Raw genomic sequence first — 57,671 nt, forward strand, 5'->3', positions numbered from 1 at the left:
GGAATGCTTGGACAGCCTTCATATTTCCCAGTACCTGAAGTAATCGGTGTGAAATTAACTGGTACACTTCCAAGTGGTACAACAGCAACTGACGTTGCATTAAAAGTAACACAAGTGTTACGTCAAAAAGGTGTAGTTGGTAAATTTGTTGAGTTCTTCGGTAATGGACTAAAGAGCATGCCTTTAGCTGACCGCGCAACAATTTCAAATATGGCACCAGAATACGGTGCAACTTGTGGATTCTTCCCAATCGACGACATTTCATTAGAATACTTACGTTTAACAGGTAGAGATGAAGAGCAAATTCGCGTTGTTGAAGAATATTGTAAAGCAAACGGTTTATTCTATACAGCAGATAGTAAAGATCCAATCTATACTGATCTTGTTGAAATTGATTTAAATACAATCGAATCTAACCTTTCTGGACCGAAACGTCCGCAAGATTTAATCCCGCTTTCAGATATGAAAGAGGAGTTCCATAAAGCTGTTGTAGCACCAGTTGGAACACAAGGACTTGGATTCAATGAGCAAGAGTTTGATAAAGAAGTGAAAGTTACATTGAAAGATCAAGAAGTAACGATGAAAACAGGTGGAATTGCAATCGCTGCAATTACAAGCTGTACAAATACGTCAAATCCGTACGTGTTAATTGGAGCAGGGTTAGTTGCGAAGAAAGCAATTGAAAAAGGACTTAAAGTACCTGGTTACGTAAAAACATCGTTAGCACCAGGATCTAAAGTTGTTACAGAGTACTTAGATAAGTCTGGTTTAACAACGTATTTAGATCAATTAGGTTTCCAAACAGTTGGTTACGGCTGTACGACTTGTATCGGTAACTCTGGTCCATTAGCAGAGGAATTAGAAGAAGCAATCGCAGCAAATGATTTATTAGTAACATCTGTTCTATCTGGTAACCGTAACTTTGAAGGTCGTATTCATCCACTTGTAAAAGCAAACTACTTAGCATCACCACCACTTGTTGTGGCATATGCACTTGCAGGTACTGTTGATATTGACCTGAAAAATGATGAAATCGGTAAAGATGTAAATGGTAATGCTGTTTACTTTAATGATATTTGGCCATCAGCTAAAGAAATTGAAGATGTAGTTCAAAGTGTTGTTACATCTGAATTGTTCAAAAAAGAATATGCACAAGTATTTAACAGCAATGAGCGCTGGAATGAAATCCAAACTTCAAATGAAGCTTTATATACTTGGGATAATGATTCAACATACATTCAAAACCCACCGTTCTTCGAAGGATTATCTAAAGAGCCAGGTGAAGTTGAAACGTTATCAGGTTTACGCATAGTTGGTAAATTTGGTGATTCTGTAACAACAGACCACATTTCACCAGCAGGTTCAATTGGTAAGCACACGCCAGCTGGACGTTATTTACTAGAAAACGGCGTACAACCAGTCGACTTTAACTCTTACGGTTCTCGTCGTGGTAACCATGAAGTTATGATGCGTGGTACATTTGCAAACATCCGTATTAAAAACCAAATCGCACCAGGAACAGAAGGCGGATATACAACATATTGGCCAACTGGTGAAGTAACATCTATCTATGATGCTGCGATGAAATATAAAGAAGATGGCACAGGCCTTCTAGTTGTTGCTGGTAAAGACTACGGTATGGGAAGTTCTCGTGACTGGGCTGCGAAAGGTACAAACTTATTAGGTATTAAAGCAGTAATCGCAGAAAGCTTCGAGCGTATTCACCGCAGTAACTTAGTGTTAATGGGCGTATTACCATTACAATTTAAAGATGGCGACAGTGCTGAAACATTAGGTCTTGTTGGTGACGAGTCATTTGAAATTCAAATTGACAAAACGGTTAGACCACGTGATCTTGTAAAAGTAGTTGCAATCAATGCAGAAGGAAAAGAGAAGCAATTTGAAGTAGTAGCTCGTTTCGATAGTGAAGTTGAAATTGACTACTACCGTCACGGTGGTATCTTGCAAATGGTTCTTCGTTCGAAAATCGAAGAGTCTAAAGTATCAAACTAAATAATTGAAAATGATAAGGAAGCTAACATTTGTTAGCTTCCTTACTTTATGTACAGAGGGAAAGGGATGAAACCACTTGGTTTCATCCCTTTCCTTTTATTATGCAAAATTGGGGGAATGACAATGAATGAGTATAGAAGAATAATGTTGCCGCTGTTGCAAGAAAAGCTATTGCTAATTAGTGCGATTTGTAGCGGAATAGTAGCTGCCATTTTAAATTTATCCCGTCCGCTATTTATGGGGCTAATTGTAGATAACCTTATTCAGCGGGAGTTAAAAGGTACGTATGTATATATTGCTTTGTTTGCGGGGAGCCGCTTTTTGATGTGGGTGAACAATCTGTTATTTAATTATGTAAGCTCAAAAGTAAGTCAGCGAATATTACGAGAGAAGCGTATAGATGTATTACGTCATTTTTTCTTATTACCGTTTGAAGAAAGTGAGAAGGTAAAACAAGGGGAGTTAGAAACATTAGTCGTTTCTGATATTCCGAATTGGGTAAGGTTATATGGATCTATATTAATAGAATACATCCACGCCATTGCACAATTTATTGGTGCGTTCATAGCTCTACAACATATCGATGTACAGTTCATATGGTGGATAACCCCGTTTTTATTTTTAAGTGCAATTGTTCCAATGCTTATGGGGGGAAAAGTAAGAAATATTGCAAGTATTGCTCAAAAAAATCAATCAAGTGTTGTAGAGATGATGTCACAGTTTGTAAAAGGTATACAAGATTTACGTAGTTTACAAAAAGAAAAATGGGCAATTCATTTGTTTAAAGGAGTGACGGCACAATCTTATAAAACAGAAGTAAAGAAGACGATGATACAACATTGTATTGGGATAGTTGGAACGGTAAAAGAAACAGGAGCATATATAGTTGTTCTTATTATAGGAGCAAAAAAAATAATAAAAGGGGATATGGAAGTCGGTTCGCTTGTGGCGGTATTAGCTACAATTGAGATGTTATTTTTCCCCGTTCGTTATGCGAGTGATTTATTGATGATGACACAAGTTGCTATTGCTTCGGCAAATCGAGTTTTTGGCTTTTTAGATATACCGGCTGAATACAGAAATGTAGAAAGAGCGATGGGAATGAAATTAACAAACGTTTCATTTCAAGAGAACGGTGAAGAGAGATGTAGAATTAAAAATATACATTTGCAAATTAATCCCGGTGAACTCGTTATTATTGTGGGGGAAAGTGGTGCAGGAAAAACGACGCTTTTAAAATTAATCACGGGTTTATATAAACCATCTACTGGTAGTATTGCTTATTACGGTAATAAAGCTCGTATGACTACTATATGGCAGGAACCTCGTTTTTTTCGAACGACAGTAAAAGAGAATATGTATTTTGGGGAAGGGGTCTTAGAAAAACAGTTAGAAAAAAATATTGAACTTGTAAATGCGAAGTCAATTATCAGGAGTTTATCTAAAGGGATTCAGACTGTACTACATAAAAGCGGTGAAGAGTTTTCGGGAGGAGAGAGAAAGCGTCTTGCATTATTGCGAGCGATTGTATCAAATCCGAATCTCATTATTCTAGATGAACCGACTGCGGGATTAGATCTGAGCAATCAAGAAGTGGTTTGGAATATGCTTAAAGGGCTAGAGGAGAATGTAACGAGAATTGTGACGACACATGATGTCGAGAGGGCGATGATAGCGGATCGGATTGTTGTCATGAAGAATGGAATTATTGTGGAATGTGGGGATCCTAGAGAATTATTAAATTGTAAGTCATTGTTTAAAGAGATGCTAATAAAAAGATAAGAGCTATATAGCGCTCTTATCTTTATTCACTCTTATTAAGTTGATACGTATAAGAATCAGTATCGTTAGTGCTAAACTCTTTGACTAGAGTAAGTTGATTTGTATCCGGATTATATTTGAAAATTTTGAGCGTACGTTCGCTACTTAGTGATGGATTATATTCTTGAATAGCAAATGTATTTTCAGCAATCTGTGTCATATTACTGGTTGAAACGTTTTCTACGGCATCATGATTTGTAGAAATTTCAACAACTCTTTCACCGTTGAAAAATAAAAGAACGATTACTAAAACAACTAAACATATTCGTATATAGCGAAGTTCTTTACTTATAGGATGTTCTCCCAAAATAATCATCCTTTCTATAACTATTGTATAGTAGTGGTAGTCATCGTGAAGAAACTAAGAATACCGAGACCGGCTAAAAGGATAAATGAGATTAAAGCGATAAAGAGACAAATACGCCCAACTTGCTTTTTTTCAGGATCTTTACTGAAGAGCGAGATGATCCAAGTGATAATCCCGATTGGGGAAAATATAAAACTAAGAATATATAATAGTATTTTTTCAAATAGATTCATAAAAATCCCCCTTTTTGAAAGTTCTACATGTGCAGTTTTCTTCGTATTAGCGCTGGCGTTATGTAGGAAAGTACAGAATAAACAGCACTATAAACAATCCAAGCGTCTAAGTTTTGTAAAGCGAGGTGTATATCAAATCCCGAGACGATAACGAAAAATATAAGTGGAACAGTAAAAGAAATAATAATTACAGCCCATTTGAATTTGTATAGTAAGGCGCTAAAAAAAATACATAGTAACGGTAAAGTGAAGAAAACAAAAGTAAAAGGGTTGATAAGTAATTGTAAAATACATATCACCTCGCAGGTTTTGTATTTATTTCTAATTATATGATAAAAAGGTAAATATTTCATCTTAACCGAAAATATTCTAACTATTTCGAATGTGAATATTTCCAAGCTTGTCCGTATAAGCTAAAATAAGGTATATAGTATTTTGGTGATTATGTAATAAGAAGATAAACACGTAAGGGTGATATAATATGTGGCGGAAGCTTACCATTATTGTAGTGTTACTTTGTTTAGCGGGATATGCAGCTTATGAACAGTTTGGTAAAGAGGATCAAGTAATGCAAGAAAAGCCTGCCAAAAGTGAAGCTGCTATGAAAGAGATTTTCGCAAGGAACGGTATTGAAATTGGAAAGAGCGCACCAGATTTTGAATTAGCAAAGATAGATGGAACGAATGTAAAGTTATCCAATTTAAAAGGAAAGAAAGTTATTTTAAACTTTTGGGCAACGTGGTGTGGGCCTTGTCAGCAAGAAATGCCTGATATGGAGGCCTTTTATAAAGAACATAAAGAAAACGTAGAAATTTTAGCTATAAACTATACTCCTTCAGAAAAAGGAGGGGGAGAAGAAAAGGTAAGGAACTTCGCTAAAGAAAAAGGAATTACTTTTCCTATTTTATTGGACAAGAACATTGATGTGACAACAGCGTATAAAGTAATTACCATTCCAACTTCTTATTTTATTGATACAGAAGGTGTTATTCAAGATAAGTTTATTGGACCGATGACTCAAAAAGAGATGGAGAAAAGGATTGCTAAATTAAAATAACGGTGAAAAGGTAGAGGTGGAGAGTTGCCATTTCTGCCTTTTCTTTTTCAAGTAGTGATGGCTACATGGTATGATAAAAGAAATATAAACGTTTAGAGATAAAGGAGTGTATTTGGAGTGGGGAATATATCCTTACCGTTAGATTATGTTGTAATTGATTTTGAAACAACAGGATTTAACCCTTATAATGATAAAATTATTCAAGTAGCAGCAGTGAAATATCACAATCATGAACTAGTAGATCAGTTTGTTTCGTATGTGAATCCAGAGCGTTCAATTCCGGACCGAATAACAAGTTTAACAGGTATTACAAATTATCGTGTTTCAGATGCACCGACGATTGAAGAAGTATTACCTTTATTTTTAGCATTTTTACATACAAATGTTATTGTCGCTCATAATGCATCTTTTGATATGCGTTTTTTTAAAAGTAATGTAAATATGCTTGGACTACCTGAGCCTAAAAATAACGTTATTGATACTGTGTTTTTAGCGAAAAAATATATGAAGCATGCGCCTAATCATAAACTTGAAACGTTAAAACGAATGCTTGGAATTCGCTTAAGTTCTCATAATGCATTTGACGACTGTATTACGTGTGCGGCTGTTTATCAAAAATGTGCAGCTGTTGAAGAAGAAGGAAAAAGAAAAGCGAATAAGGAAGTACTTGATGAAACAGCGGTATTTGAAGCGGTAAAAGAAATGCTTGTACGAAATAAACGTGATATTGATTGGATTCGTTGTATGAATGTTGGGAGTTATTTAGATATAAAAGCTTTTTACCCAATTATAAGGTTAAAGGTCAAAGGGCGAAAGAAATATGTGTTAACAGAAAAAATGGAAGACGATGTAAGAGAAATTTGTACGAGCTTAACATACGAGGCAGCATTGAAAAGTGAGATTGGCAACACGAGAATTATGATTGACAGTGTAGAGGACATTTTGAAGCTAGAGAGCTACATTGTAGAAGAATACGATTCTGTATTACGAGCGCTGGATGAATATAGAGCAAATAAAGTAAATGCGGATGAAGAAATTAAAAAATATTTAAATATGATGGTGTAAAAAATCCCATGTGCAATATATGCGCATGGGATTTTTTATCAAAACATAAAATTTTCTTGCAAATCTGATTAAAGAGTTTTTCATTTGCTCATACTATGTAATAAGAAAGCGTTGAAGAAAGGGTGAGCAACATGAGAAGAAGTCGCCGTAGATCGTTTGAAGAACTTGTAAATGAAAATAAACAACAATTATTAAGCGATCGTGATGCAATGGATCGAATTGAAAAACGAATTGAAAAACGTTATGAAATGAAACTTTTTAAGCAGGCTGAATAATTCTTAACACTAGTACGATACTAGTGTTAAGGAGGCGATAGTAATGGGTAATCCGAAAAAAAATTCAAAAGACTTTGCACCAAATCAAATTGGAACACAATCGAAAAAAGCTGGTGGCAATAAAGGGAAGCAAATGCAAGACCAAACTGGCAAACAACCAATTGTTGATAACGGTTAAAAAAAGGAGAATGTCATCATTCTCCTTTTTGTGCGTTTGGATAATATTGTAAAAATATTTAAAAAGCTGACTTTCGTCAGCCTTTTTTCGTAATTGTAAAGTTTTCAACGAGTAAACGCCAATTTTGTGGGAATGGTAGACCAATCTTCCAATAGCTAATACCGCCAATGCCTTGTTCTTTCATTAAATTGAATTTACTTTGAATAGACCTCGAATCTTCAAACCAAACCTCGTGTTGTACGCCGTTTTCATCAAAGTAATTAAAATGTGGAGCTTGGGCTGTGAAATCATAGCGGATAGGAACATTGTATTTACGAGCAAGTGCAACAGCTGCGACAGAGCTAACTGCTTTTGCGGGTGGATTCCCTTGTTTGAACGGAAGTTTCCAATCAAATCCATATAAATTTTGCCCCATCATAATTTTTTGTGGAGGCATTTGAGATTTTGCATATTGAAGTACTTCTTTCACAGGACCAATAGGGGAAATCGCCATTGGTGGGCCACCTTGCCAACCCCAGTCGTATGTCATAATGACGACGAAATCAACAATTTGTCCTTGTGCTTTATAATCGTGAGCCTCAAAAAATTTCCCTTTTTGATTGGAACTTGTTTTCGGTACAAGCGTTGTACTTAATGTGTACCCGCTAGGTAAGCGTGTTTTCACATTTCGTAAAAAACGATTATAGGCTTCGCGATCTTCAGGTGCCACACTCTCGAAATCGAAATGAATGTCTCGCATGCCATATTTTTCAGCTGTTTGCAAAATGTTAGTAATAAACTTGTTTTGAATTGTTGCATCGCGTAAAATAACCGAGGTCAGATCGGCACTGAAATTTCCATTTTCGATATTTGTAATAACGAGCATAGGGATGGTTTTACCTTGCGTTGCAATATTAGCGATTTTCGCTGTTTCGGTTGGTTCTTTTAATGTACCGTCTCTTTTTGCTTCAAAACTAAAGTAGGCTAAATATGTTAAAAATGGGTTGATAGCACGTGTAGCAGTTACTAAACTTTCTTTTATCGGTATTGTTGAAGGTTGTAAATAAGCAATGGATTCTACTGCTCGTTTTGTTCCTTTCGGTATATATAATTGCTGTCCGACATGGAGAATAGATTTTAATGAAAGGTTATTAACTTTAGCTAAACTGGCGAGAGGAACGTTATACGTTTGAGAAATTCGATAAAGGCTGTCGCCAGGCTGTACATAATAATTATTGCCTTTCGTATTAACGATAAGTGCCTGACCAACAACGAGTGTTTCGGCTGGATTTAGTCCATTGTCTTTTACAATCTCTTCAGGTGTAGATCCATATTTTGAGGCTAAACTATATACGCTATCACCGCTACGAACAGTTACAATTTGAATCATGTGCTTGCCCCTTTCGGTAAAAGATTCACTGTTTTTATTTTATTTTTGATTCCACTGTATTATGATTAAATGTATGCAAGGGAACAGAAGTGAAAGAAGGCGAATAGAAATGTTTGTAGCAGAACATGAAGTTGAAATCCGTTATGCGGAAACAGATCAAATGGGTGTTGTTTACCATTCAAACTATTTAGTGTGGCTTGAACTAGGGCGCACGAAACTTATACAAGATTTAGGATTTTCATATGTTGAAATGGAGAAAGAGGGAATTATTTCTCCTGTGTTAGACTTACAAATTTCATATCGTAAAGCGATGCGTTATGGAGAAAAAGCTATTGTGAAAACGTGGGTTGATACTGTGAGCCCGCTCCGCGTTGTATATGGATATGAAATTTATAATGGTGATGGCGAACTTTGTATTACTGCAAGCACGACGAATATTTGTGCGAAAAAAGAAGGGTTCCGCCCTGTATCATTTAAAAAATTATATCCTGAGTGGTATGCGAAATATGAGGAAATTAAAAAGAAATAAAGTGAAACTTTAATCAGTGGGGGTCTTACTACCCGCAAATAGCAGGATAAAAAAAGCGTGGCAGAAGCCACGCTTTTTTATTTTTCATAATTAAATTGAGGGAAATCATCACCGTCGTTAAATGTAACAGATAAATTATGTCCATCGAAGAACCACTCATCATCGCCTTCAATAAAGAAGTTAATACCTTCTTCTTGAGTTTGAACAGCAGGGTGCGCAGGGTCATCTTTACGAATACCTAAAGAAAGTCCTTTTTGCACAGTACTGCAACCGCCGTATTGTACGAAAAGGCGTATTGTTTCACCCGATTGTAAGTTTAATTCGTTTTTATACCATTGTGCTGCTTCTTTTGTTACGGAAAGATTCATGTATAGTTCCTCCAAATTATGTTGCTTTTTCTTTTAGTATAAAAAATAACGCAAAAAGACGCTATTAATATGCTTCACGTTTTCTTTTTGCGTTATGTGGGTTACGATCTTATTTTTGCTTTTTTGAAAAGTTTGCTTTTGGTTCAGTTTTATTTATAATTCGTCCGATATTTGCACGGTGTTTATAAATAACCATACCTGCTAATAAACACATCGCAATAATGAAGATTTTATCCCCGCTAACAATGGATGCAATAACAGCAACGACAGCTGTTATCATAGAAGAAAGTGATACGTATCTTGTTGTAAATAAAAGGCTGAAAAAGACAACAGCTAATATTGCAAAAACAACTGGTGAATAGCATAATAGCACCCCAGCAGAAGTTGCAACTGCTTTCCCACCGCGGAATTTTGCGAAGATCGGATAGACATGTCCAAGAACAGCGGCTAATCCAAACCATAGTGGGTGAATATCTGACCCGAAAATAATCGGTAGACCTGTTGCTAATGTACCTTTTAAAATGTCAGCAATTGTTACGATAAAACCTGCTTTTTTCCCTAATGTACGGAATGTATTTGTTCCGCCTAGATTACCGCTTCCATGCTCACGAATGTCGATTCCATAACCAATTTTTCCAACGACTAATGCAAATGGAATCGAACCGAGTAGATAGGCAACGATAAATAAAAGATATGTAATAACCATGAGTTCAGTCTCCTTTATACAAATGTGTTGATAAAGGGTAAAAAGAGTTTTTCCCATTTATTGTACCATACATTTGTAAAGAGCACATTTCTTTTTTATAAATGAAAAAGTCATTAATTTTTAAAAAAACTTTCACAGGAATGTTACATTTTTCACAGGAACAGAAGAACTATATGTTGTATGATTTTAATCAAAAGACAACAACATGTTGGTGGAGGGTTATGAATGTTGAAACAAAATGTACGTGGAGAAGAATTAATGAAAGTATTTGAGACAATTATCCACGGTAATGAACAAGATTTAATGCAGGAAAATGCAAATGTAGATGGTCGATCTCCAATGGGGGTAATGGGAACGTTCGCATCTGAGAGCGCAAAGTATTATGCAGTAGAAAAATTATTATCAGATCAAGTGAAAAAAGCGATAGATCAAAATATATTATATCCACATGATTTAGATTTTTATGCAACAGGAACGACGACTTGTTCGCAAATTCCGTTAGCGCAAATGCTAGCTAACGGTTTTCATACTGGACATGGACATATGAGACAACCACAAGACATTAAAAGTGCGTTGGCGCTTTCTTCAATTATTTTTCAGGCGAACCAAAATATGCAGCACGGTGGTCAATCGTTTGCACTCTTTGATATTGATTTAGCTCCATATGTGAGAAAAACAGTAAAGAGACATAAAAAACGACTACAGTCATATCCGCTTACGAAAGAACAAATAGAGGAATTTGCATGGAAAGAAACAGAAAATGATACGTATCAGGCGTGTGAGGCTTTCGTTCATAATTCAAATAGTATGCATAGTAGGGGCGGGGGACAAGTACCGTTTATTTCTATTAACTACGGAACAGACACATCGAAAGAAGGAAGACTGTTAATTAAGCAGCTGTTAAAAGCAACGCAAGCTGGTCTTGGGAAAGGGGAAACACCGATTTTTCCTATTCAAATTTTCAAAATGAAAAAAGGTGTGAACTTTGAAGAGTGTGATCCGAACTATGATTTATTTGAATTAGCGTTAGAAACGACCGCTGAGCGATTATTCCCTAACTTTTCGTTTTTAGATGCTCCGTTTAATGCAGTGCACTATGATGGACGACCTGAAAGTGAAGTATGTTATATGGGGTGCCGTACTCGTGTTATGTCTAATATACATGGGGAAGAAACAGCAATTGGAAGAGGGAATTTATCGTTTACTTCTATTAATTTAGTGAAATTAGCGCTAATTAGTGGTTCAAAAGAAGCGTTTTTTGAAGCGCTAAGTTATTATTTAGATTTAGGCGTTAAGCAATTATTAGAGAGATTTGCTTATCAATGTACAAAGAGAGCAAGAGATTTTCAGTTCTTATATTCACAAGGTGTATGGCGCGGTGGAGAGACGTTACAACCTGAAGATGCTGTGGCACCGATTTTAAAACAAGGGACGTTAAGTCTTGGTTTTATCGGTCTTGCAGAATGTTTAGTAGCGTTAACTGGAAAGCATCATGGAGAAAATGAAGAATCGTGGAAGCTTGGATATGAAATTATTTCCTTTATGAGAGAGAGAATGGATAAGGCGATGGAAGAACATCAACTCAATTTCTCTGTAATTGCAACGCCAGCAGAAGGGTTATCAGGAAAGTTTGTGAAAAAAGATAGAGAAGAATTTGGTGAGATTAGCGGTATAACGAACCATAATTACTATACGAATTCATTCCATATTCCAGTTTATTATAACATTCAAGCGATAAATAAAATTCGTTTAGAAGGACCTTTCCATGCCCTATGTAACGGGGGACATATTACGTATATTGAACTAGACGGAGCAGCTATGCATAACAAAAAGGCATTAAAGCAAATTGTGCAAGCGATGGCAGAGAATGGCGTTGGGTACGGTTCAATAAATCATCCTGTTGATCGTTGTAAGTGCTGTAGTTATCACGGAGTTATTGGGAATGAATGTCCAAGCTGTGGAAATGAAGATGAGGCTAATATAGAAAGAATTCGCCGTATAACGGGCTATCTTGTAGGAGATATGTCGAAGTGGAATAGTGCGAAACGTAGTGAAGAGATGGATCGGGTGAAGCATAAATGAAAGTTATGAATATCATTCATGATAGTGTAGTAGATGGAGAAGGGTTGCGGACAGTCGTGTTTTTTGCGGGCTGTCCGCATCGTTGTTTCGGATGCCATAACCCGAAATCTTGGAATGTTTGCAATGGAACTGAAATGACGGTAGAAGAAATTGTGAAAGAGATTGAAAGTAATTCATTAACAGATGTAACATTTTCAGGTGGAGATCCATTCTTCCAAGCTGCTGAAGTGAAAAAAGTAGCAAAAGCTGTGCAAGATTTGAAAAAAAATCTATGGATGTATACAGGTTATACGTTAGAAGAGATACAGAGTTCTCGAAATAATGATATGATAGAGTTGTTACAGTATGGGGATGTTTTAGTCGATGGAAGATTTGAAATCGAGAAAAAAGATTTAACACTTCCATTTCGCGGAAGCTCCAATCAACGTATTATTCGATTGAAAGAGTAAAAAGGCGGGATAGATTATATGAATAAAACAGTATTACTTGTTGAAGATGAAAGAAGATTACGTGAAATTGTTAGTGATTATTTTCGTAATGAAGGCTTTGAAGTAATCGAAGCGGAAGATGGAAAAAAAGCGCTAGAATTATTTGCTGAACATACAATTGATTTAATTATGTTAGATATTATGTTACCAGAAATAGATGGTTGGTCTGTTTGTAGACGAATTAGAAAAGAGTCAGCGGTACCAATTATTATGCTGACAGCACGTTCTGATGAGGATGATACATTACTAGGCTTTGAACTAGGGGCAGATGAGTATGTAACAAAACCTTTTAGTCCGAAAGTGTTAGTAGCTCGTGCAAAGACGTTATTGAAACGTGCGGATGGAGCAGTAGGAGTATCAGAAGAAAATACTATGTCTTTAGCTGGAATAGAAGTGAATCGACTATCTAGAACAGTTTTAGTAGATGGTGAAGAAATTATATTGACACATAAGGAGTTTGAGCTTCTCGTTTATTTAATGGAGAACAAAGGAATTGTGTTGTCACGTCAACATTTATTAGATCAGTTATGGGGATATGATTACTACGGTGATGACCGAACGGTTGATACACATATTAAAAAACTGCGAAATAAGCTAGGAGATAAGGCGAAGCATATCGGCACTGTTATTCGAGTAGGTTACAAATTCGAAGAATAACCTTTAAGCTACTATGCATCCCGGCTTTGGGATATAGCAAATTTACACTCTCCTTTGTAGGTGGAATGTACAAAAAATACGTTTCTTGTCTACAATGGTAGATAGGAGTATTTTTTTAATTGGATTTCACGATGAGTTCACAAGAAGGACACAAAATGTGACTATACTGAAAGTACGAATTCACCAGGGAGGGGAAATAAAACATGGGATATTACGACGGACCGAATTTGAATGAAGAGCATAGTGAAACGAGAGAAGTGAAAAAATCAGGTAGTAAAAAAGGATATTTTTTCACAGGTTTAGTTGGAGCTGTAGTCGGGGCGGTTTCGATTAGTTTTGCAGCACCGTACATGCCATGGGTGCAAAATAATGATGCAGCTGTTTCGTCATTCAATTCTAATAAACAAGTAGAAGGAACTGTAGTTCCAGTTGTAAATAAAGCGAAAAATGAAACTGATTTACCGGGAATGATCGAAGGCGCGAAGGATGTTGTTGTAGGTGTGATTAATATGCAACAAAGTGTTGATCCATTTGCGATGCAACCGACAGGTCAAGAACAAACAGCTGGTACAGGCTCAGGTGTTATTTATAAAAAAGCAGGAAATAAAGCATATATCGTAACAAATAACCACGTAGTAGATGGTGCAAATAAACTTGCCGTTAAACTAAGCGATGGAAAGCAAGTCGATGCAAAATTAGTTGGTAAGGACCCTTGGTTGGACTTAGCTGTTGTAGAGATTGATGGATCTAATGTGAATAAAGTTGCAAGTTTAGGTGATTCCAGTAAAATCCGTGCGGGTGAAAAAGCAATTGCAATCGGTAATCCATTAGGATTTGATGGAAGTGTAACGGAGGGTATCATCAGTAGTAAAGAGCGTGAAATTCCAGTTGATATTGATGGTGATAAACGTCCTGATTGGCAAGCACAAGTTATTCAAACAGATGCAGCGATTAACCCTGGTAACAGTGGTGGTGCACTATTTAACCAAAACGGTGAGGTAATCGGTATTAACTCAAGTAAAATAGCTCAGCAATCAGTAGAGGGTATTGGTTTTGCAATTCCAATTAACATTGCAAAACCAGTTATTGAATCACTTGAAAAAGATGGAGTGGTGAAACGTCCAGCACTAGGAGTCGGTGTCGTTTCATTAGAAGATGTGCAAGCTTATGCAGTAAATCAATTAAAAGTGCCAAAAGAAGTAACAAATGGAGTTGTATTAGGTAAAATTTATCCAATATCACCAGCGGAAAAAGCTGGTTTAGAGCAATATGATATAGTAGTAGCGTTAGATGATCAAAAAGTAGAAAATTCACTTCAATTCCGTAAATATTTATATGAAAAGAAAAAAGTAGGCGAGAAAGTAGAAGTTACATTCTATCGCAATGGTCAAAAAATGACGAAATCAGCTACGTTAGCAGATAATTCAGCTACTAAGAATCAATAATCGGAATAAAAGAAAGTCTCTTTCATGTTGAAAGAGACTTTCTTTATCGGATATACTAAAGGAATAGGAGGGATTAATTATGGCAATTGAAAACCCAACTCGTACGGAAATTGGTGAAGTATTAAAGAAAAGTAAAACGATTGCAGTTGTTGGATTATCAGATAAGCCAGAACGCACATCGTATATGGTTTCAAAAGCAATGCAAGATGCTGGGTACCGCATTATTCCAGTAAATCCAACAGTAGATGAAGTACTCGGAGAAAAGGCGGTTTCTTCACTGACGGATATTAAAGAACATGTTGATATTGTAAATGTGTTTCGTCGCTCAGAATTTTTAAAGGATGTTGCGGAAGAGTTTGTAGAGATTGATGCAGATGTTTTCTGGGCACAATTAGGAGTACAAGATGAAGATACATATAAACTTTTACAAGAAAAAGGCTACACAGTAATAATGGATCGTTGCATTAAAGTAGAGCATGTAATGACAAAATAGTATAGATTTTAAAGATAGAAAGATTGATTCAGCCCTCGCTTTTTACATAAGTAGGGCGGATGAACGAGGTGTTCATCATGAGATTTTTTAAAGGCTGTTTTTGGGGATTATTACTTGTTATCCCATTTTGGATATTGATCATTTGGATCATGATAAAGGTTTGGAATGTATAATGTTGGAATACATATCCATTTCTCGTTGACAAACGATTATTTTTCTGAAATAGTAGCCTAGAGGAATCCTTGTGAAAAAAACAAGGATTTTTCTATTGAAAATAGTATATAAAAGAGATAAGATAACTTGCCAAAACTATAGTCGAGGCGTTATTCTATAATAGAAACATATGTTCTGATTTGATTAGGAAAGGGGCAAGGAGTTTGGCGAAGCATCAGTTCCAATATAATGAAGATGCAATTCAAGTGTTAGAAGGACTTGAAGCCGTTCGAAAACGCCCGGGTATGTATATCGGGAGTACGGATAGCCGTGGATTGCATCATTTAGTATATGAAATAGTAGATAACTCCGTTGATGAAGCATTAGCGGGATTTGGCGACGAAATTTCTGTCGTAATACATAAAGATAATAGTATTAGCGTAATTGATAAAGGGCGAGGAATGCCTACGGGAATGCATAAGCTTGGAAAGCCGACACCTGAAGTTATTTTAACTGTACTTCATGCTGGTGGTAAGTTTGGCCAAGGAGGCTATAAAACGAGTGGTGGTTTACACGGTGTTGGGGCATCAGTTGTAAACGCCTTATCAGAATGGCTAGTAGTAACGATTAAGCGAGATGGTAGCATTTATGAACAACGCTTTGAAAATGGTGGTACTCCTGCAACGACGTTAGAGAAAATCGGGAAAACGAAAGAGTCTGGTACAACGATGCACTTCAAACCAGATACAACTATTTTCAGCACAACAAATTATAATTATGAAACATTATGTGAGAGATTACGTGAATCTGCATTCTTATTAAAAGGAATGAAAATCTCGATAAAAGATGAACGTAATGATTTAGAAGATGTGTTTCATTATGAAACAGGAATTGAGGCTTTCGTTTCATACTTAAACGAAGAGAAAGATTCGATTCATCCAGTTGTATATTTCTCGGGTGAGCAAAATGGAATTGAAGCAGAGTTAGCGTTTCAGTTTAATGATGGTTACTCAGAAAACATTCTTTCGTTTGTAAATAATGTACGTACAAAAGACGGTGGTACACACGAAGCTGGATTTAAAACAGCAATGACACGTGTGTTCAATGAGTATGCTCGTAAAGTTTCTTTATTAAAAGAAAAAGACAAAAATTTAGAGGGTACAGATATTCGAGAAGGATTAGCTTCGATTGTTTCTGTACGTGTACCAGAAGACGTACTCCAGTTTGAAGGGCAAACGAAAGGGAAACTAGGTACAAGTGAAGCTCGTTCTTCAATTGATGCAATTGTATCTGAGCATTTAGCTTACTTTTTAGAAGAAAACCCGGATGTAGCTACACTTCTTGTGAGAAAGGCAATTAAAGCAGCACAAGCACGTGAGGCTGCTCGTAAAGCGAGAGAAGAAGCGCGTACTGGTAAGAAGAAGAAAAAATCAGAAGGTACTTTAAGCGGGAAGTTAACACCTGCACAATCACGTAATCCTCAGAAAAACGAATTGTATTTAGTAGAGGGTGACTCGGCTGGTGGTTCAGCAAAGCAAGGGCGAGATCGTCGTTTCCAAGCGGTACTACCATTACGTGGTAAAGTAATTAACACGGAAAAAGCAAAGCTTGCTGATATTTTTAAGAACGAAGAGATCAATACGATTATTTACGCAATTGGCGGCGGCGTAGGGAATGAGTTCGCTGTTGAAGATATTAACTACGATAAAGTTGTTATTATGACCGATGCAGATACGGATGGAGCACATATTCAAGTGTTACTACTGACGTTCTTCTACCGTTATATGAAACCACTTATTGAAGCTGGTAAAGTATTTATCGCACTTCCACCTTTATATAAAGTAAGTAAAGGAAAAGGGAAAAGTGAAGTAATTGAATATGCATGGTCTGATGAAGAATTAGGTGATGTAACGAAAAAGGTCGGTAAAGGCTACATGTTGCAGCGCTATAAAGGACTTGGCGAAATGAATGCCGATCAATTATGGGAAACAACGATGAACCCTGAAACACGTACGTTAATCCGTGTGAAAATTGACGATGCATCAAGAGCTGAGCGCCGAGTTACGACGTTGATGGGGGATAAAGTAGAACCTCGCCGTAAATGGATTGAGCGTAATGTACAATTTGGTATGCAAGAAGAAGGAAATATTTTAGAAAATGAAATGATTATGGAGACGGAGGTGGAATAACATGCAGGCAGAGAAGTTTCATGACCTCCCGCTTGAAGACGTGTTAGGTGACCGCTTTGCACGTTATAGTAAATATATTATTCAAGACCGCGCGCTTCCAGATGCGCGTGACGGTTTAAAACCGGTACAAAGACGCATTTTATATTCTATGTATGTAGAAGGAAACGTACATGATAAAGCGTTTCGTAAATCAGCTAAAACAGTAGGTAATGTTATCGGTAATTATCATCCACATGGTGATTCCTCTGTATATGAGGCGATGGTCCGTTTAAGTCAAACTTGGAAAGTACGTAATGTTTTAGTTGAAATGCACGGAAATAACGGTAGTGTTGATGGGGATCCAGCAGCGGCAATGCGTTATACGGAAGCACGTTTATCACCAATCGCATCTGAGTTATTACGTGATCTTGATAAAGAAACAGTAGAATTCGTGTCAAACTTTGATGATACGAGTGAAGAACCTATTGTATTACCGGCAATGTTCCCGAACTTATTAGTGAACGGATCTACAGGGATTTCCGCTGGTTATGCAACAGAAATTCCACCGCATCATCTTGGAGAAGTAATTGATGCTACAATGATGCGTATCGATCAACCGAATAGTTCTGTGGATGACTTGTTAACAGTTATTAAAGGACCAGATTTCCCTACAGGTGGTATTATACAAGGGATAGATGGCATTAAAAAAGCGTATGAAACAGGTAAAGGTAAAATTATTATTCGCGGAAAAGCAGAGGTTGAAACGATTCGTGGCGGGAAGCAACAAATCGTTATTACAGAAATTCCGTACGAAGTAAATAAAGCGAATCTTGTTAAGAAAATGGATGAATTACGTATAGATAAAAAGCTAGATGGAATTGCTGAAGTACGTGATGAGACAGATCGTACAGGTCTTCGTATCGTTGTAGAATTAAAAAAAGAAGCGAATGCTGAAGGTATTTTAAATTATTTATATAAAAATACAGATTTACAAATTCCATACAACTTTAATATGGTAGCGATAAATAATCGTCGTCCGACACTTATGACATTACCTAAGATTTTGGATGCATATATTGGACATCAGAAAGAAGTTGTTACAAGACGCTCACAATATGAATTAAGAAAAGCAGAAAATCGTCAGCATATTGTAGAAGGTTTAAAGAAAGCATTATCAATTTTAGATGAAGTGATTGAAACAATCCGTGGGTCTAAAGATAAGCGTAATGCGAAAGATAATTTAAGTGCGAAATTTGGATTTACAGAGGCGCAGTCAGAAGCAATTGTTTCACTGCAATTATATCGTTTAACGAATACAGATATTACAGCGCTAGAGCAAGAAGCAGCGGAACTTAGTAAGAAAATTATAGAGTTACAGTCAATTTTACAAAGTGAAAAAAGACTTTTTCAAGTTATTAAAACAGATTTGAAGAGAGTAAAGAAAACATATAGTGATAATCGCCGTGCGATAATTGAAGAGGAAATTGAAGAAATTAAAATCGATGTGGAAGTTATGATTCCGCAAGAAGATGTCATCGTTACTGTAACGAAAGAAGGCTATGTGAAACGAACAGGTTGGCGTTCGCATAATGCATCGAACGGGAAATACTTCGGTATGAAAGAGGGTGACATCTTACTTGAGCGTTTCGATACAAACACGACAGAAACCGTTCTTTTATTTACGAACAAAGGAAATTATATTTATCTTCCTGTGTATGAAATGCCAGAAATTCGTTGGAAAGATTTAGGTCAACACGTTGCGAATCTTGTTTCACTCGAGCGAGATGAATCGTTAATTTGGGCAACAGTCGTACCGAATTTTGAAGCAGAAAAACGATTTATCGTATTTGTTACACGAAACGGTATGATTAAGAAAACAGAATTAAACCAATATAAAGTGCAGCGTTATTCACGGGCATTCGTTGCTGTAAACTTGAAAAAAGATGATGAAGTTGTTGATATATTTGCGACAGATGGGACAAGTGATATTGTTCTTGCAACACATGGTGCATATGCACTTGTATTCAATGAAGAAGAAGTAAGTCCAGTTGGTGTCAGAGCAGCTGGTGTGAAAGCAATTAATTTAAAAGAAGATGACTATGTTGCTTCTGGTAAACCGTTAAATGGTGAAAAAGATCAACTTATTCTCGTTACGCAGCGAGGTGCTGTGAAACGTATAAAGGCATCGGAAATTGAGAAATCAACGAGGGCGAAGCGAGGCCTTGTAATTTTTAAAGAGTTAAAACGTAATCCGTACCGCATTGTCGGTATTGAAATAGTTCGAGATGATGAATTAGTTTACATGAAGACAGAGAAACACATTGTAGAAGAAATTGATCCGAAAGCGTTTCGAAATAAAGACCGGTATAGTAATGGTAGTTTAGTACTAGATGTTAATGATACTGGTGAAGTAATTGAAACGTGGACAAAAAAACGAACAGAGTAAATGTGAAAAAACCTTGCTAGTGTATAACTAGCAAGGTTTTTAGTTATGAAAAGGTATGTATGAGCAAAACGTTATGTATATAAAAATAATCTTGTTATAATAATGAGATGAAATCGTTCTCATAAAGTGAAACTTTAATCAGTGGGGATTTTCTTTATCCCCACTGATTATTAGTTGAACCAATCGGGCTTTTACGAGCAGTTGATTCCTCACCTAATTTCTTTGCTTTCGCTGAATTTTGAGGTAGGAATCTTACTGCCCGTTAAAGCGGGATAAATGGAGGGGCAATATGAAAAAAATAGGTGTAGGGATTGTAGGATTTGGATTTTCTAGTACAACATTTCACATCCCGTTATTACAAACGATAGAAGAATACGATATTCGTGCTATTTTATCATCAAAAGAAGAAATAGTGAAACAAGCATTACCAAATGCTGAAGTTGTTGGTACAATTGATGAATTAGTAAACCGAGCTGATATTGACTTAGTGGTTATTACTTCGCCGAATACAACCCATTTTCCATATGTAAAAGAAGCAATTGTACACGGCAAGCATGTTGTTGTGGAAAAACCATTCGTTGTTTCAATTGAAGAAGGAGAAGAACTTATTTCATTAGCGAACCGACATCATGTCGTTTTAAGTGTGTATCACAACCGTCGTCTTGATAATGATTTCTTAACGATAAAGAAATTGTTAGAAGAAAAAAGAATAGGGAATGTATACGCATATGAAGCGCATTTCGATCGTTTCCGCCCACATGTACGTGATCGCTGGAGAGAAAAGAATTTACCGGGATCAGGAATTTTATATGATTTAGGCTCACATTTAATTGATCAAGCATTATCATTATTTGGGAAACCAGATGCGATACATGCTGATGTAATAAAGCAACGACCAGGTGCAGAAATTGATGACTACTTCCATGTTGTACTTCACTACGGAGTAAAGCGTGTCATTTTACATAGTAGCAGTTATGTGAAACAAGCTGGACCACATTTTACACTGCATGGAGATAAAGGTTCTATCGTGAAGTATGGTATGGATTCACAGGAAGAACAATTAAAGACTGGAATGAAGCCGGGAGATAATGGTTATGGAGCAGACCCTGAAGAGAATTTTGCTACTTTAGAAACAGAAGAAAGCTTAGAGCGTATTCCAACAGAAGTCGGCTGCTATGACATGTATTATAAAGGCGTGCGAGATAGCATATTAAATGGTGAAAAACTACCTGTAACTGCTCAAGAAGGTTTAGACGTTATTAAATTGATTCAATTGGCGACTGAAAGTAGTGAAACGGGTAGAGTCATTGCGGTAAAATAAAAAAGACACGAATTTCGTGTCTTTTTTATTTTTGTGGAACAGAAAGACCGTAAAAAAACATAGTGACTATATCTTGTATATGTTTTTCTCGATCTCCTTCAAGAAGTTGTGCCCCGAAATCATCACCTAACTTAGTGAACATTTGAATGTATAGTAACATCATTTCTTTAGTAAGGTGAGGGTTAATTTCATTTTTTTGCTGTGCTTGTTCTAGTATTTCTAAATACCAAGGCAGGATTTTTTCGTTTTGATAACTATAAATAAACTCTCGGAGCTCTTCATCCCTTTGCATCATTTGTAGTAACATATCTGGCTGAAATAACCCACCAGTATTCATTTTTCTTACAATCATTTTTTGCATCATATCATGAAAAGGTAAGTTTTCTTCTGCAAGATCTTTATAATATTGAAATTCAGATATTATAAATTCTTGTATAAGCTCCCTAAATAACGCATCTTTACTTCCAAAATGATTATAAATTGTAACTTGAGAAACGTTTGCTTTTTTTGCAATATGTTCTATTTTCACTTCATTAAATCCACGTTTTGAAAATAATTTAAAGGCCGCATCTTTAATGGCACGTTTTTTCTTTTCTTTCACTTTTTCAAAGCCGTTCAAAGCAATCACCTCATTTAAAATATACAAGAAAAAATAATTGAAAACAATATTTTTGAAATATGGACATATAAATATTTCAAAAAGTTGTTGCGAATATGAAAGATGAGGAGTACAATAATTTTGAAATATCATACATTAAATATTTCAAAAAATGAGGTGGGCTTATGATTTCAGTTCAAAATGTCACAAAACAGTTTTCAAATGGAAAAGGCTTGTTTGATATTACATTTGAAGTGAAAGAAGGGGAAGTTTTTGGCTACTTAGGACCAAATGGTGCTGGGAAATCAACAACGATTCGTAATTTAATGGGATTTATAAAACCGACGGCTGGTAAAGCGACAATTTTCGGATTAGATTGTTGGGAAGATGCTGCGAAAATTCAAAGAGAAGTTGGCTATTTGCCAGGAGAGATTTCTTTTATTGAAGGAATGAATGGATTAGAGTTTTTAAATTTGATGCAAGGAATGCGTGGGTTAAAAGATATAAAAAGACGAGATGAATTGATAGAACGTTTGCAGTTCGATGTGAAAACACCAATTCGAAAAATGTCTAAAGGAATGAAACAAAAAGTAGGTATAGTTGCGGCATTTATGCATGATCCAGAAGTGTTAATTTTAGATGAACCGACATCAGGACTCGATCCACTTATGCAACAAGTATTTATAGATTTAATATTAGAGGAAAAGCAAAGAGGAAAAACAATCCTTATGTCATCACATATTTTCACTGAAATTGAGAGAACTTGTGACAGAGTAGCTATTATTAAAGATGGTTGTCTTGTAACCGTTGAAAACATTCATGATTTACAAGGCATGAGAAGACAGGTGATAGATGTAACAGTATCATCTCAAGAAGAAATCGAGTCTCTTAAACAATGTGATTTGCAATTTGAAGCGGTGAAAGGAAGAGAAGCATCGATTATTGTACAAGGAAACTATCAAGCTGTTTTACAAATACTTTCAAACTATAATGTAACGGCACTTCAAACGAGAGCAATGGATTTAGAACATTTATTTATGCATTATTACGATAAGAAAGAAGGGGTAAAGCATGAATAAGCAATTGTTTTTAGCTAGTTTGAAAGAAACACAAAAAAGTATTTTGAGTTATGCAACTGGTGCAGCTCTTTATTTATGGTTATTAATTTGGATATTCCCATCGATGGTTTCAGCGAAAGGGTTAAATGAATTAATAAGTGCCATGCCTGATAGTGTAAAAAAAATTGTTGGAATGGAAAGTCCAATTCAAAATGTAATGGATTTTTTAGCTGGTGAATATTATAGCCTATTGTTTATTATCATTTTAACAATCTTTTGTGTCACGGTTGCAACGCATTTAATTGCTCGTCATGTAGATAAAGGGGCGATGGCATATTTATTAGCAACACCTGTATCCAGGGTGCAAATTGCTATTACACAAGCGTCTATTCTCATATTGGGACTACTAATCATAGTAACTGTTACGTATGTAGCGGGTATAGTAGGTGCAGAGTGGTTTCTACAAGATAATAACTTAAATAAAGAATTATTCTTGAAGATAAATGTAGTCGGAGGACTAATATTTTTAGTAGTTAGTGCTTATTCATTCTTCTTTTCTTGTATATGTAATGACGAAAGAAAGGCACTAAGTTATTCAGCAAGTTTAACTATCTTATTTTTCGTATTAGATATGGTAGGTAAATTAAGTGATAAGTTAGAGTGGATGAGAAATATATCTTTATTTACATTGTTTCGTCCGAAAGAAATTGCTGAAGGAACATATAATATATGGCCAGTAAGTATAGGCTTAACTGCTGGAGCGCTTAGTATCTTCATAGTAGCAATTGTAGTGTTTAGGAAGAGGGATTTACCGTTGTAAATTAGAAAGTTCACTGAGAAAGTGGGCTTTTTTCGTTTTTGTAGGAAAAAGATTTCTAGAATATACATTATTTATTAACGATAATCTACAGTATGTTTATTAAAAAACATAATATACACTATTAAAATAGTGTATATGTAACGAGGGAAAATGATGTTAAAAAACTATATAGAATTTTTATGAATATTACTGTAAGAAAATAATTTTTTAATAATTTTCAATAATAACACTTTACAAATTTTAAAAAATTAGTAGAATAAGAAGTAGTAAGAATCGTCTGATAAATATATAAAGAAAAACAGAATTATCAGAAAATTCTTAAATAGCTATCGTTTAGAATTAGGGAGGGTACAAAAATGAAAAAGAAAAAAATGAAAAAACTAACAGCAGTTGTAGTACCGGTTTTAGCAATGAGCATGGCACTAACAGCATGTTCTACATCAGGCGGAGATAAAAAGACAAGCACAAACTCAAGTGGAGATAGCAAGTCAGGGGAAAAATTAGCAGCGAAACAAGTATTAAATCGAACAGAGACAAATGAAATTCCAACAATGGATACTTCTAAAAATACAGATACATTAGGTTCTCAAATTTTAGGGAACACGATGGAAGGTTTATATCGATTAGATAAAGATAACAAACCAATCCCAGCTGCAGCAGAATCAAGCACGAAGAGTGAGGATGGTAAAAAATATACATTTAAACTACGTAAAGATGCAAAATGGTCAAATGGTGATCCTGTAACAGCAAAAGATTTCGTATTTGCATGGCAACGTCTATTAGATCCAAAAACAACTGCTGAGTATGCGTTTATCGCATTCCCAATTAAAAATGCAGAAGCAGTTAACCAAGGGAAAGCAGAAGTATCTACATTAGGTGTAAAAGCAGTAGATGACCTTACGCTTGAAGTTGAATTAGAACAAGCAGTACCATACTTCTTAAATCTAGTTGCATTCCCATCGTACTACCCATTAAATGAAAAATTCGTAAAAGAAAAAGGCGATAAATACGGTTTAGAATCTGATACAACAGTTTATAACGGACCATTCGTTCTTACTGATTGGAAACATGAACAAGGCTGGAAACTAAAGAAAAATGATCAATATTGGGATAAAAAGACTGTAAAATTAGATGAAATTAATTACAGTGTAGTAAAAGAAGTAGCTACAAAGGTAAACCTATATGATACAGGTGCAGTTGATTCTGCACTTTTATCAGGAGAATTTGTTGATAAGTATAGAAATAATAAAGATGAGTTTGGAACATACTCACAAGTAAGTACGTACTTCTTACGTATGAACCAACAACGTGGTGGACAAGATACACCATTAAAGAGTCAAAAATTACGTGAAGCAATTGCACTTTCAATCGATAAGAAAAATTTAGCAAGTGTTATTTTAAATGATGGATCTAAACCTGCGGACTTCTTAGTACCAAAGGGATTAGCAACTGGACCAGACGGTAAGGACTTCCAAGAAACATTTAAAAATGGTATCAAGCCAGATGCGAAAAAAGCAGCTGCTGCATGGGAAGAAGCGAAAAAAGAACTTGGTAAAGACCAAGTTACAATTGAACTATTAAACTATGATACAGGTAATGCGAAAAAAGTTGGGGAATATGTTAAAGATCAAATTGAGAAAAATTTAAAAGGTGTAACAGTTACCATTAAACTTCAACCATTCAAACAAAAACTGAAGTTAGAAACAGAGCAAGATTATGATTTATCATATGCTGGTTGGGGACCTGACTACGCAGATCCAATGACATTCTTAGATATGTTCCAGTCTAAGCATTCTCATAACCAAATGAGCTTCTCTGATCCGAAATATGATGAAATGATTAAGAAGGCTGGCGGAGAATTAATGGGTGATGCGAAGAAACGTTGGGAAGAGTTAGGAAAAGCAGAAAAACTACTTATTGAGCAAGATGTAGCGCTTGTACCTCTATACCAACGTGGTGATGCTTACGTTCAAAAATCGAATGTAAAAGACGTTGTTCACCATAACATCAGTCCAGAGTATAGCTTCAAATGGACTTATATTACTGAAAAAGACGGAAAGTAATAGAATTTAAAAAACATTCCAAAAGTGGTTATTCTACTTTTGGAATGTTTTTTATTGAGCTAAAAATACTAATTTTTAGTTCAGTTAAATAGAGAAGCATAAGGGGTATAGTACGTACATATAGTAGATGGGGGATAAATCATACTAAATTACGAATATTAAAATCAGAATATTTAAAACAAAACTATTTACAAATGCGAAAAAAAGAGTAGAATAATATTAGTTGTAATTTTCAGAAAACTAATTGTTAGCAAGGGGTCTCTCAAGGGTTGGTAATGTACATATAATTAGGGAGGGTACAAAAATGAAGAGAAAAAAGATGAAAAAGTTAACAGCGGTTGTAGTACCGGTTTTAGCAATGAGTGTTGCATTGACAGCATGCTCTGGTTCAGGTGGGGAGAAGAAAACGACTACTACATCTAATAGTGGGGAAGAAAAAAAATCTGATATTAAATATGCAGCGAAGCAAGTATTAAATCGTACGGAAAACCAAGAAATTCCGACGATGGACACTTCTAAATCTACTGATACGTTAGGGGCACAAATTTTAGGGAACACGATGGAAGGGTTATACCGTCTTGATAAAGATAATAAGCCTATTCCGGCTGCTGCAGAATCAAGTACGAAAAGCGAAGATGGTAAAAAATATACGTTCAAACTGCGTAAAGATGCGAAATGGTCAAATGGAGATCCTGTAACAGCGAAAGATTTCGTATATGGATGGCAGCGCTTACTTGATAAAAACACAGCGGCAGAATATGCGTTTATTGCCTACTATATTAAAAATGCAGAGGCAATTAATAAAGGTGAAAAACCTGCAACAGAATTAGGAGCAAAAGCTGTAGATGATTATACACTAGAAGTAGAATTAGAAAAACCGGTACCGTACTTCTTAAACTTATTAGCATTCCCGTCATATTATCCTTTAAATGAAAAGTTCGTAAAAGAAAAAGGAGAGAAATTCGGTTTAGAAGCAGATACAACATTGTATAACGGGCCATTTGTAATGGCATCGTGGAAACATGAACAAGGTTGGCAGCTGAAGAAAAATGATAAGTATTGGGATAATAAGACTGTGAAATTAGAAGAAATTAATTACAGCGTTGTAAAAGAAGTGGCTACAAAAGTAAATTTATATGATACAGGATCGATTGACTTTACATTACTATCAGGAGAATTTGTAGATAAATATAAATCGAACAAAGATGAATATGGTGAGTATTCAGAAGCAAGTACGTACTTCTTACGTTTAAATCAAAAGCGTAACGGACAAGATACACCGTTAAAGAGCAAAAAACTTCGTGAAGCAATCGCATTATCAGTTGATAAAAAGGGCTTAGCAAACGTTATATTAAATAATGGATCAAAAGCAACAGATCAATTGGTTCCAAAAGGGCTTGCGACAGGACCTGACGGTAAAGATTACCAAGATACGTTTAAAAATGGTCTGAAACAAGATACGAAAAAAGCAGCAGCTGCATGGGAAGAAGCGAAAAAGGAACTTGGAAAAGATCAAGTTACAATTGAATTACTAAGCTATGATGATGGAACTGCGAAAAAGATTGCTGATTATGTTAAAGATCAAATTGAGAAAAATTTAAAAGGTGTAACGATTAATACGAAAATTCAGCCGTTCAAACAAAAATTAAAATTAGAGTCAGCGCAAGATTATGAAATCTCTTATGCAGGCTGGAGCCCAGATTATGCGGATCCAATGACATTTATTGATATGTTTGACTCGAAGAGCCCGTATAACCAAATGGGTTATTCAAACCCGAAATACGATGAAATGGTACAAAAAGCAGGTAATGAATTACTGTCTGATCCGAAGAAACGTTGGGAAGCGTTAGGAAAAGCAGAAAAATTATTCCTTGAAGAAGATGCAGGGTTAGTTCCTTTATATCAAACAGGAAGATCGTATGTAATGAAACCGAATGTAAAAGGAATTGTGAAACACAACATCAGTCCAGAATATAGCTTTAAGTGGGCGTATGTAACTGAGGATGGCGGAAAGAAATAATATGAAATGCTTTTTTTGTATGAATAAGAGAATAAGGCACATGGAAATTAGAAAGGAGTTCAACAATTGGATAGATAAATGATAGCAGAGATTTCATATTGATGAGAAAAATATAGAACATGGCAATAGAGAAGAATAAGAGGGGATATGTTTACATATAGTAGACGGGGGATAATTGATATAGTAGTAATAGTAAAATAGCAAGTTATTATCATAAAAAAATAAATATTTAGAAAATTCACAAAAATACTTTACAAAACCGAAAAAAATAGTAGAATATTAATTAATAAGAATTTTCTGATAACGAAAGTTAATAGAGAATCTCTAAATGTTAATATCGTACATATAATTGGGGAGGGTACAAAAAAATGAAGAGAAAAAAGATGACAAAATTAACAGCGGTTGTAGCACCAGTTCTAGTAATGAGTATGGCATTAACAGCTTGCTCGGGATCAGGGGAAAAAGAAAAGACGAACACAACGCCGAAAAGTAGTGAAAAAGAAGGCGGGAAATTAGCAGCAAAGCAAGTACTTAATTTAACAGATAGCCAAGAGATTCCATCTATGGATTCTACAAAAGCGACAGACCAAGTATCGTTTCTTGCTTTAAACAACGTAATGGAAGGTTTATATCGACTTGATAAAGATAATAAAGCAGCACCAGGGGTTGCTGAATCATATAAAAAGAGTGATGATGGTAAAAAATATACATTCACATTAAATAAAAATGCGAAATGGTCAAATGGAGACCCTGTAACAGCGAAAGATTTCGTGTTTGCTTGGAAACGTGCGGTAGATAAAAGTACAGCAGCGGAATATGCATACATTATGTTTGATTTAAAGAACGCAAAAGCAATTAATGATGGGAAAGCACCACTTGATACGTTAGGTGTAAAAGCTGTAGATGACTACACATTAGAAGTAGAATTAGAAAATCCAGTTCCTTACTTTGTAGAATTAACTTCATTCGGAACATTCTATCCGTTAAATGAAAAATTCGTAAAAGAAAAAGGAGAAAAATACGGTTTAGAATCAGATACAACGTTATACAACGGACCATTTACATTAACAGACTGGAAACATGAAGAAGGTTGGAAGTTAAAGAAAAATGCACAATACTGGGATAATAAAACAGTTAAGTTAGAAGAAATCAACTTTAACGTAGTAAAAGATAGCGGTACACGTGTCAACTTATATGAAAGTGGACAAATCGATCGTGCAGCACTTACATCTGAAATGGTTGACAAATATAAATCAAATCCAGATTTCTTTACACAAAAAACACCGTCAACGTACTTCTTACGATTAAACCAAAAACGTGGTAATCAAGATACAGTATTAAAGAGCAAAGATTTACGTTTAGCGATTGCAATGGCATATGATAAAAAAGGCTTAACGAATGTAATTTTAAATGACGGATCTACACCTGCAGATTACTTAGTACCAAAAGAATTTGCGAAAAGTCCAGATGGAAAAGACTTCCGTAAAGATAACGGAGATATTTTAAAAACAGATGTGAAGAAAGCAAAAGAGCATTGGGAAAAAGCGAAAAAAGAACTTGGAAAAGAGCAAGTAACTGTAGAGCTATTAAACTACGATAGCGATAATGCGAAAAAAGTAGGTGAGTTCTTAAAAGGAGAGCTTGAGAAGAACTTACCGGGCTTAACAGTGAATTTGAAAAACCAACCGTTTAAACAAAAATTAAAATTAGAATCAGATCTAGATTATGATTTATCTTACGCTGGTTGGGGACCTGACTACTTAGATCCAATGACATTCATTGATATGTTCGTTACAAATGGACCTCATAACCAAACTGGTTACTCAAATAAGAAATATGATGAAATTGTAGAAAAAGGTAAAGGTGAGCTATTAACGAAAACGAAAGAGCGTTGGGATAGCTTACTGAAAGCTGAGAAAATGTTACTTGAAGATGCTGCAATTGCACCGTTATATCAACGTGGTGATGCTCTTGTTCAAAGACCGAAAGTAAAAGGTATTATTCACCATCCAGTTGGTGGAGATTACAGCTACAAATGGGCATATATTTCTGAAGATAAGTAAAAGAGAGGGCGCGTAATGCGCCCTTTTTTTATGCACTTTTCTTCCTTCCTGGAATATATAAAATAAAAAAGGGAGAATTCCATGAAACGAAACACATACATCGATTTTCTAGCTTATTACGGAATAGGGAGTGCTCATCCTGGTGGTTTTACGTTAACAAAACAATTATTATCTCAATTGCCACTTAGACATGGAGCAAATGTTCTTGAGATAGGTTGCGGCACGGGGAAAACAGCGGCGTATATGACAAAAGAATTGGGTTATAAAGTGACAGCGGTTGAAAAGAATGAAATTATGATTCAAAAAGCGAAAGATAGATGGTTGTTTGATGGTTTAAATATACAATTGATTCAAGGCGATGTAGAAGGGTTACCGTGTTTAAATGATTCTTTTGAGCTTGTACTTGGAGAATCTATACTCGCTTTTACAAATAAAGAAAAGGTTATTTCGGAATGTTATCGTGTATTACAAAAGGATGGAAAGCTTGTTGTCATTGAAATGATTACCGAAAAACATATTGAGAAGAAAGAGGAGGAAAAGATTGGACAGTTATACGGTATGAAAGAATTATTAACTGAGAATGAGTGGATTCATTTATTTAAAGCAGCAAATTTTAAAAGAATTACAATTGCGGGTGGCGGAACTATTGCAGAAACAGTTGCAGGACATGTGGAAGAGCCAGAGTGGAATGTATCACCGTTTATTCCGGAAGAACTGTATGAGGCGTGGGTGCAACACGAACAAGTACTGCTTATGTATCAACATATTTTAGGGCATCGGATTTTTATATGTGAAAAATAGAAAAAGAGTTGGCTAAAGATAGTCAACTCTTTACTATATTAGATGAAAAATAATGCAGCCAAAGTAATTCCAAAAATAAAGCCAAATCCGAGTTCAAGGCCCCAGCCACCGCCAAAGCCACAACCGCCGCAACCACGACGGCCACATCCGCAGCCACCGAATCCACCACCGAATCCACCATCGAATCCACCACCACATCCAAATCCACAGTTATCACATCTGCTAAGACCGCCGCAAATATCACATCCGCCGTTTGAATATGCGCCATGGTATCCAAATCCTGTATCAAAAGATGAACGCTGCTGTACTGGCTCAATCCAAACAGAATCATTTGTCACGTCTATTATTTTTCCTAAATGGATATGACCATCACGATCTTCAATTCGAACAACTTTTCCGAAATAACGTTGGCATGTATTATAACATTTTTGTCTATGCATGTTCTTTCCTCCTTCCCCCATTACAGTAATACGATATGTAAGGGGGACAAGTGCGGCTTGTACGAATGACCTATCTATCATAATTGTTATAGGAAAGGGGAAATATACGAACAGGATATATAGTGAGGAGGAAATGAAATGAAATCTACAGATCAATTTCAGACGTACGAAGTTCCTTGGGAAGAATTTATAGAAGCATTGCGAGGTGAAATGAAGAAGCAAGTAGGAGCGGATATTATAGATACAGTAGTTTGTAATTTGGAAGATGGTTTTGAAGTGTATACATATGTGCAGGGTGATTTGGATTTCGAGTATACAGAAGCTCTTGAACGAAAATATGGGAGTGACGGGAAAATCCCTAATTTGTTAACAGTTATGCTGGTAGCTAGCATTTATAATACGGGTGAAGAGAATATACGTTTACATGCAGATAATAAAGATAATCCAATTGTTGAGGTATATGTGAAGCAATGAAACACGCTGTGAAAGGCGTGTTTTTTATTTATATGATAAAATGTTAGAAAATTAAGAAAGAAGGCGAGTGAATTGAAAATTAATCATCTTAATTTAACAGTTATAGATGTAACAGCTGCTAGAGAGTTTTTAGAAAAATATTTTAGTTTAACTTGTAGTGGAACAAGGGGGAATGCCTTTGCGGTTTTGCGGGATAATGATGGGTTTATATTAACTTTAATGAAAGGGAAAGAAGTTCATTATCCGAAAACATTTCATGTAGGATTTCCACAAGAAAATGAAGAACAAGTTAATAAAATTAATCAAAGATTGAAGGAAGACGGATTTTCAGTCGAACCGCCTAAACATGCACATGCGTATACGTTTTATGTCGAAGCACCTGGAGGATATACAATTGAAGTGATGTGCTAATTAAAAATCAAACTTTTTGTTAGGAGTTTTTAATTTTAAAAGTAGGAAAAGTCTGTTTTAAGGGTGGAGCTTAAACAGGCTTTTTTACTTATATAATTGGATAGAAAATGCTAGAAGGAATATTACCAAGTTATATATCTATTTACATAATAAAGTTATGGTTCGTTCGTTGTCCTAAAATACAAGTCATATATCTTGTTTCCCCTCATAAATTTAAACATAGGAATTTGTCTACAAAGGTGGCGAAGCCTCATCATGAAAATTCGAATTTGTGCCACGTTCATGTTGTTTCTATTTATATGTTTACCTTTTTCAGTTTTTGCAAAAGGAGAGGAGGCGAAGGAAAGGGTCGTTTCACTTGTATATGATGATTCGGGCAGCATGAGAAATAACGATCGCTGGAAGTATGCCAATTACGCCTTGCAAAGTTTAGTTGCGCTATTAGATGAGAAAGATAAATTTTCTTACGTTCCAATGAGTAAGCCAAATGATCCGTTAAACATTTCGTTAACAAAGGATCAAAGGCAAACAGAAATTAATGGAATCGGCGCGTGGAAAACATATTTAAATACTCCATTTAGCGCAGTAGAAACGGCGATGCAATCTATAGAGAAGGAAGCAGATATAGATGGGAAACGTGAATTTTGGCTTATTGTATTAACTGACGGGGCATTTAATGATTTGGAGAAAGATAAGATTGGCGGAAAAGAACAAATTACACAGAAGTTAGCACAGTTTAAGAAAGAGATGGATTCTAAAAAGATCTCTTTACACCCAGTCTTAATCACGATGGAAGAGGATTTAGGGCAGCAAGAAAAAGAGCAGTTAAATACGTTTAAAGAGATTTGGAAAAAAGAAATGAATGGAGTTGTCATGCCGTCTGGCGGTGAGGATGGTATTGTACAAAGTGTGAATCAAGTGGCAGCATTAGTTGCAAATCGTGATCCATTTTCTTCTGTTGAATCGATTGTCAAAACGAAAATAGTAGGGAAAAAAGTAGAGATTACAACACCGTTTCCATTAAAGCGTATGACGCTTGTACGACAATCAGCTTCTTTATCTAATTATAAAGTTATGCAACTTTCCAAACCGTTACAATTGCAGTCTTCTTTTTCTATACATGCACCAGGAGAAGCTAAATTATTCGGAAATATAGTGCATGTAAGTACAGCGAATCAGGAAGTGATTAAGCCAGGGACATATACGATAGAAGTGGATCAGGACATTGAGAAAGAGGGATTACAAGTACTTGTTGAACCAGCGCTTAATTATACTGTTTCTACGTACGACAAAGATGATAAAGATAGAAAAACGCTTGAAAAAATGTATGAAGGTGTGACAGCTGTTATTGAAGCGAAACCTACTGAATTACCAATTCAAACTTCTTATTTCGAAGCAGAAGTAGAAATAGACGGAAAGCAGTATCCGATGAAGTGGGATGATAAAAGACATGTGTTTTATTACGAGACAAAGGTTGGTAAAGAGTTAGTACGTGGGAAAGTCCATATGAATATAAAGGGATTTTATAGACAGACGAAAGAATTCAAGATTGAACCAGCTGAAAAACCAAAATTAACACTTCAAGCTGTTACGAAAGATTATGAAGAAAAGGTAACAAATTTAGAAAATAGTAAACCATTTATTTTACAGCCCCAGTTAAATGGTAAACCGATGACAGAAGAGGCTGTAAAGAAACTATTAAAATCTACTGGTGTCACATCGAATCAATCGATCAACTATGAATTAAAACAGCATGGTAGTCAAGTTTATGTTTATCCTCGACCTTATTACTCCGACACATTCAATTTTACAGATACCGGCACCGTAGAGGCTACCATCACGATCAATGATTCAACATTACAAGAAGTAAAGGAAAAGATTGTACTTCACATTGAAAATGCGCCGTTTTTTGAGAAGTATGCGCTCGTTTTTAAATTTGTAATTCCTATTACCTTATTACTTTTAATAGTAGGAATTATTATTTTAGGATGGATTGTTCGTCCGAGATTTCATCGGAAAGCATTACTATATTACGAATGGGATCAAGAAGTAGCGAAAGATTGGCTTTATCAATCTGAACCAGAGTTACTTAAAAATAAATGGTGGAAGCACTATTTTGGCATTCCATTCCGAGCAGAAAGAAAGACTGTGCAATCTGTAACATTAATAGCGAAAAAAGGATCGAAATCTATATTTGTAGCGAAAGAATCGCAAGTAGTTGGGATGATTATTGATGGAATGTTTATTACAGAGGAAGAAGTGGGAATGGAGCATAAGACGCTGTATCCAAATGAACTTTTAGTAATTGATAGAGGATATGGTAAGGAGATTTACCGGTACGAATGTGAATAGTAGATAAGGTATAAGGGAGACGGAGGCAGAGTGGCCCTCTTTATCCTTTTTTTCAAACAAGCACGAATAGGAAGGTGGTTCACATGACATTACAAGTTCCAACAATTTTAATTGGCTTAGGTGGAATCGGTAGTACTGTCACACATCAAATATATGAAAGATTACCTGAGGAGCGTCGTAAAAAGGTAGCGATGCATGTATTTGATACAGATGTGAATACATTGAGTAAATTTGATCATATTCGGAAGTTTAAGACGCAAACGAGCTCGAGTAAAACGCCGAGAGAGTATATTGCGGGAGATCCAACGATTCCAGAGTGGTTCCCAATGGATCCGACTATACTGGATAAACCGTTAACAGAAGGAGCTGGACAGTTACGCGTCATTTCACGTTTAGCGTTACGTGCTGCGATGAAAGAAGATAAACTCACATCGTTTTGGCAAGAAATCGAGAAGATTTTTCCAGTTACAAGTGATCAGACGGAATATGGTGTGCGTGTCATTATTGTAACATCACTAGCCGGCGGAACAGGCTCAGGGATGTTTTTACAAATCGCATTATATTTGCGTGAGATGCTCCGGAAGAAATTGCAGCATCATAACATTTTAATTCGCGGTGCGTTTTTAATGCCAGATGTTTTAGTTAAGACGAGAACGGTTAGTGCGAAAGAGTTTGAAACTGTGCAAGCGAATGGTTATGCATCGTTAAAAGAGTTGCACGCTATTACGCTTGGATCGACTGGTGAATTATCAAAACGAGGCGGCGTAACGATTGAATTAGAATATCGTCCTGATCAAGTGGATGAAGATGGAAGAACAAATCATACGATAAAGCAGCATCATTTACCGTACAATTATTGTTTCTTATATGATTATGAAAATTTACATGGGCACCATTTGCACAATTTATCGGATTATATGGAGCAAATGGCAAATACGATTTATTTACAGTTATTCAGTCCAATGTCTGCAAATCATTTTGCGCAAGAAGATAATCAAATTCAGCAATTGGCAGAATCGAGTGGGAAAGGGAGATATTGCGGAGCAGGAACGGCGAAGCTCATTTATCCGTATGAGCACGTTTTGAAATACTGTGCTTTAAAATGGGCGGTGCAAGGTTTAGATGAATCTTGGCTTCATTTAGATCAACTGTTTCAAGAAAAAAAGCAAAGATACGACCAAGATGTCAAACGTGGTATGCAGCGTGAAAAGCCAGAGCGCGGGAAAAGTTATTTAGAAGACTTAGAGCATCTTGCTACTCGGCCAGAACAAGCTCATATTTTTTATAGACAAATGTATCATGAAACACGTGAAGGGGCAGAGGGTGGTAAGCTCGGTGTTGCAAAATCAAAATTGTTTTTAGATGCTGTAGAGAGTTACGTACACCGTACAGTGCAAAAAGATGAGGAATTAAACCGCCTGCAGCATGAGTGCAAAATATCGGCTGCGAAGCTTAAAATGATGGAACAAATGAAGGGGGAAGTAGCGAGAGTTGATCATGCGGTTCGTTTATATGCTTATGCCATTCCGAGCCGTGTACATGAGCATGTTACTACCCTTCTATATGACATGATCGAATCAGACCGTTTTACACCGAGTGGCTCAGAAGGACAGTCTTACCAATTAAATACGTGGTTTTTAAAGAAAACGGATCCAGTTCATCCAGTTGCAGCACGTTTTATGCTGTATGAAATTCGTAAGCAATTAGTAGAGAAGATGAATCGACTACATGAAAATAATGAACAAAAGCGTAATTTAATTCAAAACTACGATAAGAAATTTAATGTGAGTAATATTGATGGAACTGTAACGGCTGTTCGCCGCGTTGAAATTGCGCAGCAACAAGGCTGGTTTGGAAAAATGATTAATAATCAGCAACGTGTGTTCAAAAAAGAATTTGAAGATATCGTAACGCAATATGTCCACAAATTAAGTGAGTATCGTAAAGAAATGTTATTAGAACTCGTGTATCAATCGCTATACCAAGCAGTTGATAAAATGATTCAATATTGGGAAAGGTTCTTTGATAATTTACACGAAACACGTGAAAATTTATTGTTTGAAATCGAAAAGCGAAGCAAGGAATTTGAGGGAAAAACGAACCCGACGAATGTATACGTATTAGCTGAAGAGAAATTGCAAGAAAAGATTTGGCAAGATATGCAGCAGCATTTAAATTTAGGTGTATTACCGAAAGATATATCGGCCGAAATTTATATGAGCTTGTACGGGGAATATTGTCGTGATGCGAAAGCCGAAGAAATTCAGTCGAAAAAGGTGGAAGACTTCTATCGTGAACATATATTGAGTTATTGTTATGACGAACTTCAAGTGCGCTATCGTGACAAACTAGAGCTTAATATCGTTGAAGCATTGCGAAAAGAAGCAGATTTCAAGAAACGTGATCGTGATGAATACGTTCGTGAAAAAATTGAAGATCTTTTCCATTTAGCAAGTCCGTTCGTTCCGAAAGTTTCTCATCATAGAGAGTTACAATATTGGGGCGTACATCCTTCTTTAAAACAAGAATTGCAAGAAGAGTTATTGCAAGAAATGTTTAAAGAAAAAGATACGGTAAACGAGGCGTTTTCACCATTTGAAGTGATTTGTTATCGTGCTCATTACGGATTATCGCTACAAGATTTTCCTAAGCTTTCATCTGGACATATTGCGAATGGCTTTATGAACGATAAAGGTGATTATTTTCAATCGTATTATCGCCGCGTGAACAAATTAAATAGTAAAAAATCTAGTTTGACGCCGCATTTAGATAAATATTGGCACTTACCAGCCTTTATGCCAGACTTGAATGCAACGCAAACAAAGTTAGATTACGATAAATGTAATCGTGCTCTTCTATACGCGTATATGTATCGCTGGATTAGCCTAGTGGCTGTAGATGGGCAGTTCGTGTATCAATATAACGGTGTCGGCCGTAGCTTTTTAATTCAGTCGATGGGGAAAAATATTTCAAGTGAAAGTTATAAGTTGCACAGAGCATTGCTTCATAATCCGTTTATTTATGAAAACATCTTGTCACGATTTGAAGAAGAACAAGAAAAGGCAATGATACAAGGTGGACATTTATATACACATGCATTTGTATTAGGCGCTCAAGATATAAGATGGCTACGTAAAGAGCATGTTCATAATATTTTAGATATGATTTTAATGTATGACCGTGAGGCAAAATATGACCCGACGTTAGAAGAAACATCTGACGATTTGCTAAGGCTATTCCTTGATGAAATTGAGCTGTATTTCCAAAACTATTACGGAACAGGTGCAGATATGGTTGCGAAGAAAGAGAAAGAGATGTTTATGAAACAATTGTGGGATCGTTCGTATGCGAAAGGGTATGTGGATCCAAATAGTGCGCCTTATAAAAAATGGCAAAATATATTACATGTTCCCGATGAAGAAGAAGTGCCAAAAACGAATGTATAATGAGTGAAAAGGGAATCCTTAAGAATGACAATACAACTTTAGAAATGAGGGATTCCGATGCCGTTTTTAGGTAGTGTATATCAAATATTTGGATTATATCCAGAAATTTATTATGGAATGATTTCAGCGGAGCTGCAAGAAGAAGCTCAAAAGGAACATATCGATAATAATAGTACAGAAATTGAAGCGGAAGAATAAAGCGCAGATGAACATCTGCGCTTTTTTTATTGTCTTAAGTGAAAATACTGTTTGTAATTTGCAGGAAAGTTAATTGCTCTAATAAGATGAATAGTTATTTCTGTATAACAAATCGACTAATTTTATCATGTTTGCATACGGGGATTACATTGAGTTAAATGTATAAAAATGAATTTTGGAATAATGAAAATTGTATTAAAATGGGAATCAGCAGTGTTCGTGAGTGGTATCGTATATTTTGGAATGCTATTTTATTTATAATTATTCAATTCGGGTGAATTAATTATATTGTTGACAATATAATTAATCCTGTGATAAATTCAATCAATCTTCTAAAAACAAGCCTGTTAACAAGCTTGTTTTTAGAAGATTGATTTTTCTGATTTTAAATCATGTAATTTGTGGAGTCTATATAGGGAGTGAAAGTAAAGCATGAATATTATTAATGTGTAATAGCAACAGTAATAAAGATTGTAATGAGTAAGGGATAATTTTGAAAAAGAGGTTTCTACGAATGAGTTTATTTATAAAGAAAGCAATGAATGAAGAAAAGAAAAAAGTGTTAAAGCAAACTTTAGGAGCAATTGATTTAACGCTTTTAGGAATTGGAGCAATTATTGGTACAGGTATTTTCGTATTAACAGGTATTGTAGCTGCGAAACATGCTGGTCCAGCAATTGTATTATCTTTTATGTTAGCTGCAATTGTATGTGCTTGTGTAGCCTTTTGTTATGCTGAATTTGCATCTACAGTCCCGGTCTCAGGAAGTGTGTATTCGTATACGTATATGACATTAGGTGAGATTTTTGCTTTTATAGTTGGCTGGTGTGTCATGTTAGAGTACTTATTAGCTACTTCTGCGGTGGCGGCGGGATGGTCAGCCTATTTTCAGTCATTGCTACTAGGGTTTAATATTCATATTCCGGCAATCATTGCTTCTGCACCAGGGATGGGGAATGGCGGGATTATCGACTTGCCAGCGGTTATTATTATTTTAATTGTTACATTTTTACTAAGTCGTGGTGTGAAAGAAAGTGCACGTATAAATAATATAATGGTTATTATTAAACTGGCTGTTATTTTAGTATTTATTATTGTAGGAGCAAACTATGTAAAGCCAGAGAATTGGCAGCCGTTTCTTCCTTTTGGATACCATGGTGTTATTGGAGGAGCTGCGACTGTATTTTTTGCCTTTTTAGGTTTCGATGCAGTTGCAACAGCAGCAGAGGAAGTGAAACGCCCACAACGTAACGTTCCAATTGGATTACTTGTCTCTTTATGCATTTGTACAATTCTTTATGTTGGTGTTTCATTCGTGTTAACTGGAATGGTTCCATTTACGGATCTGAATGTAGCTGATCCAGTTGCATATGCACTGCGTATTGTAGGAGAGGATAGAATTGCTGGTCTATTATCAGTTGGAGCGATAGCTGGTTTAACAACAGTTCTGTTAGTTGCTATGTTCGCATTTGTTCGAGTATCATACTCGATGAGCCGAGATGGATTGTTACCAAAAAGATTTTCGAGTGTTCATAAACGTTATCAAACACCATTTTTTAATACATGGATTACGGGTATTCTTGCGGCTGTATTAGCAGGTTTATTGGACTTGAATTTGTTGGCAAATTTAGTGAATGTGGGAACGATAACAGCTTTCATATTTGTATCTATAGCTGTAATTGTATTAAGGAAGACACATCCTAATTTGAAAAGACCGTTCCGTGCTCCGTTAGTTCCATTCTTACCTATACTTGCGATAGTAAGTTGTTTATATTTAGCATTAAATCTTTCTAAAACCACTTTAATCAGTTTTGCAGTTTGGGTTATTGTAGGTATTTTTATTTATTTTATATACGCGAAAAAACATAGTAAGATTAGAAATAGAGTATAAGGTATTACAATTATGGCTGTAGGCTAAAGTTTTTTTACCTATAGCCATTTTTATTTGTGCGCACCTTATTTTCGTGTTAACATAAAGCGGATTTTTTAAGGGAGAGAAAGAGATGAAATGGATTTATTTTATTATTATCAACGTTATAGCATTTAGTATGATGGGGCTTGATAAGCGAAAAGCAAAGAAAAAGCAGTGGAGAACGCCAGAAAGTACGTTGTTTTTATCAGCTGCAGCTGGAGGAGCGGTTGGAGCTTGGATTGGTATGTATATGTTTCATCATAAGACACATAAAAGTAAATTTGTCTTCGGTATTCCAGTGCTCGTTATTATAACAGTAGGAGTGTTTTTATACATATAAAGGATTTGCAAGAGGAATGTCGAAAGAAATGCAGATTGAATATTGGTAAAGTAAGCATGTGAGACTTTATAATGAAGAAAAAAAGAGAAGAGGAGAAAAAGGAAGATGGGGAGTCAAACAGCAGAGCAAAAGCAGGGGATTATATATGCAGCAGGTGCGTATACGATGTGGGGAGTCCTTCCGATTTATTGGAAATGGGTGGAGGAAGTACCGGCAGATGAAATATTAGCGCATCGCATCGTTTGGGCATTTGTTTTTATGTTGTTAGTTTTAGGAGTAACGAAGAGGTTTCGTCAGTTTGGTGGGGAGTTAGTGGCCCTTTTTAAACGACCTAAATTATTAATGTCATTAACAATTGCTTCGGTACTTATTAGTGGAAACTGGTTTGTATACATATGGGCCGTAAATCATAACCATGTAATCGAAGCAAGTCTTGGGTATTATATTAATCCACTTATAAGTATTTTACTTGGTACAGTTGTTTTAAAAGAGAAGCTTAATTTTTGGCAATATGTTGCGGTTGGTTTAGCTGGATTGGGCGTTGTTATTTTAACGATACGTTTCGGATCAATTCCATGGGTTTCTCTTTCACTTGCTTTTTCATTTGGATTATATGGATTAACGAAAAAATTATTAAATTATGATGCAACAATTGGGCTTACGATGGAAACGATGTTAGTGACGCCATTTGCACTTATATATTTGTTTATGACAGGAGTTCATGGCTTTGGTTCGTTCGGTTCTATTTCGGCAATATCAACGTTTCTTTTAATAGGGGCAGGTATTGTTACAGCGTTACCACTCTTTTATTTTGCTAAAGGAGCACAACTTATTCCGCTCTATATGATAGGATTTTTACAATACATCGCGCCGACTATTAGTTTAATTTTAGGTGTGTTCGTTTTTGGTGAACATTTCACATCTACTCATATGATTGCGTTTTTCTGTATATGGATTGCTTTATTTGTCTTTTCAATGGCGAAAACAAAGTTTCTACTACAGAAGCAACCAAAATTTATTAAAAATAAATCAGCAAAAGTATCATAATGCGTAGTATTTTCTACGCATTTTTCTTTATACTTATATTATATAGAAATTCCATTATAGTCAGTGAGGAGCTGAAAAACATGGAAACAATTTTACATAATGATCCACTTATAGCAGCTATAATTTCTTGGTTTTTAGCACAGTTAACGAAAGTCGTTTTTAAATTAATAAAAACAGGCGAGTTTGATTTTGCTAAGTTCTTTGCTTCAGGTGGAATGCCAAGTTCGCATGCTTCGACTGTTACTGCACTTGCTACAGGTGTCGGAGTGGTGGAAGGTGTGGAGAGTCCAATATTTGCGGTTGCCGCTATTTTTGCCATTATTGTTATGTACGATGCTTCAGGAGTAAGGCTTGCGGTAAGTAAGCAAGCGAAAATATTGAATGATTTTTTTCATGGTAGACAAACAGAATATAAAAAGTTAAATGAGCTCGTTGGACATACACCGTATCAAGTTGTTGTTGGTGCACTATTAGGAATTGTTGTCGGGGTTGGGTATTGTTTGTAAGCAGAATGTGTGTAATGCACGTTCTGCTTTTCTTTGTTTTCATACATATTTAGATGAGTTTTCGAATATCGTATACGGACTTAGAAAGGGTGGGTGAGCGGTGTGCTACTATATGACAAAGTGCATGAGGAGATAGAGCGGAGAACGACTGCACTTCAAACGATGCAAAGGCAAGACGGAACGTGGCAATTTTGTTTTGAAGGAGCTTTGCTAACGGATTGTCACATGATTTTTTTACTCAAATTATTAGGGCGAAATGACGAAATAGAACCGTTTGTGAAAAGGTTAGTATCTCTTCAAACAAATGAAGGGACTTGGAAATTATACGAAGATGAAAAGGGAGGGAATTTATCCGCGACGATTCAAGCATATGCTGCTTTACTTGCTTCGGAAAGATATTCGAAAGAAGCTATGAATATGAGGCGAGCTGAAATGTTTATTAAGGAACACGGGGGAGTTTCTCGTGCTCATTTTATGACGAAATTTTTATTAGCGATTCATGGAGAATATGAATTTCCTGCGCTTTTTCACTTTCCAACGCCAATCTTATTTTTACAAGATGACTCGCCCCTCAGTATATTTGGGCTAAGCAGCTCAGCGCGTATACATTTAATTCCGATGATGATTTGTATGAATAAGAGATTCCGTGTAGAGAAAAAGTTATTGCCAAATTTAAATCATATTGCAGGCGGGGGTGGGCAATGGTTTCGAGAGGAGCGGCCTCCGCTGTTTCAATCGTTTTTAGGTGATGTGAAAAAGGTAATATCTTATCCATTATCGTTACATCATAAAGGATACGAAGAAGTAGAGCGCTTTATGAAGGAGCGTATAGATGAAAATGGAACATTATATAGTTACGCCAGTGCTACGTTTTATATGATTTATGCTTTGCTTGCATTAGGACACTCTATTCAGTCTCCAATTATTGAGAAAGCTGTGACAGGATTAAAATCTTATATATGGAAGATGGACAGAGGAAGTCATTTGCAAAATTCTCCTTCTACCGTATGGGATACCGCTTTACTTAGCTATTCATTGCAAGAAGCTAAAGTTACAAATGAAAATAAGATGATTCAAAGGGCGACGGAGTATTTATTGCAAAAACAACAAACTAAAAAGGTAGATTGGAGCGTACATGCATCATCACTTGTAGCTGGCGGTTGGGGATTTTCAGATGTTAATACGACGATCCCTGATATAGACGATACTACAGCTGCCCTTAGAGCGTTAGCGCGAAGTAGAGGGAATGATAGAGTAGATGATGCGTGGGGAAGAGGCGTGGAATGGGTGAAAGGATTGCAAAACAATGATGGAGGCTGGGGAGCTTTTGAACGAGGGGTAACGAGCAAGTTACTATCGAATTTGCCGATTGAAAATGCGAGTGATATGATAACCGATCCGTCCACACCAGATATTACAGGTAGGGTGTTAGAATTATTCGGAACGTATGCACCGAATGAATTGCTTGAAGAGCAAAAAAAGAAAGCTATCAAATGGTTAATGGATGTACAGGAACAGAATGGATCATGGTATGGAAAATGGGGGATATGTTATATATATGGGACATGGGCAACGATGACAGGCTTACGTGCATTAGGAGTGCCTTCTACTCATCCATCGTTGAAAAAAGCAGCTTCATGGCTCGAACATTTGCAGCATGAAGACGGAGGGTGGGGAGAATCCTGTCAAAGTAGTGTAGAGAAAAAATTTATTTCTTTACCTTTTAGTACGCCGTCACAAACAGCGTGGGCACTTGATGCACTCATTTCTTACTACGATCAAGAAACACCGATTATTCGAAAAGGAATTTCATATTTGCTCGCGCAGTCTACTATGAATGAAAAATATCCTACTGGTACAGGGTTACCGGGGGGCTTTTATATTCGCTATCATAGTTATGGACATATATATCCGTTACTTGCTTTAGCGCACTACGTAAAGAAATATAGAAAATAAACCGAGAGATACTCTCGGTTTATTTTGATGGGTAGTAGGTCCCTGTTGAAAAGAATAAGGAACGTTGTAGTTCCTTATTTTTCTGTTGATTGGCGTTTTTGACGTGCATCAGCGGCATTTGCACGTGCGTTTGCTTCTAAGTCATTGTGGTCAGCGAGTTCGCGAGCGAACTCAACATCAATGCCATCGGCAGCTTTGTTTCGATTTACATTCTTTTTTTTCATTCGACACAATCTCCTTGTGTTTTATGCGGTGTTGCAAAGTTAGTTTGACACAAATAGACTTTTTTATACAAAGAGGATTTGGAAAGCATAGAGCCGAAATATACAATATAACTAATAGAAATGGGGGATAGGGATGGATTTGTTGAATGGGAAAACAGCTGTTGTAACGGGTGCTGCGCAGGGGATTGGAAAAGAAATCGCACGAGTTTTTGCAAAACTAGGGGCCAAAGTATTAATTAGTGATGTAAATGAAGAGAAGCTACAAGAAACGACACGTGAATTATCAGATGAAGGGTATGATGTGAGTTTATATCGATGTGATGTGAGTAATCAAAATGAAGCGAAGTCGTTAATTGAATATGCGGTGCAAAAATTTGGTACATTACATATTTTAGTGAATAACGCTGGGATTACAAAAGATGCAATGTTACATAAGATGGAGAAGTCTGCTTGGGAACAAGTATTACAAGTGAACTTAACTGGCGTTTTTTATTGTATGCAGCCAGCACTTCTTTATATGAGACAACAACAGTATGGACGGATTATTAATATTTCTTCTATTAGTAGGGAAGGAAATATTGGACAAGCAAATTATGCGGCTACAAAAGCAGGGGTTGTAGGCTTAACAAAAACAGCAGCGAAAGAGGTTGGAAGTTTTGGTATTACGTGTAATGCGATTTGTCCAGGGTTTATGGATACTGATATGACAAAAACAATACCGGATAAAGTAAAAGAGAAAATGGTTGGAGCGATTCCAGTTGGAAGAATCGGAACGCCGGAAGATATTGCAAACGCAGCTGCCTTTTTAGCATCAGAGTATGCGTCTTACATTACAGGAGAGGTATTAAATGTGAGCGGTGGGTTGCAAGTGTAAATGAATACATAATGAAAAGAACCTGACCGAGTAGGTCAGGTTCTTTCTCGTTAATTTAAGTTAATCCAAACGCTCTTCACTTCTGTATAGTTGTTCAGCGCGTAAGATCCCATTTCGCGGCCAAGGCCAGATTGTTTAAATCCTCCAAATGGAGATGCTGCATCAAAGACGTTATAACAGTTTACCCATACAGTACCAGCACGTACTTTACTTGCAACATAGTGTGCTGTTTTAACATTTTCTGTCCACACACCAGCCGCTAAGCCGAATTGTGATTTATTTGCACGTTCAATTACTTCATCAATATCGTTAAAAGGTATTGCAGAAATAACTGGACCGAAAATTTCTTCTTTTGCGATCGTCATTTCGTCATTTACGTCAGCGAATACTGTAGGAGAAACGAAGTAGCCTTGATCGAATGGATTACTTCCTCCGCAAAGTACTTCAGCGCCTTCTTCAATCCCTTTTTCAATGTAGCTCATTACACGTTTTTGTTGTTCTTCGGAAACGAGAGGACCGATTGTTGTTTCAGGGTTAAGACCGACACCTTGATTTAGTTTTTTAGAATAGAGGACGAGATCAGCCATGACATTATCATACATTTTCTTTGGAATAAATAAGCGTGATCCAGCAGAGCATACTTGTCCTTGGTTAAACATAACACCAGAAAGTGCACCAGGAATCGCGCGAGATAAGTCGGCGTCTGGTAAAATAATGTTCGGTGATTTACCGCCAAGCTCTAAAGTAACACGTTTCAATGATTCAGATGCTTGTCGCATAATTTGTTTACCGACTGGAGTAGAACCAGTAAATGCAATTTTATCAACGAGTGGATGATTAACAAGTGCTTGTCCAGCTGATTCACCGAATCCAGGAACGATATTAATAACACCTTTCGGGAATCCAGCTTCTTCAATTAATTCAGCTAAGTATAGAGCGGATAGTGGAGTTTGTTCTGCAGGTTTTAAAACGATCGTACATCCTGTAGCAAGCGCAGCTCCCATTTTCCACATTGCCATAAGAAGTGGGAAGTTCCAAGGGATAATTTGACCGACGACACCAACAGCCTCATGGCGTGTATAGTTAAAGTAATCACCGGAAACAGGAATTGTTTGACCAACAATTTTCGTCGCCCAGCCAGCATAATAGCGCATATGCTCAATTGCAAGTGGTATGTCTGCCGCCATTGTTTCACGGATTGGCTTTCCGTTATCTAACGTTTCGAGCTGTGCGAGCTCTTCTTTATGCTCTTCCATTAAATCAGCGAGCTTGTACATAAGACGGCTGCGTTCAGCAGTGCTCATGCGTGACCAAGGACCTTCATCGAAAGCCATTCGAGCAGCTACCACAGCTTTATGAATGTCTTCGCGACCAGCTTCAGCAACGATAGCGAGTGTTTCACCAGTTGCTGGGTTAGGAGTTTTAAAAGTTTTTCCGGAAGCGCTTTCAATGAACGATCCGTTCACATATAGTTTCTTTGTGCCTTGAAGAAATTTCTCTACCTTTTCATGAAGATTTACAGCTAGTTGACTCATTGTATAACCCCCTTGAAAATATAATTTAAACGCAGTACGAGACGGCGTTTATTCCGAAATCAAGGATGTAGGAACTAGATGGAAAGCCTCTAATTTAAATCATAATTAACAAATGCTGAAAATTCAAATTTCATTTGTGTTACAATTGTAAAAAATATGTAATGTAAGAGGGTCTTCTATATGATTATAAAAAATCCTGCTTGTTTTTGCTTTCTAGTAGGAAAAACTAGAAGAACAATGGTACAATTATACCTCGTGAGAGGAGGGGGAAAATGAAGAATTATCATGATGATCCGCGCTTTCGAGTTGCCCATAGAGAAGCGTTAATTGGTCTTGGATTAGCTATTATTAATTTTATAATATGGTATGGATTTGCTTATGGGCTTGGAAGTAAGGATCCGAGTGAATATACATATGTATTAGGTTTTCCAGCATGGTTTTTTTATAGCTGTATCGTTGGATTTATCGTAATGGTTATTTTGCTTATTTTAGTTGTTCGTTTTTTATTTCAAGATATTTCACTCGATGAGGAAGAAAAAAGTGAGGAATGATAGATGAATTGGTATGTAATAATCCCAATGATAATTTCTTTTATCGTTGTGTTTTTAATTGGTGTATATGCATCAAGACGTGTACAAGCAACCGCTAATAATAAATTTTTACAAGAATATTTTCTTGGTGGGCGTGAACTTGGTGGCTTATTATTAGCTATGACGATGATTGCTACGTACGGTAGTGCAAGTAGCTTTATCGGTGGGCCTGGTATTGCTTACAATATGGGTCTTGGATGGGTGCTGTTATCAGCGATTCAAGTTGTAACAGGATATATCGTTTTAACGGTTATTGGTAAAAAGTTTGCTATTATCGCTAGAAAGATGGAAGCAATTACGCTTATTGATTATTTAAAGGGCAGATACAATAATAAAGCGGTAGTTGTTCTTTCTGCGTTATGTATTATAATCTTTTTGTTCTCAGCAACAGTAGCCCAGTGGGTTGGCGGCGGACGATTAATTGAGTCGCTAACAGGACTTTCCTACACAACGGCACTATTTTTATTTACATTTTCTGTACTTGTGTATGTGTTAATTGGTGGATTTCGTGCAGTCGCTTTATCAGATACGTTATTAGGAATCATTATGTTAGTCGGAACAACAATCATTTTAATTGCTACTGTCATTGCTGGTGGCGGAGTTGAAAAGATTATGCAGGAACTTATTCAAATTAATCCGAATCTAATAACACCGTTCGGAGCGGATGGAAGTTTAACGAAATCATATGTCACATCATTTTGGATTTTAATTGGGATTGGTGTCGTTGGATTACCGCAAATTAGTGTGCGTGCTATGTCTTATAAAAATTCAAAAGCTATGCACCAAGCATTAATCATTGGAACGGTTGTCGTTGGTACGATTATGATTGGTATGCATTTAACAGGTGTGTTTGCAAGAGTAGTCCTTCCAGGCATAACGGTACCAGATAAAGTAATGCCGCTACTCGCGATGGAAGTGTTGCCACCTTGGTTAGCTGGAGTTTTCTTAGCTGCACCAATGGCAGCGATAATGTCTACTGTGAACTCATTATTATTACTTGTAAGTTCGTCAATTATTAAAGATATATATGTGAACTATATAAATAAAGATGCCGCGGATAGTACGATAAAGAAAGGTAGCCTATTGATTACTGGTATCGTAGGATTACTCGTATATGCTGCCGCTATTAAGCCACCAGACTTTTTAATTTGGTTAAATTTATTTTCTTTCGGTGGTTTAGAAGCAGCGTTCATTTGGCCGATTGTGTTAGGTTTATATTGGAAAAAAGGAAATGCAACTGGAGCTCTCGCATCTATTTTAGTTGGAGTAGGTTCCTATATGTTTATTCACCTTTGCTACCCTAATCCATTTGGTATACATACAGTTGTTTTCCCGATTTGTTTGGCGTTTATCGCTTACATCATTGGAAGTATGAGTGTTGTGAAAAAAACAGTATAAGTTAGAAGAAAAACGTAGTCAATATAGGACTACGTTTTTCTTATGAATTTGTTCTTTTCTATTCTGTATATCCATGGCTATTCATAAATTAATAACAACTGCGGGGATGGAGTTGAGGTCGATGAAAAAAGTGTTGTTTTTGGGAGACCCGGGAATTGATGACTCTTTAGCAATTATGTATGGATTGTTGCATCCTGATATTGATATCGTTGGAGTCGTAACTGGATATGGGAATGTAACGCAGGAAAAGGCGACGAGTAATGCGGCGTATTTATTGCAAATAGCTGGCAGGGAAGATATACCTGTTATTAATGGTGCTAAAATACCTTTGTCTGGTGATTTTGTGACGTATTATCCAGAAATTCACGGAGCAGATGGCTTAGGACCTATTAAACCCCCAAAAGCTTTTTCACCAAATATAAAACCCTTTTGTGCATTTTTTGATATTCTTGAAAAGTATAAAGGAGAATTAATTATTGTTGATGCTGGTAGGTCAACGACACTAGCGACAGCATTTATTTTAGAAAAACCGATGATGAAGTATGTGAAAGAATATTATATAATGGGCGGTGCGTTCTTAATGCCTGGAAATGTTACACCAGTCGCAGAGGCGAATTTTCATGGTGATCCTATTGCGTCACAATTAGTTATGCAAAATGCAAAAAATGTGACAGTAGTGCCGCTTAACGTTACATCTGAAGCTATTATTACGCCGGAGATGGTAAAGTATATTACGAAACACTCTAAAACAAGTTTTAATAAGTTAATCGAACCGATATTTACGTATTATTATAAAGCTTATAAAAAGTTAAATCCCAAAATAACAGGTAGTCCAGTACATGACGTTGTTACAATGATGGTAGCGGCAAATCCATCTCTTTTAGATTACGTGTATCGCCGTGTTGATGTCGATACAGTTGGAGTTGCAAAAGGAGAAAGTATCGCTGATTTTCGCCCGCAACCTGATGCAAAAGCATTGAAAAATTGGGTGAAAATTGGTTGGTCATTACATTATAAAAAGTTTCTTGAAGATTTCGTGAAAATTATGACGTAGACATAATAGGAACATACAAGTTAAAATAATGGAGATGATTATTTAAATAATCATCTCCATTATTTTGTTTTTAAGAGATAAATAGAGAAGAGTTACACAATGGGAGAGGAATTTTACTTGAAAAAAACTATAGTATGCGCAGTGATTTTGGGTATTTTTGTTTTGCTGATATCGGGTAACTTTTTAGTGAAAAAAGTGTGGAGTTCAAATAATGATGATGCGCAGTACATAGCATCCTTTATTGAAGAACATAAAGATGAAAAGAATAGTGCACTTTTAATAAAAAGAAATGATAAAGTCGTGTATTCTGTAAATCCGGATGTTGTATTGCCAGTTGCTAGTACGATGAAATTAATTGTGGCGCTTGAATATACGAAACAAGTTACAGAGGGGAAAATCGATCCGTCTAGTTTCGTTTCAATTAATGATGTGAATCGTTATTATGTGCCGGGTACAGATGGTGGTGCACAAGATAGATGGCAAAATTATTTGCAAAAAAAAGAAAAGATAACTGAAGGAGCGGTTTCTTTAGAAGAAGTTGCAAAAGGAATGGTTAAGTTCAGTTCAAATGCAAATACTGAATATTTAATGGAAGTGTTAGGGCTAGATAACATTAATCGAAATTTACAAAGCTTATCGCTCCCTGCACACCAACCACTATTTCCGATTGTTTCATCATTATATATTCCAGGATATTTGCATAAAGAATTACATGTTCCAAAATATAAAATAGAGAAAAAGTTAAAAGAAATGTCCCAAGAGCAATATCGAGAGTATGCCATGATTATTCATGAACGCTTAAAAAAGAAGGGACCATTATTACAGAAGGAAATTCCTCTTTATTTAGAGGAACGATACGACAAAATTTGGTCGGATAGATTGCCTGCTGCTTCGGCAAATGATTATATGGTATTGCTTCAAAAGGCAAATCATAAGGGTGGTCTTACAGAAGCTGAAGAAAAAGTGTGGGCGAATATCGTTGAAACAGATATGAGCGCAAAGAAATATCGTAAAACATTCAGGCATGCTGGACAAAAGAATGGTTATACACCATGGACGGTAACTAAAGCAGTTTATGCAATGGATAAACGCGGAAACTGTACAGAAATTGTTTTCTTAGCAAATAATTTAAATGAAGATGACAGTGCTGAAATACGTAAACACTTAGCAAATTTACATTTCCAAGTGTTGCAAAGTGATAAGTATGATGCGACTTTTATTAAATAAACTCGGTGCTATAAGCACCGAGTTTATTTTTACGTACAAGCACTTTTTTGCCATCCCTGGGTATGATGGGTAGTAATACTTAGGTGAGAGGGGAAAAGGTGATGAAACAGAGTAAAGAAGAGTTTATAAAGAGTGAAGGCGCTGATTTCCCTGGGAAAACATATGTGGATTGTGTATTACAGCATGTATTTGATTTTCAACGCAATTATTTATTGAAAGATATGTTTCAAGTGCATAGGGCACATATTATTATGTTAACTGAAGAAAAGTTGATGAAAAGAGAAGAAGCTAAAGTTATACTAACAGCACTTAAAAAGGTAGAGGCAATTCCCAAGGATAGATTATTATATACGGAGCAGCATGAAGATCTTTTTTTCTTAGTTGAACATTTGCTTTCTCAAGAAGCAAAGTGTGAATTTGTAAGTAATATGCATATCGGTAGAAGTAGAAATGATATGGGTGTAACGATGTATCGCATGAGTTTACGGCAATTTGTATTGCGGTTAATGGAACATCATTTATTGCTGCAAGAAAGTATGCTGGAGCTCGCCGGTGAACATATGGAAACAATTATGCCCGCGTATACACATACCCAACCAGCGCAGCCGACAACATTTGGTCATTATGTTTTGGCAATTTACGATACGATGCAACGAGATTTAGAAAGAATGAAAAAAGCGTATCATCTTTTAAATCATTCTCCAATGGGGGCAGCTGCCCTTTCTACAACAAGCTTCCCAATTAAGCGAGAACGAGTGGCACAGTTACTTGGGTTTACAAATGTAATTGAGAACTCATATGATGCTGTTGCTGGAGCGGATTATTTATTAGAAGTTAGCTCGTTACTAATGGTAATTATGACGAATACGAGTAGGTGGATTCATGATTTTTTACTATTAGCGACGAAAGAATATGATGGGATTACTGTAGCGAAGCCATATGTGCAAATAAGTAGTATTATGCCGCAAAAACGAAATCCTGTTTCAATAGAACATGCCCGTGCTATTACGAGTAGTGCTTTAGGGGAAGCATTTACTGTATTTCAAATGATTCATAATACACCATTTGGCGATATTGTCGATACGGAGGATGACTTGCAGCCGTATTTATATAAAGGAATCGAAAAGGCGATTCGTGTTTTTTGTATTATGAACGCAGTTATTCGAACGATGAAAGTAGAAGAGGAAACGTTAAAAAATCGTTCATATAAACACGCGATTACGATTACAGATTTCGCAGATCTTTTAACAAAAAACTATGAAATACCATTTCGGCATGCACATCATGCAGCAAGTACGATTGCGAATATGTCATTGGAGCAGAAAAAGGAGTTACATGAATTACATTTCAAAGACATAAATGTATACTTACAAGAAAATTTGAAAGTAAATTTATTAGAAGAAGAATGGAAAGAAGTTATATCACCAGAAGCTTTTATTCAAAAAAGAAATGTATATGGTGGACCGAGTAAAAAAGAGATGGAGCGTATGATTAAAAATCGAAAAGAGTCATTTCAAAAAGAAGAAGAGGTATTTGAAAAGGAAAAACAAAGAATTTTACAAGCTGAAAATGATTTGAATACGTTAGCTTCGAATATTATTGAATCGTAAAAGAGGGATTTAATGAATTAATCGCCAATACTTAATGAAACTATAAATAGAGAGAAGAGATTGTCGATGATTCAATTACATGTATATGAAGAGATTCTTAATTTTACAGAAGAGGTTACACCATTTTTAGAGAAGAATGAGCAGGAAAATAATCTCATATTAGGTGTATTACAAATGGTCCAAGAACCGATATTTATAGGAGTAGCAAAACAAGGGGAAGAAATTGCAGCTGTATTTCTTCAAACAGAAGAAAAGAAACAAATAATTGTTGCTACGTCTGAGATTTCGGCAGTAGCTATTAAGGAACTTGCAAAAGAGTTAACGAAAGTATATCCAAATATTCCTGGATTGATTGGTAATAAAAAAATCGTACAGAAATTAGCGGAAGAGATTGCAGTGTTAGAGAATAAGAAAACTAATGTTGCAATGGAGCAAGGTATATATGAATTAAAACAAGTAAAGAAAAAGTGGAACGGAGATGGAATCTTTAGAGAAGTAAGTAGTGATGAGCTAACATTAATAGAGCAGTGGATATATCAATTTTGCGAAGATGTGAAGCTTCCTACTACGAAAGAAGAAGCGAAACAAACTGCTCATACATTAATTACTAATCATCGTCTATTTGGTTTAGAAGTAGACGGGAAGATTGTTTCTGTAGCTGCAAAAACGAGACCGACTACAAACAATATAACAGTTAATTTCGTATATACACCGAAAGAAGCTCGGAAAAAAGGGTACGCATCTAGTTGTGTCGCTGCACTTAGTCAACGTATGTTAGATGAAGGCTACAAAACAACTACATTATATACGGACCTGGCAAATCCAACATCAAATAAAATTTATCAAGAGATTGGTTATGAGAAGATGATGGAGTCTGTACTCATATTTTTAGAGAAATAGAATGAAAAGGCACGCTATTATAGCGTGCCTCTTTGTTATTCATCAATTCGAATTACTTCACCCTGCGGGAAATTCTCAGTTTCTAGTAAGTTACGAATAGCTTTCGCAACATATTTAGGTGACAGTAGCTTTCCTTCTTCTTTTAATGCGGTGAATCGATCTAAGTTAATAAAGTCTTCCTTATTTGTTTCACGAATTTGTGCTTGCATATTTGTATCAACAACACCAGGTGCGAAAGCGACAGTTTTTACAGGATATTCTTTCTCCGTTTCTTCAGTAGCTACGCACTGTGTAAACATATTTACACCGGCTTTCGTTGTACAATAAGCTCCCCATCCGAAATAAGGATTTTTTCCTGCTCCAGATGAAATATTTATAATGCGTTTTTCTACTTTCCAGTCTTTCGTATGTTTCATGAAAGTGGAAGTAAGGATCATTGGTGCGATTAAATTAATATGAACGTTCGTAATGAATTGTTCACTTTCTGACTTTTCAATAGGTTTCATTGGTGCAAGTGTTCCTGCATTATTAATTAAATGAATCGATGAGACATTGTCTTTTTGAATAGATGAAAAGACTTCGTTAAAATGAGTTTCTAAATTATGTACATCTTGAAGATCTATGGAATGGAAAATACAATTGCTGTTATATTGTTCTGCGAGTTTAGTAAGCTCTTTATTTTCTCTTCTAGAAATAGAGATGATACTCGTGTTTTCTTCTAACAATTGCGTGGCAATTGCCTCGCCTAAACCTTGTGAAGTTCCTGTTACGATAACGTAGCGCATAGTGTAATAAACTCCTCTCCATATATGTGGAATTTTGTTGGACAACGTACGTTGCATAGTTTGTCTACATTTTATAGTATAGAGCACTTTTTACTATAAATGAAATGAGATGATTGTGTGCCTTTTATGAATCGCTTTACGACAACTGTAACTGGTGCCGTTACGTTCACTGGGAACACGTTGGGACTAAGTCCTACATCACCTGCACCAAACAATAACTTCGGTACGATTGATGTGTTTACAACGATAAATACATCGCTTCAAGTACCTGGATTCCCGGTAGGAACAACGAATGACTGGCCATTAAATTCTTCAAGTGCAATTTTGAACCTTCCAGCAGGGAGTAGTGTTTTATACGCAGAACTAGTATGGGCCGGCACATACCGGACCGATACAGAGGATGTTACAGCATTTTTAAATGATAATATTTCATTTACAACACCAGCAGGAACATTTTCTGTTGCACCAGATCCTGCCACTGCGCAGCAAGGTTCAGTTGGGAACCAGTTTTATTATGTTCGCTCTGCTAATGTAACGAATCTTGTTAATACAGGGGGAGCGGGAACATATACAACGGGTGCTGTACCGGCTACAAGAACTTCTGCTGATCCAACAGTCAGTCGTTCAGCTGGTTGGACGCTTGAGGTAGTTTATCAAAATGCAAGTTTACCTCTTAGGAATTTGTCAGTGTATGCAGGTCAAGAAATTATCGATGCTTCATCGCCACCAGTTGATGCTACTATTTCAGGTTTTGCAACGCCATCTACAGGTGCTGTTACAGGGAGAGTACTTGTAACAGCTCAAGAAGGAGATTCTAACATTGTTGGAGATCAACTTCGCTTTGGACCGAATGCGAATGCTACAGTTGCTTTATTCGGACCGAGAAATCCCGCAAATAATTTCTTTCAGTCACAAATTTGTAATGATAGTGGGAATTTAGATACAACTGGCACCTTTGGAAATTTGAATCAGCCGTTAGGGATAGCTTTAGCCGTCCGAAGACAAGGGTGGGATATTACGAATGTAGATGCTTCGTCATCCTTAGTAAATAATCAAACGTCAGCGACTGTTCGCTTCGTTACAAATGGAGATGGATATGCTGCAGCTGGTTTTGGTGTTCAAATTGATGCGACAGGGCCAATTATAAATCCCGTTAAATCTGTTGATAAAACCGTTGCAGCAGTAGGTGATATTCTCACTTATACGATTACTGTTCCGAATACAGGGACAGGAAGTGCAGAAAACGTTGTATTACAAGACAGTATTCCGAATGGAACGACGTTTATAGCAGGCAGTGTTACAGTAGGTGGAGTAACTCAGCCGAGCGCCAATCCAGCTAGTGGAATTAATTTAGGAACGATACCGAATAATGCTCAAAGAGTTGTTACATTTCAAGTGAGAGTTACGTCATTCCCAAGTCCAAATCCAATTTCAAATCGTGCAATGGTGTCATACCAATTCCGTCCTTTTGTTGGAAGTCCTCCTATCACAAGTACAGCTTCTTCAAATACAGTACAGACGACGGTAAATCGCGCAAATGTAAGTTTGCAAAAATCTGTAGATTTACAGACGGCAACACTTAATGATGTATTAACGTACACAGTTAATGTGACGAATAATGGGAATGTCGCTGCAAATAATGTGATTTTTGTTGATAGTATACCTGCTGGAACAACGTTTGTAACAAATAGTGTTACGGTAAATGGAGTAGCTCGACCAGGAGCGAATCCAGCAAGTAGTATTAATCTTGGAAGTATTAATGCTTCGCAAACGACTGTAGTACGCTTTCAAGTTCGAGTGACATCTAATCCTCTTGTAAATCCAATTCCGAACCGTGCAAGTGCAACGTTTAACTTTATTCCGGTTCCTGGTCAACAACCGGTTTCAGGCCAAGCGACAAGTAATACAGTATTTACTACAATAAATATAGCCGATATAAGAACGAGAAAAACAGTAGATAGAGCTTTTGCGACAATTAATGACGTTCTTACGTATACCGTTACAATTGAAAATACAGGAAATGTACTGGCGACGAACGTTATTTTTCAAGATCCAATCCCAATTGGAACGACTTTTATACCAAATAGTGTAACTGTTGATGGAGTTTCGCAACCTGGGGCAAATCCAGCGACTGGGTTTACGGTAGCGAATATATCTCCAGGTGGAAGTAGAACGGTGACTTTTCAAGTACGAGTTACATCTACCCCATCAGGAGGCACGATTGCGAATCGCGGTAATGTATCTGCTAATTTCGTCGTTATTCCGAATCAACCGCCAGTAACGATTAATAGGCAAACGAATACCGTTGTAACACAAGTTAATACAGGTGGTTTAAATGTAATAAAAGAAGTGAATACAACGCAAGCAGCAGTAGGGGATACTTTAACGTATACGATTGCCGTTCAAAATACAGGAAACGTTCCGCTAACAAATGTATTTTTCCAAGACCCTATTCCTTCTGCTGTTTCATTTGTTGCAAATTCTGTAACAATTAATGGAGTACCGCAAAGTGGATTGAATCCGAATCCAGGATTTTCTCTTCCAAATATTCCTGCGGCTCAAACAGTTGTAGTCACATTTGACGTATTAATTGTACAGGATCCAGAAAATGAAGATATTTTAAATCAAGCAAATGTAACAGCAAGTTTTCAAGTGAATCCGAGTGAACCACCAGTAACAATTAATGTTCCTAGTAACATTGTTAACACAACTGTACAATCGGGGAATTTTGAAGTTGTGAAAGCAGTCAATACGGATGTTGCAACGGTAGGGGATGTTTTAGTATATACAATCGAAATCATAAATGCAGGTAGTGTACCAGCGACAAATGTATTTTTCCAAGATTCAATTCCGCAAGGGACATTATTTATTGAAAACAGTGTATTAGTTAATGGTGTTTTACAAGAAGGAGCAGATCCAGAACTTGGATTCCCACTAAATAATTTGCCTACTGGCGCAAGTGTAATTGTTTCGTTTGAAGTATTAATTGATGAAATTCCCCAAGGAAATAATGTCGTAAATAATGCGAATGTAACTGGAGATTTCCTTGTAAATCCAACAGAGCCACCAATTACTGTAACAGTACCAAGTAATACTGTTATGACAGTTGTGAATTCTTCAGGGCTAAATGTAATGAAGAGCGTAAGTGCTAGTGAAGCCGGTGTAGGAGATACGTTAACGTATACAGTTCGTATACAAAATAGTGGAACAGTAGCAGCGACAAATGTATCATTCCTTGATCCGATTCCACCTGGAACAACGTTTGTTGCGAATAGTGTAACAATAAACGGGATATCTCAACCTGGTTTAGATCCGACAACTGGATTTCCGCTTGCTAATATTCCGGTAGGTACGATGGTAACAGTTACTTTCCAAGTGTTAATTACAAGTGTACCATCAAATAGAGTTCTTCCGAATAATGCGAATGTCACTGCTGATTTCCAAGTAAGTCCTCTCCAGCCACCAATTACAATTGTAACGATTAGTAATATTGTTGTGACGCGAGTGAATGTAGGATCACTTAATGTAATGAAGAGTGTAAATACACCACAAGCAGGTATAGGAGATACGTTAACGTATACGATTCTTATTCAAAATACAGGAACTGTTCCTGCAACAAATATCATTTTTCAAGATCCAATCCCAACTGGAGCTACATTTGTAGCGAATAGTGTAACGATAAATGGAGTTGTTCAGCAAGGCGCGAATCCTATGACAGGTTTTCCAGTACCAAATATTCCAGTCGGGCAAACCGCTACAATTACGTTTCAAGTTACAGTGACGAGTGTTCCAAGT

49 protein-coding genes (2 of these 49 cut by a window edge) are annotated in these 57,671 nt (G+C 36.3%); 39 read left to right on the forward strand and 10 right to left on the reverse strand.

The genetic code is table 11. From position 1 onward, the window contains the following. Both acnA and ABH955_RS00610 read left to right on the forward strand, forming a co-directional pair. Positions 1–2,013, forward strand: the 3' portion of a protein-coding gene (gene acnA / locus ABH955_RS00605; RefSeq protein ID WP_404456572.1) for an aconitate hydratase AcnA. The gene continues 711 nt to the left of window position 1, outside the view; only the last 2,013 of its 2,724 coding nucleotides appear in the window; the start codon falls outside the window, past its left edge; the stop codon is at positions 2,011–2,013. Positions 2,014–2,079: 66 nt separating this feature from the next. Further along, on the forward strand, positions 2,080–3,795 hold the full coding sequence (locus ABH955_RS00610) for an ABC transporter ATP-binding protein (RefSeq protein WP_404456574.1): 1,716 nt from the start codon (positions 2,080–2,082) through the stop codon (positions 3,793–3,795). Between the two features lie 22 nt (positions 3,796–3,817). On the opposite strand, the gene ABH955_RS00615 is transcribed toward ABH955_RS00610, so the two are convergent. Together ABH955_RS00615 and ABH955_RS00620 are read right to left on the reverse strand one after the other, a co-directional pair. Further along, the gene (locus ABH955_RS00615; protein ID WP_080784617.1) at positions 3,818–4,150 is read right to left on the reverse strand and encodes a YmzC family protein; all 333 of its coding nucleotides are present in this window, start codon (positions 4,148–4,150) and stop codon (positions 3,818–3,820) included. Between the two features lie 11 nt (positions 4,151–4,161). Beyond that, complete coding sequence (locus ABH955_RS00620) at positions 4,162–4,374, reverse strand: hypothetical protein (protein WP_002033553.1); 213 nt, start codon at positions 4,372–4,374, stop codon at positions 4,162–4,164. Positions 4,375–4,855: 481 nt separating this feature from the next. On the opposite strand from ABH955_RS00620, the gene ABH955_RS00625 reads away from it, so the two are divergent. From ABH955_RS00625 to sspN, 4 genes are all read left to right on the forward strand, one after another. Then, positions 4,856–5,431 carry a TlpA family protein disulfide reductase gene (locus ABH955_RS00625; protein WP_002128499.1) on the forward strand — a complete coding sequence of 192 codons (576 nt, stop codon included), beginning with the start codon at positions 4,856–4,858 and terminating at the stop codon, positions 5,429–5,431. A gap of 117 nt (positions 5,432–5,548) precedes the next feature. Next, on the forward strand, positions 5,549–6,496 hold the full coding sequence (locus tag ABH955_RS00630; protein ID WP_404490793.1) for a 3'-5' exonuclease: 948 nt from the start codon (positions 5,549–5,551) through the stop codon (positions 6,494–6,496). A 131-nt stretch (positions 6,497–6,627) separates the two neighbouring features. Beyond that, a complete protein-coding gene (locus ABH955_RS00635; protein WP_002014298.1) occupies positions 6,628–6,771 on the forward strand; it encodes an FbpB family small basic protein in 144 nt (47 codons plus the stop codon). A 43-nt stretch (positions 6,772–6,814) separates the two neighbouring features. Beyond that, positions 6,815–6,949, forward strand: a complete 135-nt coding sequence (sspN, locus tag ABH955_RS00640) for an acid-soluble spore protein SspN (RefSeq protein WP_000527988.1) — start codon at positions 6,815–6,817, stop codon at positions 6,947–6,949. A gap of 76 nt (positions 6,950–7,025) precedes the next feature. On the opposite strand, the gene ABH955_RS00645 is transcribed toward sspN, so the two are convergent. Then, positions 7,026–8,318: a glycoside hydrolase family 18 protein gene (locus ABH955_RS00645; RefSeq protein WP_002014302.1), complete on the reverse strand. Its 1,293-nt coding sequence runs from the start codon at positions 8,316–8,318 to the stop codon at positions 7,026–7,028. A 109-nt stretch (positions 8,319–8,427) separates the two neighbouring features. Between ABH955_RS00645 and ABH955_RS00650 the strand changes: the two genes are divergently transcribed. Then, positions 8,428–8,847, forward strand: coding sequence for an acyl-CoA thioesterase (locus ABH955_RS00650; protein WP_000495812.1), 420 nt, complete (start codon positions 8,428–8,430; stop codon positions 8,845–8,847). Positions 8,848–8,924: 77 nt separating this feature from the next. On the opposite strand, the gene ABH955_RS00655 is transcribed toward ABH955_RS00650, so the two are convergent. Continuing rightward, positions 8,925–9,215 (reverse strand): HesB/YadR/YfhF family protein, encoded by a 291-nt coding sequence (locus tag ABH955_RS00655; protein WP_404456579.1) that lies wholly within the window; start codon positions 9,213–9,215, stop codon positions 8,925–8,927. Positions 9,216–9,324: 109 nt separating this feature from the next. Continuing rightward, positions 9,325–9,921: a glycerol-3-phosphate 1-O-acyltransferase PlsY gene (gene plsY / locus ABH955_RS00660; RefSeq protein WP_002014306.1), complete on the reverse strand. Its 597-nt coding sequence runs from the start codon at positions 9,919–9,921 to the stop codon at positions 9,325–9,327. 225 nt (positions 9,922–10,146) lie between these two features. Here plsY and ABH955_RS00665 point away from each other — a divergent pair, with 225 nt between their 5' ends. The 8 genes from ABH955_RS00665 to ABH955_RS00700 all read left to right on the forward strand — a co-directional run bounded on the left by ABH955_RS00665 (position 10,147) and on the right by ABH955_RS00700 (position 21,174). Further along, the gene (locus ABH955_RS00665; protein WP_113936075.1) at positions 10,147–12,003 is read left to right on the forward strand and encodes an anaerobic ribonucleoside triphosphate reductase; all 1,857 of its coding nucleotides are present in this window, start codon (positions 10,147–10,149) and stop codon (positions 12,001–12,003) included. Next, positions 12,000–12,452, forward strand: a complete 453-nt coding sequence (gene nrdG, locus ABH955_RS00670) for an anaerobic ribonucleoside-triphosphate reductase activating protein (RefSeq protein WP_016092073.1) — start codon at positions 12,000–12,002, stop codon at positions 12,450–12,452. Before ABH955_RS00665 ends, nrdG begins: the two co-directional genes overlap by 4 nt. A gap of 18 nt (positions 12,453–12,470) precedes the next feature. Beyond that, the gene (locus ABH955_RS00675) at positions 12,471–13,148 is read left to right on the forward strand and encodes a response regulator transcription factor (RefSeq protein ID WP_002087776.1); all 678 of its coding nucleotides are present in this window, start codon (positions 12,471–12,473) and stop codon (positions 13,146–13,148) included. Positions 13,149–13,351: 203 nt separating this feature from the next. Then, positions 13,352–14,593 carry a S1C family serine protease gene (locus tag ABH955_RS00680; RefSeq protein ID WP_016092072.1) on the forward strand — a complete coding sequence of 414 codons (1,242 nt, stop codon included), beginning with the start codon at positions 13,352–13,354 and terminating at the stop codon, positions 14,591–14,593. 79 nt (positions 14,594–14,672) lie between these two features. Beyond that, positions 14,673–15,086 carry a CoA-binding protein gene (locus tag ABH955_RS00685; RefSeq protein ID WP_016092071.1) on the forward strand — a complete coding sequence of 138 codons (414 nt, stop codon included), beginning with the start codon at positions 14,673–14,675 and terminating at the stop codon, positions 15,084–15,086. A 377-nt stretch (positions 15,087–15,463) separates the two neighbouring features. Next, positions 15,464–17,428, forward strand: a complete 1,965-nt coding sequence (gene parE / locus ABH955_RS00690) for a DNA topoisomerase IV subunit B (RefSeq protein WP_002014314.1) — start codon at positions 15,464–15,466, stop codon at positions 17,426–17,428. Position 17,429: 1 nt separating this feature from the next. Next, entirely contained in the window at positions 17,430–19,853 is a 2,424-nt protein-coding gene (gene parC / locus ABH955_RS00695; protein ID WP_404456582.1) for a DNA topoisomerase IV subunit A, read from the forward strand. 289 nt (positions 19,854–20,142) lie between these two features. Further along, positions 20,143–21,174, forward strand: a complete 1,032-nt coding sequence (locus ABH955_RS00700; RefSeq protein WP_404490794.1) for an oxidoreductase — start codon at positions 20,143–20,145, stop codon at positions 21,172–21,174. A gap of 25 nt (positions 21,175–21,199) precedes the next feature. Here ABH955_RS00700 and ABH955_RS00705 read toward each other — a convergent pair whose 3' ends face one another. Beyond that, positions 21,200–21,793, reverse strand: a complete 594-nt coding sequence (locus ABH955_RS00705; RefSeq protein WP_404490795.1) for a TetR/AcrR family transcriptional regulator — start codon at positions 21,791–21,793, stop codon at positions 21,200–21,202. A 164-nt stretch (positions 21,794–21,957) separates the two neighbouring features. On the opposite strand from ABH955_RS00705, the gene ABH955_RS00710 reads away from it, so the two are divergent. The 6 genes from ABH955_RS00710 to ABH955_RS00735 all read left to right on the forward strand — a co-directional run bounded on the left by ABH955_RS00710 (position 21,958) and on the right by ABH955_RS00735 (position 30,597). Then, a complete protein-coding gene (locus tag ABH955_RS00710) occupies positions 21,958–22,851 on the forward strand; it encodes an ABC transporter ATP-binding protein (RefSeq protein ID WP_219303292.1) in 894 nt (297 codons plus the stop codon). Further along, the gene (locus tag ABH955_RS00715; RefSeq protein ID WP_404490796.1) at positions 22,844–23,650 is read left to right on the forward strand and encodes an ABC transporter permease subunit; all 807 of its coding nucleotides are present in this window, start codon (positions 22,844–22,846) and stop codon (positions 23,648–23,650) included. Before ABH955_RS00710 ends, ABH955_RS00715 begins: the two co-directional genes overlap by 8 nt. 356 nt (positions 23,651–24,006) lie before the next feature. Then, a complete protein-coding gene (locus tag ABH955_RS00720; RefSeq protein WP_404490797.1) occupies positions 24,007–25,713 on the forward strand; it encodes a peptide ABC transporter substrate-binding protein in 1,707 nt (568 codons plus the stop codon). A 304-nt stretch (positions 25,714–26,017) separates the two neighbouring features. After that, positions 26,018–27,733 carry a peptide ABC transporter substrate-binding protein gene (locus ABH955_RS00725; protein ID WP_404490798.1) on the forward strand — a complete coding sequence of 572 codons (1,716 nt, stop codon included), beginning with the start codon at positions 26,018–26,020 and terminating at the stop codon, positions 27,731–27,733. A gap of 368 nt (positions 27,734–28,101) precedes the next feature. Beyond that, positions 28,102–29,796, forward strand: coding sequence for a peptide ABC transporter substrate-binding protein (locus ABH955_RS00730; protein WP_404490799.1), 1,695 nt, complete (start codon positions 28,102–28,104; stop codon positions 29,794–29,796). A gap of 81 nt (positions 29,797–29,877) precedes the next feature. Beyond that, the gene (locus ABH955_RS00735) at positions 29,878–30,597 is read left to right on the forward strand and encodes a class I SAM-dependent methyltransferase (RefSeq protein WP_016092062.1); all 720 of its coding nucleotides are present in this window, start codon (positions 29,878–29,880) and stop codon (positions 30,595–30,597) included. A 38-nt stretch (positions 30,598–30,635) separates the two neighbouring features. On the opposite strand, the gene ABH955_RS00740 is transcribed toward ABH955_RS00735, so the two are convergent. Continuing rightward, positions 30,636–31,037, reverse strand: a complete 402-nt coding sequence (locus ABH955_RS00740; protein ID WP_002087750.1) for a hypothetical protein — start codon at positions 31,035–31,037, stop codon at positions 30,636–30,638. Positions 31,038–31,175: 138 nt separating this feature from the next. Between ABH955_RS00740 and ABH955_RS00745 the strand changes: the two genes are divergently transcribed. The 10 genes from ABH955_RS00745 (at position 31,176) to ABH955_RS00790 (ending at position 43,679) form a co-directional block, all read left to right on the forward strand. Next, positions 31,176–31,511: a hypothetical protein gene (locus ABH955_RS00745; protein WP_404456593.1), complete on the forward strand. Its 336-nt coding sequence runs from the start codon at positions 31,176–31,178 to the stop codon at positions 31,509–31,511. A gap of 72 nt (positions 31,512–31,583) precedes the next feature. Beyond that, positions 31,584–31,922 carry a VOC family protein gene (locus ABH955_RS00750; RefSeq protein ID WP_002087749.1) on the forward strand — a complete coding sequence of 113 codons (339 nt, stop codon included), beginning with the start codon at positions 31,584–31,586 and terminating at the stop codon, positions 31,920–31,922. Between the two features lie 255 nt (positions 31,923–32,177). Further along, positions 32,178–34,274: a vWA domain-containing protein gene (locus ABH955_RS00755; RefSeq protein WP_404490800.1), complete on the forward strand. Its 2,097-nt coding sequence runs from the start codon at positions 32,178–32,180 to the stop codon at positions 34,272–34,274. A gap of 83 nt (positions 34,275–34,357) precedes the next feature. Further along, positions 34,358–37,720, forward strand: coding sequence for a tubulin-like doman-containing protein (locus tag ABH955_RS00760; RefSeq protein ID WP_404490801.1), 3,363 nt, complete (start codon positions 34,358–34,360; stop codon positions 37,718–37,720). A gap of 57 nt (positions 37,721–37,777) precedes the next feature. Continuing rightward, on the forward strand, positions 37,778–37,918 hold the full coding sequence (locus ABH955_RS00765) for a hypothetical protein (RefSeq protein ID WP_002128471.1): 141 nt from the start codon (positions 37,778–37,780) through the stop codon (positions 37,916–37,918). Between the two features lie 514 nt (positions 37,919–38,432). After that, positions 38,433–39,809 (forward strand): branched-chain amino acid transporter BcaP, encoded by a 1,377-nt coding sequence (gene bcaP / locus ABH955_RS00770; protein ID WP_002190355.1) that lies wholly within the window; start codon positions 38,433–38,435, stop codon positions 39,807–39,809. Between the two features lie 112 nt (positions 39,810–39,921). After that, positions 39,922–40,170: a DUF1294 domain-containing protein gene (locus ABH955_RS00775; protein WP_000871335.1), complete on the forward strand. Its 249-nt coding sequence runs from the start codon at positions 39,922–39,924 to the stop codon at positions 40,168–40,170. Between the two features lie 105 nt (positions 40,171–40,275). Further along, positions 40,276–41,217 carry an EamA family transporter RarD gene (rarD, locus tag ABH955_RS00780; protein ID WP_002014350.1) on the forward strand — a complete coding sequence of 314 codons (942 nt, stop codon included), beginning with the start codon at positions 40,276–40,278 and terminating at the stop codon, positions 41,215–41,217. 80 nt (positions 41,218–41,297) lie between these two features. Further along, on the forward strand, positions 41,298–41,723 hold the full coding sequence (locus tag ABH955_RS00785; protein ID WP_000447809.1) for a divergent PAP2 family protein: 426 nt from the start codon (positions 41,298–41,300) through the stop codon (positions 41,721–41,723). A gap of 102 nt (positions 41,724–41,825) precedes the next feature. Further along, a complete protein-coding gene (locus ABH955_RS00790; protein WP_404490802.1) occupies positions 41,826–43,679 on the forward strand; it encodes a terpene cyclase/mutase family protein in 1,854 nt (617 codons plus the stop codon). Between the two features lie 74 nt (positions 43,680–43,753). Here the strand turns inward: ABH955_RS00790 and ABH955_RS00795 are convergent, their stop codons facing one another. Then, positions 43,754–43,903, reverse strand: a complete 150-nt coding sequence (locus ABH955_RS00795; protein ID WP_002066466.1) for a YfhD family protein — start codon at positions 43,901–43,903, stop codon at positions 43,754–43,756. Positions 43,904–44,036: 133 nt separating this feature from the next. Between ABH955_RS00795 and fabG the strand changes: the two genes are divergently transcribed. Further along, positions 44,037–44,777, forward strand: a complete 741-nt coding sequence (gene fabG, locus ABH955_RS00800; protein WP_002111090.1) for a 3-oxoacyl-ACP reductase FabG — start codon at positions 44,037–44,039, stop codon at positions 44,775–44,777. 50 nt (positions 44,778–44,827) lie between these two features. Here the strand turns inward: fabG and dhaS are convergent, their stop codons facing one another. Beyond that, positions 44,828–46,312 carry an aldehyde dehydrogenase DhaS gene (gene dhaS, locus ABH955_RS00805; protein WP_002066470.1) on the reverse strand — a complete coding sequence of 495 codons (1,485 nt, stop codon included), beginning with the start codon at positions 46,310–46,312 and terminating at the stop codon, positions 44,828–44,830. Between the two features lie 272 nt (positions 46,313–46,584). Here dhaS and ABH955_RS00810 point away from each other — a divergent pair, with 272 nt between their 5' ends. The 6 genes from ABH955_RS00810 to ABH955_RS00835 all read left to right on the forward strand — a co-directional run bounded on the left by ABH955_RS00810 (position 46,585) and on the right by ABH955_RS00835 (position 53,091). Continuing rightward, on the forward strand, positions 46,585–46,863 hold the full coding sequence (locus ABH955_RS00810) for a YhdT family protein (RefSeq protein WP_002014357.1): 279 nt from the start codon (positions 46,585–46,587) through the stop codon (positions 46,861–46,863). Between the two features lie 3 nt (positions 46,864–46,866). Then, on the forward strand, positions 46,867–48,300 hold the full coding sequence (panF, locus tag ABH955_RS00815) for a sodium/pantothenate symporter (protein WP_404456604.1): 1,434 nt from the start codon (positions 46,867–46,869) through the stop codon (positions 48,298–48,300). A gap of 121 nt (positions 48,301–48,421) precedes the next feature. After that, a complete protein-coding gene (locus ABH955_RS00820) occupies positions 48,422–49,354 on the forward strand; it encodes a nucleoside hydrolase (protein WP_404456606.1) in 933 nt (310 codons plus the stop codon). Between the two features lie 117 nt (positions 49,355–49,471). After that, the gene (locus ABH955_RS00825; RefSeq protein WP_404456608.1) at positions 49,472–50,581 is read left to right on the forward strand and encodes a serine hydrolase; all 1,110 of its coding nucleotides are present in this window, start codon (positions 49,472–49,474) and stop codon (positions 50,579–50,581) included. Between the two features lie 101 nt (positions 50,582–50,682). Next, on the forward strand, positions 50,683–52,191 hold the full coding sequence (argH, locus tag ABH955_RS00830; RefSeq protein ID WP_404456610.1) for an argininosuccinate lyase: 1,509 nt from the start codon (positions 50,683–50,685) through the stop codon (positions 52,189–52,191). Between the two features lie 66 nt (positions 52,192–52,257). Next, positions 52,258–53,091, forward strand: a complete 834-nt coding sequence (locus tag ABH955_RS00835) for a GNAT family N-acetyltransferase (protein WP_193663188.1) — start codon at positions 52,258–52,260, stop codon at positions 53,089–53,091. 35 nt (positions 53,092–53,126) lie between these two features. Here ABH955_RS00835 and ABH955_RS00840 read toward each other — a convergent pair whose 3' ends face one another. Then, entirely contained in the window at positions 53,127–53,876 is a 750-nt protein-coding gene (locus ABH955_RS00840; RefSeq protein WP_404456612.1) for a (S)-benzoin forming benzil reductase, read from the reverse strand. Positions 53,877–53,993: 117 nt separating this feature from the next. On the opposite strand from ABH955_RS00840, the gene ABH955_RS00845 reads away from it, so the two are divergent. Beyond that, positions 53,994–57,671 carry the 5' portion of a DUF7507 domain-containing protein gene (locus tag ABH955_RS00845; RefSeq protein WP_404490803.1) on the forward strand. Its footprint extends 3,795 nt past the window's final position, so only the first 3,678 of its 7,473 coding nucleotides appear in the window; the start codon lies at positions 53,994–53,996; its stop codon lies off the right edge, out of view.

Origin of the sequence: Bacillus sp. RC240, assembly GCF_044907945.1 — a bacterium.
Lineage (GTDB): Bacteria > Bacillota > Bacilli > Bacillales > Bacillaceae_G > Bacillus_A > Bacillus_A mycoides.

Coding starts and splice junctions, on each gene's coding strand:
- ABH955_RS00610 (WP_404456574.1), top strand. CDS start 2,080: ATGAAACCACTTGGTTTCATCCCTTTCCTTTTATTATGCAAAATTGGG.
- ABH955_RS00615 (WP_080784617.1), bottom strand. CDS start 4,150: ATGATTATTTTGGGAGAACATCCTATAAGTAAAGAACTTCGCTATATA.
- ABH955_RS00620 (WP_002033553.1), bottom strand. CDS start 4,374: ATGAATCTATTTGAAAAAATACTATTATATATTCTTAGTTTTATATTT.
- ABH955_RS00625 (WP_002128499.1), top strand. CDS start 4,856: ATGTGGCGGAAGCTTACCATTATTGTAGTGTTACTTTGTTTAGCGGGA.
- ABH955_RS00635 (WP_002014298.1), top strand. CDS start 6,628: ATGAGAAGAAGTCGCCGTAGATCGTTTGAAGAACTTGTAAATGAAAAT.
- sspN (WP_000527988.1), top strand. CDS start 6,815: ATGGGTAATCCGAAAAAAAATTCAAAAGACTTTGCACCAAATCAAATT.
- ABH955_RS00645 (WP_002014302.1), bottom strand. CDS start 8,318: ATGATTCAAATTGTAACTGTTCGTAGCGGTGATAGCGTATATAGTTTA.
- ABH955_RS00650 (WP_000495812.1), top strand. CDS start 8,428: ATGTTTGTAGCAGAACATGAAGTTGAAATCCGTTATGCGGAAACAGAT.
- ABH955_RS00655 (WP_404456579.1), bottom strand. CDS start 9,215: ATGAATCTTTCCGTAACAAAAGAAGCAGCACAATGGTATAAAAACGAA.
- plsY (WP_002014306.1), bottom strand. CDS start 9,921: ATGGTTATTACATATCTTTTATTTATCGTTGCCTATCTACTCGGTTCG.
- ABH955_RS00665 (WP_113936075.1), top strand. CDS start 10,147: ATGTTGAAACAAAATGTACGTGGAGAAGAATTAATGAAAGTATTTGAG.
- nrdG (WP_016092073.1), top strand. CDS start 12,000: ATGAAAGTTATGAATATCATTCATGATAGTGTAGTAGATGGAGAAGGG.
- ABH955_RS00675 (WP_002087776.1), top strand. CDS start 12,471: ATGAATAAAACAGTATTACTTGTTGAAGATGAAAGAAGATTACGTGAA.
- ABH955_RS00680 (WP_016092072.1), top strand. CDS start 13,352: ATGGGATATTACGACGGACCGAATTTGAATGAAGAGCATAGTGAAACG.
- ABH955_RS00685 (WP_016092071.1), top strand. CDS start 14,673: ATGGCAATTGAAAACCCAACTCGTACGGAAATTGGTGAAGTATTAAAG.
- parC (WP_404456582.1), top strand. CDS start 17,430: ATGCAGGCAGAGAAGTTTCATGACCTCCCGCTTGAAGACGTGTTAGGT.
- ABH955_RS00700 (WP_404490794.1), top strand. CDS start 20,143: ATGAAAAAAATAGGTGTAGGGATTGTAGGATTTGGATTTTCTAGTACA.
- ABH955_RS00710 (WP_219303292.1), top strand. CDS start 21,958: ATGATTTCAGTTCAAAATGTCACAAAACAGTTTTCAAATGGAAAAGGC.
- ABH955_RS00715 (WP_404490796.1), top strand. CDS start 22,844: ATGAATAAGCAATTGTTTTTAGCTAGTTTGAAAGAAACACAAAAAAGT.
- ABH955_RS00720 (WP_404490797.1), top strand. CDS start 24,007: ATGAAAAAGAAAAAAATGAAAAAACTAACAGCAGTTGTAGTACCGGTT.
- ABH955_RS00725 (WP_404490798.1), top strand. CDS start 26,018: ATGAAGAGAAAAAAGATGAAAAAGTTAACAGCGGTTGTAGTACCGGTT.
- ABH955_RS00730 (WP_404490799.1), top strand. CDS start 28,102: ATGAAGAGAAAAAAGATGACAAAATTAACAGCGGTTGTAGCACCAGTT.
- ABH955_RS00735 (WP_016092062.1), top strand. CDS start 29,878: ATGAAACGAAACACATACATCGATTTTCTAGCTTATTACGGAATAGGG.
- ABH955_RS00740 (WP_002087750.1), bottom strand. CDS start 31,037: ATGCATAGACAAAAATGTTATAATACATGCCAACGTTATTTCGGAAAA.
- ABH955_RS00745 (WP_404456593.1), top strand. CDS start 31,176: ATGAAATCTACAGATCAATTTCAGACGTACGAAGTTCCTTGGGAAGAA.
- ABH955_RS00755 (WP_404490800.1), top strand. CDS start 32,178: ATGAAAATTCGAATTTGTGCCACGTTCATGTTGTTTCTATTTATATGT.
- ABH955_RS00760 (WP_404490801.1), top strand. CDS start 34,358: ATGACATTACAAGTTCCAACAATTTTAATTGGCTTAGGTGGAATCGGT.
- ABH955_RS00765 (WP_002128471.1), top strand. CDS start 37,778: ATGCCGTTTTTAGGTAGTGTATATCAAATATTTGGATTATATCCAGAA.
- bcaP (WP_002190355.1), top strand. CDS start 38,433: ATGAGTTTATTTATAAAGAAAGCAATGAATGAAGAAAAGAAAAAAGTG.
- ABH955_RS00775 (WP_000871335.1), top strand. CDS start 39,922: ATGAAATGGATTTATTTTATTATTATCAACGTTATAGCATTTAGTATG.
- rarD (WP_002014350.1), top strand. CDS start 40,276: ATGGGGAGTCAAACAGCAGAGCAAAAGCAGGGGATTATATATGCAGCA.
- ABH955_RS00785 (WP_000447809.1), top strand. CDS start 41,298: ATGGAAACAATTTTACATAATGATCCACTTATAGCAGCTATAATTTCT.
- ABH955_RS00795 (WP_002066466.1), bottom strand. CDS start 43,903: ATGAAAAAAAAGAATGTAAATCGAAACAAAGCTGCCGATGGCATTGAT.
- fabG (WP_002111090.1), top strand. CDS start 44,037: ATGGATTTGTTGAATGGGAAAACAGCTGTTGTAACGGGTGCTGCGCAG.
- dhaS (WP_002066470.1), bottom strand. CDS start 46,312: ATGAGTCAACTAGCTGTAAATCTTCATGAAAAGGTAGAGAAATTTCTT.
- ABH955_RS00810 (WP_002014357.1), top strand. CDS start 46,585: ATGAAGAATTATCATGATGATCCGCGCTTTCGAGTTGCCCATAGAGAA.
- panF (WP_404456604.1), top strand. CDS start 46,867: ATGAATTGGTATGTAATAATCCCAATGATAATTTCTTTTATCGTTGTG.
- ABH955_RS00820 (WP_404456606.1), top strand. CDS start 48,422: ATGAAAAAAGTGTTGTTTTTGGGAGACCCGGGAATTGATGACTCTTTA.
- argH (WP_404456610.1), top strand. CDS start 50,683: ATGAAACAGAGTAAAGAAGAGTTTATAAAGAGTGAAGGCGCTGATTTC.
- ABH955_RS00835 (WP_193663188.1), top strand. CDS start 52,258: ATGATTCAATTACATGTATATGAAGAGATTCTTAATTTTACAGAAGAG.
- ABH955_RS00840 (WP_404456612.1), bottom strand. CDS start 53,876: ATGCGCTACGTTATCGTAACAGGAACTTCACAAGGTTTAGGCGAGGCA.